The following is a 52840-nucleotide window of genomic DNA, read 5'->3' as shown; positions in this document are numbered from 1 at the left end:
GGGTAGTCGTCTTTAGCTTCAATTAGCATACGGACGGCTCGCTCTTTCATTTCAGGGGTATAGTTTCGTGTTTTCATTGTCGTATTCTCTCAGAAAAATGAGTCTCCGACAATCCCGGGGCGGTTCATGATTTCTTGACGGCAGGCCGGGCAAAATAATGGTTGTAAGCCATACGGCGGTTATTATTGGTATCCATATCCCACGTTAGCGCCCGTTCAGCAAAGGCACGTTGGGATGCTTCAATTTCCTTGAATAAAGGATTGCTTTCCGCTTTTTTGGCAACAATATCGTCCCAAGTGGTTAATTGTTGCTGGAGAATGGCATCGGGCGTTTTATAGAATTTGACATTGTCATCGGTTTTCAGTTTGACATAGTCTTTTGAATAACGATCAATGGCTTTCCATGACATATCGGCAGAGGCGGCTTCAACGGCATTTTCAATAATAGCCTTCATTTTGTCTGGCAGTGCGTTGTATTTATCTTTATTGAAGGTGATTTCAAATGTTTCCGAAGACTGGTGAAAGCTTTGCAGCATGCATACTTTTGACACATCAGGAAAACCCAGCAGGCGATCGGAAGAGGCATTGTTGAATTCGGCACCGTCAAGCAGGCCACGATCAAGTGCGGGTACAATTTCACCACCAGGCAGGGCGTTAACGGCTGCGCCCATGGCAGTAAACAGGTCAATCGCCAGGCCATTGGTACGGAACTTTAACCCTTTCAGGTCATCTGCCTTGGCAATGGGTTTCTTGAACCAGCCTAAAGGTTGGGTAGGCATTGGCCCGCTCAGGAATGAAACCACATTACCGCCGATAGAATCATAAAGCTTAACCAGTAATTCATTACCGCCACCATATTTAAACCAGGCCAGCAGCATATTGGCATCCATGCCATAGGCCGGTCCGGAAGAAAACAGGGCGAGTGCATTCTGTTTGCCATAACTGTAACCCAGAACACCATGGCCGCCATCAAGCGTGCCTTTGGAAACGGCATCCAGTAATGCGAAAGCCGGTACGACAGCACCGGCTGGAAGCACCTCGATTTTAAATTCACCACCGGTCATGTCGTTGACCTTCTTGGCAAAATCAAGTGCGTATTCGTGGAAAATATCCACGGTTGGCCAGGTACTTTGGAAACGGAAACTGATGGGGGTTTGGGCGCTGACGATAGCCGGGAAACCCAGCCCGACGGCTGCTGCCGTACCGGCGGCAGCGCCTCCGAGAAATTTACGTCGTGAATCTACTGGTGATTGGCGGCCAGACGGTTTTTTTACAGACCTTTAATTTGCCATGGGTTGTCTCCTGTGTGGCGTATACAACTTGTGATAATTAATATGGCTTGTTGTGTGCTACAGACTTCGACTTCAATTAAATTTATACGCACTCTATTATTCATTGTCAAGATTAATCGGATTAGGATAAATGCCTATTTTTATTGGGTTTTAATGGCTGCTGAATAACCGGATTCGCTTTTAACGGGTGTAAATAGGTGTATTACAGCCACGCATTCAAAAAAGCTCTGTATATGCTTTGTGCGGTAGTGGATTTTCCGGATGGAAATATTGCGATTGCCACCAGAAGGATTTTCAGATTGGTGTCAGAAATAGTTTCAGATAAAAATAAACTTTAAAAAAAGCATGGAAATAGCTCTTTTTTATCATGTTTAACTTTAAATAATTTATGTATCATATTTTGAGTATAAAATGATTCATAGAGGAATCAGAGTATTATAAAGTTTTTAAATTTTAAAAATTATTTACATTTTATTTGTTTTTTTTGCAACATTAAGATGAAAATAAAAAATGCTTGATATAGATCAAAACCAAAATAATACTGATTTTTGCGGTTTTTTTAAAATTGAAAATTAGTTTTGATTTATTTGTTTATACTAAATTCCCTTTTAAAATCAGTGTTATCCCTAAAATTAACAATAATTAATATTTTAATTAATTAAAAACAATTTTATATTAAATCAAAATTTCTACCATTACATATAGGGGGAGGCTTATTCTTTGCTTCTTATTGTTACCTTGTTTTCGCCTTATCCCTTAGATATAATTAACAAATGCTAACAGTTCGATTGGTTTTTGCAATAAAAATCCTTGGTAAAGATGATCTATACTTTGTTATATCCCCTAAAATGTTAATTTTGGTAAATTATCGGGAAGGGTAATAGTTGTTATTTTTGCAGATTCAATTTTCTGTTTTTGTAATCAAATTTATTAATATCGGCTATTTGTTACAAATTGGCTAGGGCCATTTAGTTGTTTGCTGGCCTGCTTAATGCATTGAAGTAAAAAGTCATGTGCCCTAGTACTGCTTTTTACAAATAAACACGGGTAGTTTTTATTTAAAGTGTTTTACAAAAATTATTCTCCATTCAACCAAAGAAAGTGATTTGGCATTATGAATAGCAGTGTTTCTCCTTTTGTTTCGGAAAATAATCTAATCAATGAAATAAGGGAAGTGAATTTATCCTACCTTTTGCTTGCCCAGCGCATGTTGCGGGATGATTTTTCCAAAGGCATGTACCGTCTGGGTCTTGATAAAGACGTCGCTTCATTGCTGGTTAATTTAACAACCGCGCAAGTATTGTCCTTGAGTTCTTCAAACTCCTTAATTTGCGGATTCCGCCTGAATGATATTGCCTTGCTCACAGCGCTTACCAAAGACGGAATGAATGGCACATTGAAACAGGTCCAGGCTTCAGTCATGCTGGCCCAGCAAAAACCCAATCAGGTGATTAGCGACGTTTATGTGTGAAACAAAAACAGCCTCCAAGGCAAAGCCTAAAGCAAAACCCAAAAGTGTCCTGAAAGACGGCATGGATATTGCCTTGGCAAATCAGCTGATTCAGCTGGGCGCCCGTTTACAGATACTTGAGGCCGAAACGGAATTAAGCAGTGACAGGCTTTCACGGCTGTATCATGAAATACATCATTGTTCGCCACCCAAAGGCATGCTGCCATATTCTACCGATTGGTTTATGTCTTTTCACCAGAATATTCATGCGACCCTTTTTTACAGCATTTACCTGAATCTGGTTACCCATACTGAAACACAGGATATTCAGGCAATTATTGATGCCTATACCCTCTATCTTGAGCACGATGAAGTCAGGCGGGCATGGGATAGCGACAGCAAAGAACCGGTGCTGAGTTTTACCCGGGCCTGGATGCTGGTGCGTTTTTTTAACAGTGGCCAAATGCAAATGTCGGCCTGCAATGTTTGCAGTGCCTCATTTGTAACGCATAAGCATGAGCTGGAAAGCGACTTTGTTTGCGTCATGTGCAAACCGCCAGCCCGTATTGTTGGAATGCTTAGAAAACAGGAAGACTATTTTGGCAAATTTTAGTGCAACAGAACCCATTATGCTTATCTGCGGCTAATGCAAGCCGGTCGGAAACGAACGTAGAAACTAAATAGTTCGGAAAACGTGTCGTTAACTCTTGCATAAGCATAGAAAAATATTATTGAAAATAATTCATCTGAATGGATAGCCTTGAATTATGCGTAAAAACTTGCCAGTTAACGACATAGAAACGCTGGTGAAAGATGATCAGTACCTGATCTCGAAAACCGACTTGAAAGGTCGCATTACCTATTGCAATCCCGCCTTTGTTGAAATCAGCGGATTTGAGCGTGATGAGCTGATTGGCAAACCACATAATGTCATTCGTCACCCTGATATGCCCGAACTGGCTTTTAAAGATTTATGGGATACGGTACAGGCGAAAAAACCGTGGAGCGGTTTGGTAAAAAACAGGCGCAAAGACGGTGGTTTTTACTGGGTGCTGGCCAATGTAACGCCTATTTTTCAAAATAATGAAGTAACCGGCTATGCTTCGGTTCGCATCAAGGCCGAGCCCGAAGCAATTGCCAGGGCTGATGCTTTTTACCGTCAGATCAATAATGGCGAGCGTATTCCCTACACCATCAGCCAGGGTAAAAAACGGCCTGTTGGTATCAGGAAATGGATCGCCACCAGTACGCGCATTTTCCGCAAGGGATTTGTACCCGGCCTGATGCGTCTGGGTGTGCTGGCAGTGGCTGGTCTGGCGTTGCCAACCTGGATGGCGGTAAACGGTACGCAAATGCCGGGCGGTTCGCAGGCTTTGGTTGGCTTGATGGTGGTCTGGGCGCTGCTGATTGCATTATATGTACGCAAAATTGCCAAGGACCTTATCACCCCCATTCAGGGTGCGGCCGATATTATCCGCCAGATTTCCGCAGGCAATCTAAGTATCAATGTTGATACCGAACTTGATAATGAAATGGGAGAGCTGTATTTCTATCTGGATATGATGCGTAAGGCCCTGATTGGAATCAGTGCGGAAGTCATGTCCGGTGCAGATGCCAACTCTGAAATTGTCAGTAGCCTGCAAAAAAACAGTCGTACCCTGTCCATGCAAACCGAAGACCAGGCGGCTTCCTTACAGGAAACGGCCGCCAGTCTTGAAGAGCTCACGGTGACGGTTAAACAGAACGCGGACAATGCCCGCTCTGCCAATACGATTGCGGGTAATGGCTTACAGGTGGCTGAAAATGGTAGCCAGAAAGTAGACCAGGTGGTTCGTTCAATGTCTGAAATGAATGACAGTTCGCGCAAAATTGAAAGCATTGTCAAAATTATTGAAGACATTGCTTTCCAGACCAATCTGCTGGCCATTAACGCCAGTGTGGAATCGGCCCGTGCCGGTGATGCGGGACGTGGTTTTGGTGTGGTGGCAGCCGAGGTGCGCAATCTGTCCCAGAAAAGTTCGGAAGCGGCCAAGGAAATCAAAATGCTGGTGCAGGCTTCGGTGGAAGATGTTACGCAAAGTTCACGACTGGCCGAAGAAGCAGGCAGTGTCATGAAAGATGTCATGGATTCCGTCCAGAATATGGTCAATATCATGGCTGAAATCTCAACAGCTTCGGGCGAACAGTCAAGCGGGTTGCAGTAAATCAACCTGGCCGTCAACCAGATGGATCATGCCGTGCACCAGAATTCCGCCATGGTGCAGAATCTGTCACAGACTGCATCAGAGCTGGCCCGCGAGGCCCTGGAGCTGAAACAGTCAATCGGTGTATTGAATAATATGCAGGGGTAGTTCAGTTAAAAACTGAATTAAGGTGGTTTTTCTCTGTTGTTCTTCCTTATGTTTTGCAAGGTCTCCCGGTAAACTGAAGTTTTTATCTTGTCTGCCTTAAGGGGGCTCTGCTAAGGGGTTATCGTGTTAGTTGTTATTGGTTATGTTGTCGTTCTGCTTAGTGTGTTTGGCGCCTATGTGGGTATGGGGGGGCATCTGTCCGCGCTCTACCAGCCACTTGAGCTGGTCTTGATTGGCGGTGCCGCCCTGGGGGCCTATATTGCGGCAAACAGTCTGAACGCAATTAAACTGTTGTTGCAGGATATTCTGCAATTAATGAAAAAAAGCAAATATGACAAAGCCTTGTATCTGGAAATTCTCTCCTGTCTGTTTGTTTTAATGAGAAAGTCCAAAAGTGAAGGCAAGAATGCAATCGAGTCGCATATTGAAGAGCCTGAATCCAGCGATATTTTTACGCAATATCCATTAGTGCTTGAAGATAAAATCATACTGAATTTTATCTGTGATTATTTTCGCATGATTATTACCAGTAACATGAGCTCCTTTGAGCTGGAGCAACTCATGGATGAAGAAATTGAAACCTGCCGCAGTGAATTGAACGTGCCGCATAAAGGTTTAAGGGCGGTTGGCGATGGCTTGCCCGCTTTTGGTATTGTGGCTGCGGTTCTGGGGGTGGTGAAGGCATTGGCTGCCATTGACCAGCCTCCCGCTATTTTGGGTGATCTCATTTCAAAAGCGATGGTCGGTACGTTTTTAGGTATTTTGCTGGCCTATGGTTTTGTTTATCCTTTGGCCGATGCCCTGGAAAGCCGCAAGAGCGAAAGCTATAAAACCCTTGAGTGTATCAAAGTTACCCTGCTTGCATATATGCAGGGTTATCTGCCACCGGTTGCACTTGAGTTTGGCAGAAAAGTCCTGCTGTCCACGGTTCGTCCTTCCTTTGCTGAGCTGGAAGAGCAAATGCAGGCATCCAAGTCAATTAAATAAACGCATCGGATATGTCATCACCCAATGAACCCCGTATTGTTATCCGTAAAAAACGGGTGTCCCACGAGGGCGGTCATTCAGGCGGCGCCTGGAAAATTGCGTATGCCGATTTCATGACCGCCATGATGGCTTTCTTTTTGGTTATGTGGATCCTATCCCTGGTGCCAAAAAGTGAGCTGGAAGAGCTGGCTGACTACTTTCGACGCCCCCTGATTTCAGCCATTACGGGCGACCCCTATCTTCCTGCCAGCAAAAGCGTTATTCCGGGTGGGGCGCCTACCCCCATTCCAAACAAGGCGGCATTGCCCGATACTGCCCAGCTGATTCCGCAACACAGCAGGGGAGACAGCCAGGGCAGGGACCGTGCGCGCCTGGAAAACCTGAAAGCCAAAGTGGAGCAGCTGATAGAGCAAAAGCCCGATTTAAGGCAGTACCAGCCGCAGATGTTAATGGATATGACCAGTGAGGGCTTGCGTATACAGATTCTTGATGACCAGAAAAGGCCCATGTTTGCAACTGGCAGTGCCCGCCTGCATCCGGAAATGATTTATATTTTGAAAGAACTAAGCCCGCTGATTAATGAAATACCCAACGGTATTTCCATTAGCGGACATACTGACGCCACGCAATACGTGACGGGTGAGTTCGCTTACAGTAACTGGGAACTGTCGGCAGACCGTGCCAACTCGGCCAGGCAGGCGCTGGTTAATGGCGGGCTGGAAGAAAGCAAGGTCAGGCGGATTCAGGGCCTGGCCTCAACCATTAATCTGGTTAAAGATGACCCGTATGCGCCTATTAACCGGCGTATCAGTATCGTTGTGCTTAATGAAGAGGCAGAGGCCGAGCTTAATCGCTTGAATGCGGTGCCGGGCCTGAGCCAGGAAGAAATAGATGAAACGCTGAAGCAGACCAGGGAAAGAAATGATCATAAAAACCAGTCCAAGCTGGGTTATGTCCCACTTCAATCCTCGCCTGTGGTTTCTTCCATGTATTTACCCGCGCTTGCCCAGGCCGGGACGAATAAGCCTGCCATTCCTCAAGTGGCAGATGAGCCCATCCCTGCATCTTCAGGCATTGTGCAAACCAGCCACAACAATATGCCCGAAACTGAAGTGGTTCCGGTAAGCGCTGAAATGCAGAATCCAGCTTCAAAAGTGCCGGTGTTAATGGTGAACGGGCTTGAAAAAGACCTTTCATTGTTTGAACAGGTGCTTGAGGAACCCTCTTTTGCATCATCGGCATCAGCCAGTACGGCTTTCAGTTTGCCCCATACGGCAGATACCATTATTGGTTCTATTATAGGCACGGCTGCAGCGGCAATCATGCCTGAACCGGTGATTGAGCAGGAAACCAAAGCAGAAAAAACACCTGAAGAACCATTGCAACCAAAAGCCCCTGCTGTTGAAAAAGCAGCGGAAACAGCCGCGACAGCAGAAAAAACAAAACAGCCAACAGGGAAAAATACCGACGCGAAAGTGGCTGAAAAAACAAATCAGCCAGAAAAATCAAAGAAAATGGAAAAACCTGCCGTTAATACTGATAAGAAAGTGGAGAAACCCGAAAGTGGAGAAACCCGTTAAAGGCACAAAACCTGAAGTGGTTGTTCCGAAAAAAGCGCAGGCTTTGCCAGGAGCGGCTCCTAAAGAACCGATCAAGGCTCCCGCAAAACCGGCGGTACCTTTGGGAAAAACTGCCATGCCAGATCAGTTGAAGCCTCTTGAGCAGCAGATGTTCCTGGCCGAGCCAGTGATCGTGCGGTCCGTAAAAACGGGCAGCCAATCCAAGGCCGGCAAGCGGCAGGCAAAAGACGGAACGGCAAACCCGGACTCATCCACAAAGCCGATTAATGCGGACCCTGATTCTGGCAAGATCAACCGCAATAACTTCTATCAGTGAAAATAAGGTATGAGTAGCCCAGATTTAAGTGAGTTTCACGATACGTTTTTTGATGAGGCAGAAGAGTTGCTTCAAAGCATGGAGGAAATGCTCCTTGTTTTGAATCCGGCCGTGCCCGATCATGAATCATTAAACGCCATATTCCGTTGCGCCCATTCCATCAAGGGCGGGGCAGCGGCATTTGGCGTATTTGATGACCTGGTCAATACCACGCATAAACTTGAAAACATCCTTGATCTTATCCGCAATCATAAATTACCTTTGACGCATGAATCAATCAGTGTGTTTTTAAAGGCCAAAGATGTCCTGTGGGATCTGGTCCAGGCCTACCGGGAACAGCGGGAACCCGACACGGAGAATGCAAACAAATTGCTGGCAATGCTGGCCCAGGTTGCTGAAAATAAAACGGCCCAAGCTGTCACAGCCGGGGTGGACACCAAGCCCCTGGCTGGCAAAGAAAAAGTGACAGAGCCTGCAAACAAGGCGGTGGCCAGTACGGCAGATGCACCCATCCAGGTGCCTGACGGCGAAAAACTGTACAAGGTAACGCTTTTCAATTTACCTGAAAAAGACCGGCTTTCGCTGAAGGACGAATTGGGTATCATGGGTACCCATGTTAAAGAAGCCCATGAAAACAATGATTATCACTACTGGATAACGTCAGCGCTTTCGCCCGACGATATTATTGCGGTTTGCTGCTTTGTGATTGATGAATCACAAATAGCCGTCAGCGAAGAAGCCTTGCCCGCCCCGGAACCGGTAAAAAAGGAGGAAGCGGTGGCAGTGGCTGTACCAGATAAAAAAACCTCACCCCGCCCGGCTGCGTCTTCGGCCAAGGAAAGCAATAGCATCCGGGTGCACGTACAGAAAGTGGATCAATTGGTAAACCAGGTGGGTGAAATGGTGATTAACCAGGCCATCTTGATGCAAAGCAGCCAATCCCTTGACCCGATTGCGCATGCCGATTTATTGCAGAATATCGAACATATGGAAGCGGCGTTACGCACCTTGCAGGAAGCGATTATGGCTTTGCGCATGATGCCAATGGATTATGCTTTTGGTCGTTTCCCGCGTTTGGTTCGGGAAACTGCAGGCAAATTGGGTAAACAAATTGAATTGGTTACCCTGGGTGGCGGCACCGAGCTGGACAAGGGCCTGATTGAACGCATGATTGACCCGCTGACCCATCTCATCCGTAACAGTATCGACCACGGCATCGAGCTGCCTGAAGAACGCATTGCCAATGATAAAGATGCTTTGGGAACCATCACGGTCAGTGCCCAGCATCAGGGTGGCCGCATTGTCATTGAGGTTAGTGATGACGGTGCCGGCATGAACCGTGCCAAATTAATTGACAAGGCCATTGAAAAAGGCTTGCCCGCTTCCCATAGCATGAGTGATGACCAGGCTTTCCAGCTTATTTTTGAAGCCGGTTTTTCAACTGCGGAAAAAGTTACCGATGTTTCCGGGCGTGGTGTTGGCATGGATGTAGTCAAGCGTAACATCCAGGAACTGGGTGGCTTGACCCAGATCGAATCAGAGCGGGGTAAAGGAACAACCATTCGCATCTCCCTGCCGCTCACGCTGGCCATTATGGATGGTATGTCGGTTCAGGTGGGGAGCGAGCGTTTTGTTTTGCCGCTGAACCATATTGTTGAATGCCTGCAACCCGAAGAAGATCAAATCCGTTTGCTTGAAGAAAACAAAGCCTTGCTGCTGCTGCGGGGTGAGCATTTGCCCATTATTAAATTATGGGAAATTTTTTCCATTCCCGGCGCCCAGCATAGTCTGGAAGACTCGATCCTGGCGGTATTGCAGGTTGGTAAAAGCCGTTATGCCTTGGCGGTAGACCAGTTATTGGGGCAACATCAAATTGTTGTCAAAAATCTTGAAACCCATTTTAAACGGGTGGCAGGGGTATCTGGCGCAACCATCCTGGGCGATGGGAGTGTCGCCCTGATCCTTGACGCAGCCACCATTCTTGAGCAGAACCAGACGGGATTCATGTCTTATGAGCAGGGGCAGGGACAATCAATACAGTTAAGAGAGAATTAAATATGAGCCAGGAAAAAAAACAGGAACTGAATTATCACTGTCTGGTGTTTTGCGTAGGCGGACAGGAATTTGCCATTGATATTCTTAAAGTACAGGAAATCAGGGAATATCACCAGGAGCATGTGACACGGGTTGCCCATATGCCCAAATACATACAGGGTTTGATTAATTTGCGTGGGCAAATTATTCCTGTCATTGATTTGCGCATCAAGCTCGAGGTAGAAGAAGTCGCTTATTCAAGCCAGACGGTCGTTATTATTCTGGGGCTGACTGACCGCATTGTGGGGATTGTCGTGGATAGCGTTTCCAATGTCGAGTTGATTGCGCGCGATACGATAGAACCACCGCCCAATGTTAATGATCCGGCTTCTTACCTGACTGGCTTAACAACCTATAAAGACCAATTATTACAAATAGTTGATGTAGAAAAACTGGTTGATCACGAGCACTGGGTGCTTGATGACATCGTACTGGAGTAGGCAATGGATATGCTGACAGCCCAGGCTGGCGTAACGGGCGGGCAGGTTGAACGTGCCATGCAATTATTGCAGCAATGCACCGGTATTATTGTGGGCGAACATAAAATGAAGTCCAGCCAGCGTTTGCTGTTTGGTTTATGCAAGCAGTATGGGTTTTCTTCCATTGACGCTTTTTTGAATGAAATCGCAAATAATGACAAGCACCCGGTTTGGGAGTCTTTCATTAATGCTTTTACAATCAACCATACGGCTTTTTTCCGTGAGCCCCATCATTTTGAAATGCTGGCGCAATACCTGGAAAAGCACCGTACCAATTGTGAAATGTGGTGTGCCGCCGCTTCTACCGGACAAGAGCCTTATTCCATGGCGATGGTGCTCAATGAGGTGCTTGGTGAACATACGGTATGTCCGGTCATTACCGCCACAGACATCGATTCCAATGCCCTGAAAAGAGCGCGGGCAGGGGTTTATAATCTTGGCGAGCTCAACGGTGTTTCCCCGGAACGCCTGAAAAGGCATTTTTTAAGGGGTGTTAACAGCTTTGAAGGAAAAGCCAGGGTCAAGCCGGCACTGGCCAGCCGGGTCGAGTTTTCAGAATTGAACCTGATTTCGCCTTCCTGGCCCCACAAGAATCTGTTTGATGTGATTTTTTGTCGCAATACCATGATTTATTTTGATCGTGATACGCAAATAAGGCTGATTGCCGGTTTTGCCCGTGTCATGAAACCCGGGGGGCTTTTGTTTATCGGGCACTCGGAAACGCTGGCATCAGTAACCGATAAATTTACTTTACTGGGCCAGACTGTTTACCAGAGAAATAGCAGTTAGTTGTCATTAAGAATATGATTGAATCCAAAATAAATCCGATTAAAGTGTTGTGTGTTGATGATTCTGCCCTGATGCGCAAAATCATGACGGATATGATAAACGCGGAACCGGATATGGTCGTGGTGGGCACGGCCCCCGATCCACTGGTTGCCCGTGACATGATCAAGCAGCTGAATCCGGATGTTCTCACGCTTGATGTTGAAATGCCCAAAATGGACGGGCTTGATTTTCTTGAGCGCTTGATGCGTTTGCGGCCCATGCCGGTGGTAATGGTGTCAGCGTTAACCCAGGAAAATTCTGCGGTTTCCATGCGTGCACTGGAGCTGGGGGCGGTTGAAATCGTGCCCAAACCCACCGAGCAGTCGGGTACAAGCCTGGCTGCCTATCAAAATGAAGTGGCTGACAAAATACGTGCGGCCAGCAAGGCACGACTGCAAACTTACGGGCATGCGCCGGCAGAAAAGCCCTTGCCACGTATTCAAAGTGCGATCAAAGGCATGTCCAGGGACTGGGTGATTGCCATTGGCTCTTCTACCGGAGGAACCGAGGCCCTGACACGGGTTTTGACCCGCTTGCCGGCCGAGTGTCCGCCTATTGTGATTACCCAGCATATGCCAGCCGGTTTTACCGCCTCATTTGTGCAAAGGCTGGACCGCAGTTGTGCGCTTACCGTCCATGAGGCACAGGGCGATGAAGTCCTGGAGTGGGGGCATGTGTATCTGGCACCCGGCAGTGTCGCCCATATGGCCATACGCAAGGTGGGTGCCCATTACCGGACGGTCTTGATTGATTCGGAACCGGTCAACCGTCATAAACCCGCAGTTGATGTATTATTCCATAGCGTAGCCAAAGAAGCCGGACGCCGGGCGACAGGTATCGTTTTAACCGGTATGGGCAGGGATGGCGCCGATGGCCTTCTGGCCATGCGCCAGGCCGGGGCTGATACCTTTGTTCAGGATGAGGCCTCATCGGTCGTATTTGGCATGCCCAAAGAAGCGTTGCATAATGGGGCTGCCGATGAAGCCGTGCCACTGGATAAAATAGGTGAGCGCTTATTCAAGGGACTGGCCCAAAACCGTTCAGGCAAAAGAAAATAAACCGGCATCCGTTTGACGGTAAGTTAAATGAAAAAAATTTAAATTTGGAATATTAAGTTTTATGGATAAAAATATTAAAATTCTCATTGTTGATGATTTCCCAACGATGCGTCGTATTATCAAAAATCTGCTGAAAGATCTTGGTTTTGAAAATGTCGATGAAGCCGAAGATGGTGCGCAGGCCCTGGGTAAACTGCGTAGTGCCATTCCTGCCTATAACCTGGTGGTGTCCGACTGGAATATGCCGGTGATGGACGGGCTAAGCATGCTCAAGGAAATCCGCGCCGATGACAAGCTTAAACAGTTGCCCGTTCTTATGGTAACGGCAGAGGCCAAAAGTGAAAATATCGTTAGTGCGGCCAAAGCCGGTGCAGATGGCTATGTGGTGAAACCTTTTACGGCGGCGACCCTGGAAGAAAACCTGGGCAAGGTTTTTGAAAAAGCCAAACGCCGCATGGGAAGTGGCGGCTGATAACCGCCCCGGGAGAACAAGCATGACAAAATTTGACCAGCCGGAAGAAAAACCAAACAGTACTGAACCGGTTTACGACAGGATTGCCTATGTCACGCGCATGTTGCGCGACAGTTTACGTGAACTCGGGCTTGAACCAGCCGTTCAGGCAGCGACCCAGGCCATGCCTGATGTCCGTTCGCGTATTCGTTATATCACTTCATTAACAGAGCAGGCGGCCAACACGGTCTTGAATAGCACGGAAAAAGTGCAGGATGACTTGTCTGCGTTAAAACGTGATAACCAGAGTCTGGCCGAGAAAATCAATGCGCTGTCAGAAGACGGGCAAGGGCGGGTGTTGTTGCCCGCCGGCCTGCTAGATGAAATCAAGGCGTTTCATAATGGTTTCAGGGAAAAAATCAAACCGCTTGACCAGGCCATGATTGAAATCATTACCGCCCAGAGTTTCCAGGATTTGACCGGCCAGGTTTCCGGTAAACTAACCGTCCTGATAGAGCGGGTAGAGCAGGAATTGTTGCAGGTGTTAAGTGATAATATCCCGGAAGGCAAGGGGCACTGGCAAGAGCCGGAACCTGAAGGGGATGCCGCCTTGCTGAATGGCCCGGCAGTTGAACCGGCAGACGATACCACTGTACAGAACCAGCAACAGGTTGATGATTTACTGGCAAAGCTGGGTTTTTAAAGCCGGGCAGGGAAATAATAAAAAACATAACAGCCGTGGAAATCGGTTTTTTACGCTTAGCTCGCCTGATTAGCCCCCTTGAAAAATGGTTAAACTAAGTGCCATCCTATTCATCCGGATAGAAAAAGCAATATTGATTTTACGCAGCGGGTATGGCAGAAGATAGCGATCTGGAAAAAACCGAAGCCGCCTCCCCCCAACGACTTGAAAAAGCACGGGAAGAGGGGCAGGTTGCGCGTTCGCGCGAATTGAATACCTGTCTTATTCTGTTGTGTGGTGTCAGTGGTTTATGGGCAATGGGCGGGTGGCTCTATGAGCGCCTTTCCTATGTTATGCGTACCACCATGCATTTTGACTGGGGGCCGAAAAGCAGTGTTGAAACGCTTGCGCCTGGCATGCTTGACGCTTTTCTGCATGTATTGACGGGCTTGCTGCCACTGTTCCTGCTTCTGGCTATTGTCGCGATTGCCGCATCGGTGGCGCTGGGCGGGCTGGTGTTTTCAGGCAAGGCCTTGCAGCCCAAATTCAGCCGCATGAATTTGCTGAAAGGGGTTGCGCGCATGGTCAGTGCCGCGACCTGGGTCGAACTGCTCAAAACCCTGGCCAAAGCGGGCGTCATTGGTGGGGTAGGGGTACTTACCATCAGGCATTATCTGCCTGAAATGCTGGCCCTGTCCCACCTGTCCCTGCCACGCTCTTTGGCAGCGGGCATGGAAATCGTTATTATCTGCTGCGCAACGATTATTGCCTCTTTGTTGATTGTGGCCCTGATAGACGTGCCCTGGCAATTGTTTTCCCACGCTAAAAAACTGCGTATGAGCAAAGAAGAGGTCAAGCGCGAATTCAAGGAAAATGAAGGGGACCCGCATATTAAGGGAAGAATTCGCCAGCAGCAAAGGGAAATGGCGCGCCGTCGCATGATGAGCCAGGTGCCAACGGCAGATGTGGTGGTAACCAACCCGACGCATTATGCGGTAGCCCTTAAATATGAGGAAGCAGGCAATACCGCTCCGGTTGTGGTTGCCAAGGGTACCGGTGAAATTGCCCGCCGAATCCGTGAAATAGCCAGCGAACACCATGTAACTTTATTTGAACAGCCTGCGCTGGCACGTGCCTTATATACCCATGTCGAGCTTGAACACCCCATTCCTGACACCCTGTTTACCGCTGTGGCACAGGTGCTGGCCTGGGTTTACCAATTGCGCCAGTTCCGGCAGGGGGAGGTGGCAGAACCACCGGTTAAACCCGTTAACCTGCCAGTGCCGCCAGAGCTGGACCCTTATACCCATAAAATGGCGCCAGACCGGGCCGGTGCCTGAAGTGCCGGTATATATTTTTACACCTGATATGCATTCATGAACAGTTTTTTTGCCATATTGAAACCGAACTCAGCCAATAGCCGCATGCTGGTTGGCCCTTTGCTTATTATCATGGTTATGGCCATGATGGTATTGCCTTTGCCACCGTTCCTGCTGGATCTGTTCTTTACTTTTAATATTGCCATGTCCATCATGATTTTGCTGGTGGCCATGTTTACCAAAAAACCACTGGACTTTGCCTCTTTCCCGTCCGTGCTGCTATTTGCCACCTTATTGCGGCTTTCCCTGAACGTGGCATCCACCCGGGTGGTGTTAATGCATGGGCATACGGGGCCTGATGCCGCCGGCCAGGTGATTGAGGCTTTCGGGCACTTTCTGGTGGGAGGTAATTTTGCGGTTGGTATTGTTGTTTTTGCCATTCTGGTCCTGATTAACTTTGTGGTTATTACCAAAGGTGCCGGGCGGATTGCCGAAGTGGGGGCCCGTTTTACCCTGGATGCGATGCCGGGCAAGCAAATGGCGATTGATGCCGACCTGAATGCGGGCCTGATTGCCGAAGACGATGCGCGTAAAAGAAGGGCGGAAGTGGCACAGGAGGCTGAGTTCTACGGGGCCATGGATGGTGCCAGCAAATTTGTGCGCGGTGATGCGGTGGCCGGCCTGATTATTATGTTTGTCAGTATTATCGGTGGCTTGCTGGTGGGTATTTTGCAGCATGACCTGAGTTTTGCCGAGGCAGGTGAAGCGTATACCCTGCTGACGATTGGTGATGGCCTGGTGGGGCAAATTCCCGCCCTGATTATTTCAACTGCCGCAGGTGTGGTGGTATCACGGGTGGCCAATAACCAGGATGTGGGCCAGCAAATGGTGGGCCAGCTGTTTTCCAATCCGCTGGTGCTGTATATTACCGCCACCATTATTGGCATTATGGGGCTGATTCCCAATATGCCGCACCTGGCTTTTCTGCTGTTGGCAGCGGTTTTCTTTTATATTGGTTACCGGATCCAGCAAAAAAATGAAAAGATATCGCAGCAGCCAGATACGGCAGCAGAGCAAGCGCCTGCGCCTGATGACGCACAGCAAGAGGCGCGCTGGGATGATGTTTCCCTGGTGGAACCGTTTGCAATGGAAGTGGGCTATCGCCTGATCAGTCTGGTTGACCAGGCACAGGGCGCGGAGCTGATTTCCCGAATCCGCAGCCTGCGCAAACAGTTTGCCCAGAATGTCGGCTTTCTGCCGCCTGCCGTGCATATTCGCGATAACCTGGAATTGCACCCCAGCCAGTACCGTATTCTGCTGTCAGGGGTGGAAATAGCCAAAGGACAGATCCAGCCGGGGAAATGGCTGGCGATTGATCCGGGCGGGGTTGAGTTTGAATTGACCGAAGGTGAGAAAACCGTTGATCCAACCTTTGGTTTAACGGCTTACTGGATTAATGAAGACTGGCGCGAACGGGCCCAGGTAATGGGCTATACCGTTGTAGATGCCAGTACGGTGATTGCCACGCATATCAATCATTTGCTGGGACAGCATGCCGCCCATTTGCTGGGACGCCAGGAAGTGCAGCAATTGCTGGATCATATCGCCAAAGAAGAACCCCGCCTGGTGGAAGACTTTGTGCCCAAGGCGGTATCCCTTACGACATTGCATAATGTATTGCGTGGCCTGCTGAATGACGGTGTTTATATCCGGGATATGCGAACCATTGTCGAAGTATTGACAGAATGGGGGCCAATCCTGTCTGCCCAGACCCAGCCAGGCATGATGATCAATATAGAAGAGCTGATAGCAAGAGTCAGAACGGCATTGGGCCGTTCCATTACGCAGCAGTGTTTTGGGGATACCAGTCAATGCAATGTCATTGGCCTGTCACCACAGCTTACCCAGGTCTTGACCCAGGCCTTAACTACCAGCGGAACACTGGAACCCGGTCTGGCCGACAACCTGCATACGGAAACCGAACTGGCATTGCAAAAACAGATGGTGCATGAAAACCCGTCGGTGCTGGTGGTTTCCCCCTTGCTGCGTGCTTCTTTGGCCCGTATGTTCAAGCATGCTTTTCCGCAATTGACCGTTCTGGCAAATACTGAAATACCCGAAGACCGCATCATGAAAATGACGGCGGTGATTGGCGGTTAGCCGCTTGCCAGGGGTTTGCCGGAAGCAACCGCTTTGCGTTGCCCTTTATGGTTGTATGTATGCTGGACACCGGCGGCGCGATTGAGGGCATCAATGGCTTCCTGATTGTGTTTCAGGTAGCTGTGAATCATCAGGCCGTTGTTTTCATTCAGGGTTCTGGCCTGGCTTAAATGCCGGTTGTAATAATGCCATTGCTGCGCCAGCTTGCCTGTTTGCAACGGGTCCAGTTGCAATAGCAGTGCATCCAGTGTTTGGGCCTGCGGCTGGCCTGTTGGCAAAGCGGCCTGTACCAGTTGCATTCTGTGCCGGTAGGCGCTGTCAAGCGCGCTGGCCGCTTGCGCTTTCTGCGTGGACAGTTGCTGCAGTATTTCGGGTTGGGTAAATTGCATGAGATGCCCCGATTCCTGTTCCAGGATTTCCAGAAACCGCTGAACCAGGCTGATTTCCCCTGCCAATTGGGACTGGATGGCTGCAAGCTGGCTGTTCTGGTGTTCGGCGGGCGTTTTCATGGCGATGGTTGATTATTTTTTAAGTACGTCAATGACATCGTTCAGGATGCCATCGGCAATACGGGAAGGGTTAATGTTAAGGGAGCCATCGGCCAATGCCTGGCGAATTGCCTGAACACGGGCCTGGTCAATATCATTGCCGGGGTTTTGCAGGTCGCGCGCCACCGGGCTGAGGTCAACCTTGGCACTGCTGCCAGTCGGACTCTGGTTTACGTGGTCCTGACCGGCGGGGGCTGCAGCGCCTTTGCCAGACGGTTTGCTTGCCGTGGCTGTATTCAGGTAAACCGATGCGGGAGAAATTTTAAGCGTCATAATGTGTAATGCCTGATCTTGAGAAATACAAGATATCCATAAATAATGGGTTTAATCTGATTAACGGATGTTTTTTCAAAATCTTTAATAAAAAAATCACGGTTTAATTAAAAACATGCCGTATTAAAACAGAACATTAACCGTATTGGCATTGACAACGGTACCCATAATGATTTTGCCCGAAGGGGTTTTGACCTGGATGCTGGCCCCCACATCTGCCGTACCCAAGGCTTCACCTTGCTGGGTGACGGTAAGCGGGCCGTGTTTTACCTGCAAATGCACCGGTTGCCCCTTGCTGATGGAATGTGCGCTGCGAATCATATTCAGCCTGATTGGACTGCCGGCATTGATCCGGGTATTGGCAATTTGCCCCAAAAGCTGGTCGGGTGTCGTGCGGGCCGCAGCTGGCAGACTCAGCAAGTCACCTTCTTTTTCTGTCAGATGCATTTCCATTATAAGCTGGCCCATGTCCAGCGTTTGTGAGGCTACGTAGTAGTGGCCGTTCACGGCAAGGGAAGCCCGCAAATATTCTGTTTTGCCACTGTCCAGGCAGCGTATGCCTACCGACATGGCAGCGCGCAGGGTGCCTTTGCCGGGAAGAAAATAGCTGCGTTCGTGGCAGTTGGCAAAAGTACGTTCATTGGGCAGGCCTGCGCTTGCTTCGGCCGTGCCGTTCAGAACGGCAGCCTGTTCTATCAGGAACTCTTCTGTTTCCTGCATGATAAGCAGCTGCAGCGCCGAGGGTTCAGGGCTGTTTTCCCGGGCCTGGGCGGGTGTGCCCGACAGGGCCAGCCACAGGCAGGCCGCCAGTATGGGCAGGAAAGAAAAGTGTCTGTGCATGGCAGGAAAAGACAATAAGCGATTCATGACAGCCAGTGTAGCGCTTTGTTTTTATACTGATTTAGACAAAGTAAGGGGAAAAAACGCCATAGACCCTGCCTTTGTCTTGGGGGCCGTGCGCTTATCATATTCAGTGTAATAGCTTAATTTTGCATTTTATGCGTATGTTGCGATAAATATTATGGACAGAATCAGTCACGAATTCAATTTTTTGCAGACAGCGGTGGGCTTGCGCCAGAAACGCATGGAACTGTTGTCAAGCAATATTGCCAATGCCGATACACCGCATTATAAAGCCCGTGATTTTAATTTCAGCGATGCCCTGGCCCAGGCCGTTGGCGGGCAGAAAAGATTGCCCGATACACAGTTAAACCTGACATCGGCCCGTCATATCGCAGGGACTGCCAGCAGTCCGCTGAATTTTGCGCCGGATTACCGTTTGCCAACACAAAACAGTCTTGATGGCAACACGGTTGAAATGGATGTGGAGCGCATCGCTTTTGCGGACAACACCATGCAGTATCAGGCCAGCCTGACATTTCTCAGCCATAAACTGAATGGATTGCAGGCAGCCCTGCAATCCAATTGACCGCTAAAAGGAAAACAGCATGTCTTCCATGATGAGTATTTTTGAAATATCGGGCTCGGCGCTGAATGCCGGCTCACAGCGCCTGAACGTTATTGCCAGCAATCTGGCCAATGCGCAAAGCGTGGCCGGGCCAGACGGGCAGGCTTACAAGGCAAAACAGGTGGTGTTCCAGATGGCGCCATTGGGCAATGCGCAAACGGTTCATCCCATTGGCGGAGTGCAAGTCAGTGCGGTGGTGGAAAGCCAGGCGCCCATGCGTTTGCAGTATGACCCGAAAAGCCCCCATGCCAACAGTGATGGCTACGTGACCTTGCCGAATGTGGATGTGGTGGCGGAAACCGTGAATATGATTGCGGCCTCGCGCTCTTATCAGGCCAATGTAGAGGTTGTTAACACGGCCAAGGCGCTCATGATGAAAACGCTGGCATTGGGCCAATAAGCACTAAAGGAATCTCATGACAAGCATATCTTCAAGCGGCAGTGTGTCAACGTCTGCCGGCACGGCATCAAGCCTGGGTGCCAGCAGTATTGTAGAAACACAGGACCAGTTCCTGACCCTGCTGGTGACCCAGTTGCGCAACCAGGACCCGCTCAACCCGATGGATAACGAAGGTATTACTTCCCAGCTGGCGCAGCTGTCTACGGTAAGCGGTATTGAAAAGCTTAACCAGACCGTACTGGCCCTGACCGGGCAACTGGATGTTTCCCAGTCCATGCAGGCTTCAAACCTGATTGGGCGTAATGTGCTGGTGCCGGGCGAAGCCATCAAGCTGGGTGAAACCGGGGTGGCAACACCGTTTGGTATAGACTTGATGAGTGATGCCGCCAGCGTCAAAGTGGAAATTCTTGATGCGGCAGGCAACCCGGCCAGAACTTATGAAATGGGGCCACAGAATGTTGATGTCATTTCCATGCAATGGGATGGACTGACCGACGGCGGCAGCCAGGCGGCAGCCGGTAAATACACGCTTAAAGTAACGGCGCTGGATGCGGCTGGCAGTGCCGTGGCAGCCGAAGCCCTGCAATATGGCCAGGTGCAAAGCGTGGCCTATAGCGCGGAAGGCATGAAAATGGATCTGGGGCTGACAGGCCGTTATGCGCTGACTGATTTGCGCAAAGTCATGAACTGAGTAATCAATTTTTTATAAGTGAACATTTATTATGGCATTTGGACAGGGTTTATCGGGACTGAACGCTTCGGCACAGGATCTGGACGTCATTGGCAACAATATTGCCAACTCGGCAACGGTTGGGTTTAAGGCATCCAGCGTGGCATTTTCTGATGTGTATGGGAATTCACGTGTTGGCATGGGTGTTCAGGTGGCCGCAGTTAACCAGCGTTTCACCAACGGTAATGTATCGGCAACGGGTAATGAGCTGGATCTGGCCATTGATGGTGAAAAGGGCTTGTTCAGGTTGGTGGATACCAGCGGTAACGTCATGTATTCGCGCAACGGTCAGTTTCAGGCCGACCAGAACAATTACATTGTCAATAACCAGGGGCAGCGCTTGACCGGTTATCTGGGTGAAAATGGTACCGACCTGGTGGCCTTGAAAATTCCGGTTGGCAATATTGCGCCCAATCCTACCCAGGGCGTTGAGTTTGTTACCAATCTGAATTCCAATGCAAAAATCATTTCTGAAACCGGTGCTGCCGAGGTATTGGGGGAGGTTCAGCTTGCCAGTGGCAGCGATCCGGCAGATACCTATTACTATCGTGAGAACAGTATGGGCCGTCTGGTCTGGACCGATGCCAGTGGCGCAATAATAGCTGCTCCGAAAGATGGCACTTATGGTAATGGCAGCTCTACCATTACACTGGCTGGCGGTCAGGTGGTTACCGGTATCATGCAGCCAGAAGTGGCCTATTCGGCCGCCCTTGAGGCAAGGCCGTTTTCTCCTGCCGATTCGGCCAGTTTCACCCATTCGCAGAATATGTCCGTGTATGACTCACTGGGTAATCCGCACCACTTAACCCAATATTTTGTCAAGCGTGAAGGCAGTAGCGGCACGCAAAGCCAATGGGACGTTTACTATTATCTGGATAGCGTGCCGGTAGATTCTCCGGCCTCTGGCGGCCCTGTCAGCATGACCTTTGACAGCATTGGACGTTTAACCAGCGACAGCAGGATCCCGGTCACGGTTAACCAGCCAGGCATTAATGGCGCACCGGCCGAAGCCCTGGTGATTACCATGGATTACACCGGCAGTACTCAATTTGCCGGTGCGTTTTCGCCCAATTCCGTGCAGGACGGTTATGCAAGCGGTGAATACAATGGCCTGGCCTTTGCTTCGGATGGGGCCATTATTGCCAGCTACTCCAATGGCGAGTCGCAGGTAGTGGGTTATGTGGCACTGGCCAATTTCAATAATATGAATGGCCTGAACCCCATAGGCGGCAATGCCTGGGAAGAAACCCGTGCATCAGGCCAGCCCATTGTGGGCCGGCCAGGCATGAGCAATATGCCCCTGCTCAAGGGGCAGGCGGTTGAAGAGTCCAACGTGGACATGAGTACAGAACTGGTCAACATGATTATTGCCCAGCGCAATTATCAGGCCAATGCACAAACCATCAAAACCCAGGACCAGCTTTTGCAAACCCTGATTTCCCTGCGTTAAATTAGGTTTATCAGTTTATGGATCGTGCAATTTATACGGCGGGTAATGGCGCTTCCCGGATTCTGGAACAGCAGTCGGCCCTGTCGAACAACCTTGCCAATATCAGTACGCCTGGCTTCAGGGCGCAAATGGCAAATTATCGTTCAACACCGGTAATCAGCCAGGAAATGGGCAATGAGCGTACCACCAGGGTAATGACCGTTGCCACAACGGCTGACAGTCTGATGGCGCAAGGAGCTTTCATGACCACCGGCAGAGCGCTGGATGTGGCCATTCAGGGTGAAGGCTGGTTTGCCGTCAGGGCCATTGATGGCAGTGAAGCTTATACCCGTGGCGGCAGCCTGCAAATTAACAGCGATGGCCTGCTGGTCACTTCAGGGGGTCTGATGGTCCTGTCCGAAGATGGCCAGCCCATTGAAATACCCAATGCAAATTCAATCGGGATTGAGCGTTCGGGCGGCATTAATGTTCTGGGTGACGGTGATGCCGCCACCGAAGTGCAGCGTGTGGCTTCTCTGAAAATTGCCGATGCCGCCAATGCAGACCTGGTACGGGGCGAAGATGGCCTGTTCCGCGCGCTTAATGGGCAGGGCGAACCTTATGCCCTGCCAGCCATGGAACAGCCAACCGTTCTTTCCGGTGGTCTTGAAGGCAGTAACGTCAGTGCCGCCGAAAGCATGATTGGCCTTATCCAGAATGCCCGGCGCTTTGAGTTGCAAATGAAGATGATAAAAGAATTGAGCACGATTGAACAAAGCGGCAACAGCCTGCTTTCTTCATCCAGTTAATACTGTCCGGCCAGCCGGATACAGGCAAAATTGATTTAAACAGGTAAAACAACATGATTCGTTCGCTTTGGATAGCAAAAACCGGGCTGGAAGCCCAGCAAACCAATATGGATGTGATTTCCAATAACCTTGCCAACGTGAATACCGATGGTTTCAAGCGCAGCCGTGCGATTTTTGAAGACCTCATGTATGAAAACATCAGGCAGCCCGGCGCACAGGTGGGCGATGCCAACCAGCTGCCAACCGGTTTGCAGCTGGGCGCGGGTGTACGCACGGTTGCCACCGAGCGGATTCATACCCAGGGTAATTTGCGCAATACTGGCAATACGCTTGATATTGCCATACAGGGCAAGGGCTTCCTGCAAGTGGAAATGCCCGATGGCACCTTTGCCTATACCCGCAGCGGCTCCCTGCAACTGGACCAGAACGGGCAACTGGTAACGGCTGGGGGCTATCCCATTCAGCCTGCCATCATGATTCCCGATAATGCCCTTACCATTGAAATTGGTCGTGATGGTGCCGTATCGGTAACGCAGCCGGGTAATGCGGGTACCAGTATTCAGGTGGGGCAGCTGGAACTGACCACTTTTGTGAATCCCCCGGGTTTGCTTAGCGTGGGTGAAAACCTGTATGCGGCCACCGATGCTTCCGGTGCGGAAACGGTTTCTACCCCCGGGCTGGATGGCACTGGCCTGATTCTGCATCAATATGCGGAAACTTCAAACGTAAACGTTGCCGAAGAGCTGGTTAATATGATTGCGACCCAGCGGGCTTATGAAATGAACAGCAAAGCCATTACCACGTCCGATCAGATGCTGGCGCGCTTGACACAGGTTTAGGCGGTATGACACTGCCTGATTGATATGGTAAGGAAAATGAGTTTGTTTCTGCGTTCACTGCGTTCTTTTGCAACAGGTGCTGTTTTGCTGCTTCTGGTGGCTGGCTGTGCCATGGTGCCTCATCCGAAAATCGTGGAAGGGCCGCTTACCGCCACGCCGCAATCCTCGCAGGCGGATGCCTATGCAGAGCCTGACGGTTCCATTTACCGTGCTGGCCGGGCGGGCAGTTTTCCCCTGTTTGAAGATCGCCGTCCGCGCAATATCGGCGATATCGTTACGGTCATGATAGAAGAAAAAACCAATGCTTCCAAGCAGGTGGCAACTGCCACCAACCGTGATGGCGGTATTGATATCGGCGTTACCGCAGCCCCCGACTGGATGCCCAGTAAACTGTCTGCCGGTGAACAGTTTACGGCAGCTGGGCAGAACGACATGAAAGGGCAGGGCAGCAGCTCAGCCAATAATATGTTTACCGGGCAAATTACCACCACGGTTATTGATGTACTTGCCAATGGCAATCTGCGGATTGCCGGTGAAAAGGCGATTGCCATCAATCAGGGCAGTGAACATATCCGCTTTTCAGGGGTGGTTGACCCGCGTTCCATTACCGGTACCAATACGGTTTCTTCTACCCGGGTTGCCGATGCGCGTATCGAGTTTCGCAGCAAGGGCGTGATGGATGAAGTGCAAACCATGGGCTGGCTGCAGCGTATTTTCCTTAATCTGGCGCCGTTCTGATCGTTCATGACAATACGCGTTACTAACAGGCTTCAAAAGATTAAAAAGGTGCTAGGCATGAAGCTGGGCAAATTGAAAAAAAAGGGATTGAAAATGCTGGTGGTGCTGGCCTTGCTGCCAGTATTGCCGCAAGTACATGTGATGGCGGAACCTTTGCGTGACCTGGCGTCCATCCAGGGGGTGCGTGACAACCAGTTGATTGGTTACGGCCTGGTGGTGGGGCTTGATGGCACTGGCGACCAGGTCAGGCAGTCTCCCTTTACCCAGCAAAGCTTAACCAACATGCTGGCCCAGCTGGGGGTCACCGTGCCTGCGGGCGTGAACATGCAGGTCAAGAATGTGGCGACCGTTATGGTTACCGCCACACTGCCTTCCTTTGCCCAGCCGGGCCAATCCATTGATGTTAACGTTTCTTCCATGGGTAATGCCAAAAGCCTGCGTGGCGGCACCCTGTTAATGACACCCCTGAAAGGGGCCGACAATCAGGTCTATGCGCTGGCGCAAGGCAATATCGTGGTGGGTGGGGCCGGTGCCGAAGCGGGGGGCAGCAAAGTGCAGCTTAACCAGCTTAATGGCGGCATGATTAGCGGTGGTGCCTTGGTGGAACGCACTGTTCCCACCCGCCTAGGCAAAGATGGCATGATCCTGCTTGAAATGCATGATACCGATTTTGGTACAACGGAAAATGCCGTGGCTGCGATTAACCGGGTAATGGGGGCGGGTGCCGCCATTGCCCTGAACGGACGGGTCATTCAGGTAAGAGGGCCAAACTCCGAATTGGCACAAACTTCATTTCTGGCGCGTTTGCAGGGTATTGACGTCAAACGGGCAGCGGCCCGGGCCAAGGTTATTATCAATGCCCGTACCGGTACCGTCGTCATGAACCAGACCGTTACCATTGATCAGGCAGCCGTGGCGTTTGGCAGCCTGTCAGTCATGATTGAGCAGGGTTTTGACGTGAACCAGCCCGATACGCCTTTTGGTGGCGGTCAAACCGTTGTCACGCCCAATACCCAAATTCAGCTTGAACAGCAAAAAGGCAAGCTGCAAGTGGTTAACCGCAGCATCAGGCTGACCGATGTGGTGCGTGCCCTGAATGCCTTGGGTGCCAGCCCCCAGGATCTGATCTCTATATTGCAGGCCCTGAAAAGTGCCGGGGCCTTAAGGGCCGAACTGGAAATAATCTGAAGTAACAGGAAAATTGTCATGTCAATCACGACCTATACACCGCGTCCGGGCCAAAATAATGCTGCCCCCAGCTTTGTGATGGATATCAACTCGCTGCAACAGCTCAGGCAACAGGTGGCCGGTAAACTGAATACCAGCCTTGAAGCCATAGAAAAGGGTGAAAAAGAAGTTGCGCAGCAATTTGAAGCCCTGTTCATCCAAACCCTAATGAAACAGGCACGAAGCAGTCATTTTGGCAATGGTGTTTTTGATAATGACCAGACCCGTCTGGTGCAATCCATGGCCGATGAACAGGTATCACTGGAGTTGGCGCAGGGTAAGGGAATCGGGCTGGCCCAGGCTTTGCTTGAACAGATTCAGGCAAGTCGCCCCGATGCGGCCACTGCCGGAACCGGGCTGGTGACAGCCACTGCCACTACCGGAACACAGGCAGGTACCCATGTAGATATCAGTAATAAAAGTGTTGATTCCATTGGCAAGTTAATCAAATCGCTGGCAGATCAGGGCAGTACCGTACGGAAAAGCCTGTCCAATACAGTCGCTGCGGCCGGTAAAATGTCGCAAAAAGTGCGTGATTTTATTGACACCATGGCGCCAGCCGCCAATGCGGCAGCGGCAGAATCGGGCATACCTGCTTCCCTGATTTTAAGCCAGGCCGCACTTGAGTCTGGTTGGGGCAAGCGGGAAATCATGGATGAAAACGGCCAAACCAGCCATAACCTGTTTGGCATCAAGGCCACGGGCAACTGGAGTGGCAAGGTGGTTCATGTCATGACCACCGAATACATTAACGGTGTCGCCCGTAAGGTTCAGCAGCCGTTCCGGGCTTACGATTCTTATGAAGAATCGTTTGCCGATTATGCAGCCTTAATCAGTAACAATAAACGTTACCGGCATGTGCTAAGCGCCAGCAATGGCCAGGAAGCCGCCCGTGAGATTCAAAAAGCGGGTTACGCCACAGATCCGCAATATGCCAGCAAGCTGATAAGCATCATGGCTTATTTCAATGATACGCAACAGGTGGCAACAAATCCGGGCTTGAACCCACCGGGTACAAAAACCGCCATTTAAATAAACGGTTTGTGGCTTTCAGCTAAAGATTTTCCAACATTGGCCGTTAATTAATACATAAGACATATCATTCATTGAAATACGGATATTTATGAATTTAGCCAAACTCGGTCTTAGCGCCTTAAATGCCGCGCAGGCACGCTTAACCACCACCAGCCACAATATCAATAATTACGATACGGCTGGTTATACCCGGCAGGAAACCATGATTTCCACGGCAGGCAGCGCAAGTTCGAGTAACGGTTTTTTTGGCCGGGGCGTTGCGGTTGATACCGTGCGCCGGTCATACAGTGCCTTTCTGAACGGGCAACTGGTTGGCAATGAAGGCAAAAGCGCTTTTCTGGCGGCTTATGGCGGCCAGATTAACCAGCTTAATAATGTGCTGGCTGACCGGACAGTGGGTATCGCGCCGGCAATCCAGAATTTTTTTGAAGGCCTGAATGCGGTTGCCAGCAACCCGGCCGATCCGGCGGCTCGCCAGGAATTGCTGGGGCGTGCCCAGACAACGGTAACCCAGTTCAATGAGCTTAGCGGTTTTCTTGAACAGCAGCGGGCTGATATTAATAACGAACTTGAAAATGCGGTAACCCAGGTCAACTCACACCTGGCCCGTATCTCGGCACTGAACCAACAGATTGTGCAGGCCAGTTCGGCCAATCCCAATCACAGCCCTAACGATTTGCTGGACCAGCGTGATTATGAAATTTCACAATTGAATCAAATCGTCAGGGTCAATGTTACGGAACAGGACGGGCAGGTCAGCCTCTCGGTTGGCAATGGCCAGCAATTGCTGAGCCAGAATCAAATTTACCCCTTAAGCACCGAGCCGTCAGCAGAAAATCCGGCTCAGACCGTGGTGTATGCCAATATTCCGTCCGGTAAAAACGGCGCAACAACCCAGCTGCTCCTTGATGAGCAAATGCTGACTTCCGGTTCCATGGCGGGCCTGTTGCAGTACCGCAGGGAAAGCCTGGATGTTGCCTTAAGGGAAGTGGGGCAGTTGGCAGCCAGCTTTGCACTGTCCATGAACGAAGCCAATACACAGGGCCTTGACCTGAACGGCCAGCCTGGGCAGGCTTTCTTCAGCATACCGGCTCCTGTTGCCCGGGCGAATGCCCAGAATGTGGGAAACATGCAGGTAACGGCTGGGTTTGAAGCTGATGCCGCCAGCAAAATTACCGCATCAGAATATGAAATTTATTACGACGGTGCCAATTATCGGGTTACCCGCAACGATGATAAACAGCTTCTGTTTTCAGGCAGTTCGCTGGAAAACGTATCCATTGATGGCATGCAATTAAATATGTCGGGCACCGCTTCTGCCGGTGATAAATGGATACTGTCTGGCGTGTTGCAAACCGCCGGGCAAATAGCCTTGACCATGAACAGTGCCGAGCAAGTTGCCGCCGCCGACCTTGATGGTGGCTCGGCCAATGGGAACAATGCCCTGGCCATGGCACAGCTGCAAACGGCCAAAGTGCTGGGAGGCGTTAAAACATTTAACGAGGCTTTTTCGCAAATCGTGAACCGGGTAGGTATCCAGGCGCAGCAAAATGAAGTCAGGCTGACCGCCCAGAACGTGCTGACCGATCAGAGCTATGCAGCCCAGCAGGCCATTTCAGGGGTAAACCTGAATGAAGAGTACATCAATCTTGAAGCGGCCCAGGAAATGTTTATTGCGGCTTCCCGTATTATTGACGTCAGTACCACACTGATGGATACGATTTTAGCCTTGAAGTAAGGAAAAACAGACATGCGTATCAGTACCAGCCAGTTCTATAAAATCGGATTGAATACCATTAACACCCAGCAGGCCCGTCAGCTTGATACTTTTAACCAGATCGGCACCGGTAAGAAAATCACCTCTCCCAAAGATAATCCGCTGGGTGCGGCACGCGCATTGAATCTGGCCAATAGCATGGCGGTCAATGACCGTTTTGCCGAAAACCGTTCGGTTGCCATGCAAAACCTCAAGTTTGAAGAAAGTATTTTAAGTGAAGTGACATTAGCCATTCAGGCGGTGCAAACCCGGCTGGTTGAAGCGGGTAATGGCACCTTTTCCGATGCCGACAGAGCCACCCTGGGTGAAGTGGTGGACAGCCTGCGCGAACAATTGCTGGGTCTGGCCAACAGTACCGATGGCAACGGGCAATACCTTTTTTCTGGCAACCAGGGAAATATATCCGCCTTTGGCAAGGATGCGTTTGGCAATATCAGCTGGCAGGGCGATAGCGGCAATCGCGCCATTCAGGTAAGTTCCCTGCGCCAGTTAAGTTCTGCCGACACGGGGTACGATATTTTCATGAAAGCGGTGTCGGGTGCCAACAGTTACGTTACCAGTGCTGCGGCAGGCAATACTGGCACGGGTGTTATTAACAGTCCCGAAGTGTTTGATCCTAAAGCCAATTCAGGACAGAATTATTCAGTTGCCTTCAGCGGTTCACCCTTAAGCTATACCGTCAGTATTTCTGATGCCTCTGGCGTGGTTGGCAGTACCGAAGGGCCTTTTGTTTTTGATGAGGCCAATCCGGGTATTACGCTTTCCTGGGGGGTCAAGGTGGCATTTTCAGGCGTGCCACAAGAGGGTGACAGTTTCAGTGTTAATAATATTCATAATGAAAATATCAATATTTTCGATACCCTTGCACAGCTTTCCGAGGCACTGAATACACCCATCAGTAATGATGAAGTGGCAAAAAGCCGTTTATACAATACGCTGGCTTTTGCCTCTGAACGTATCAGTGCCAATTATGACACGGTGCTTAATGTGAGGGCATCGGTGGGTGTACGCATGAATGAAATAGAAGCCCTTGATGCAAGCGGTGAACAGCGCACGCTGGATTTCAAAAATGAAATTTCCAATCTTGAAGACGTGGATTTTTATGAGGCAAGCACAGAGCTTATGCAGCGTAATCTGGCCTTGCAGGCCGCATCCATGGCATTCAGCAAAATACAGGGTTTAAGCCTGTTTGAAATTTTGGGATAAACAGTTGGAGCTTAAACAATGAACTTATCAGCCATTCAAATCAAGAACAGCCTGCGTATTCTGGTTGCCGTTATTATTCTGGGTACCTTTTCAGTATTGGCAATGACAATCATCAGCAATATGCAAAGCACGCAGGCTATTAAGGCCCTGAGCCAGGCCGTGGCCCAATATGCACCAGCCGATGTTGCCCTGCAAAACAGTGCGATTCTGGCCCAGTCAGAAAAAAGTACGCAATACATGATTGTTATTTCAATTGTTATTGCCTTGTGTACCCTGGGTTTTGCTTTTTTCGTGTATCGCCTGCTAACGGCTGTGATTGTCAAGCCTTTTGCCCGGGTGGAAGAGTACTTTGGCCGTATGGCAAAAGGTGAGCTTAACCAGAACATCCAGATCAATGGCAATAATGAAGTGGCGCGCCTTATGCGCGGGCTGGTCAACGTGCAGGAAAAACTGGGCAGTATTGTAGACCGTGTTCGCAACAACCTGTCGGTCATTAAGGAATATGGCGAGAAGCTGGGTGCCGACGAACAGGATTTAAGTGCCCGCACCGAACAGCAGTCTGCCGCACTCCAGCAAACCGCAGCCAGTATGGAAGAGATGTCCAGCACGGTCAAGCAGAATGCCGATAATGCCCGCCAAGCCAATCAGCTGGCGCGTGATGCATCGCTTGTGGCCGAAAAAGGCGGTGAAGTCATGCAAAACGTGGTAACCACCATGCATGATATTTCCGACGGTTCAAAGAAAATATCCGATATTGTCAACATGATTGACAGCATTGCGTTTCAAACCAATATCCTGGCCATCAATGCGGCGGTTGAGGCTGCCCGTGCGGGCGAGCAGGGTAATGGTTTTGCGGTGGTGGCTTCCGAAGTGCGGGCCCTGTCCCAGCGCAGTGCCGAAGCGGCCAAGGAAATCAAGCTGCTGATTGACGCCTCTGTCAGTCAGGTGGGTTCAGGGGTCAATCTGGTGGAACAGGCCGGTGAAACCATGAAAAACATCGTGACCTCAATTTCACAGGTAACAACCATCATGGGTGAAATTTCATCGGCTACCGAAGAACAGGCAACCGGTATAGACCAGATCAATCATGCCGTGACCCAGATGGATAACGTGACGCATCAAAATGCCGAACTGGTGGAAATGCTGGCAAGCTCCACCGAATTGCTGAACCATCATATTGATGATGCCATGAATTCAATGGCGGTTCTCATGACCAATGGGCATCGTTCTTTTGTAGATCAGGCGATTTACCAGTCAAAAATAAACAGTACGCAAAAGCCCAAAGCCGTCGCATTGCCCAAACCGCAAACGGCCTTGCCCGCCAGCCTGCAACAGGCCTGGAATCAGCGCATGGAAGAAGGTGAAAAAGACGTGGCCTTGATAACCGATGCGGCTGAAGACCTGCGCTCACCCTTCAAGCCGGGCAAGGTGAAAGAAGAGGAATGGACCTCATTCTGATTCATTGGTAAAGCCATCCATAACCTGCCCCATCTGTTCAAAACCGTTATAAATGAAAGATTCCATAAACTGGTTCAGATAGGGCAGGATAATTAACAGCAGCAGCAAGCCAAAGGTTAAGGTAATGGGGAAACCAACCGAAAACACGGAAAGCTGCTGTGCCGTCCGGTTTAAAATACCCATGGACAGGTTAATGGTTAACAGCGCCACAATCATGGGCATGGCAATTAACATGCCCGCAATAAAAATTTGCGAGCTCCATTCAATCAGCTGCCCGATACCGTTCAGGTGAAGGGTGCCGGCGGCAAGCGGAATAATTTCAAATGAACGGGCCAGCCCTGCAACCAGAATCAAGTGCCCGTTGCCGGCAATAAAAATAAGCATTGCCAGGGTATTAAGCAAACGTGCCAAAACGCTGGTATTGCCGGCGGACGGGTCAAAAAATGAGGCGAATGAAAGCCCCATTTGCAAGCCGGTAAGCTCGCCTGCCATAATAACCGCGGCAAATACAATACGCATGGTAAAGCCCATTGCCATGCCAATAACCACCTGCTTGGCAATCATGGCCATGGCGGCCCATGAATCGGGCGGAATGGTGTCAAAGGGCTGGATAAAGGCTGAAATGGCAACCGTTAAAATAACGGAAACCCCTATTTTTACATAAATGGGCACGCTGGACTCCCCCAAAACCGGCGCACTGCCCACAAAAGCGGCAATCCGGAAAAAGGGCCACAGAAACATGCCGATCCAGCCATAAAGCTGTTCTAGGGTAAAGCTAATCATAACAAACCGGGCAGCATGCCGTTATGCCAAGGTAACGCATTGATGGTGGCTTATTGGGCCAGGGTCGGGATGGAGGTGAACAACTCACGAATATAATCCGTGAGTGAACCCATCATCCAGGGGCCAAGCAAAACCAGCATGGCACCCACCGCCAGGATTTTGGGAATGAAAGACAAGGTCATCTCGTTAATTTGGGTGGCGGCCTGGAAAATGGCAATCAATAACCCCACCAGCAGGGTGGTAAGCAGCAAAGGCGCAGCCATGCTGAAAGCCAGGCGCAATGCAATATAAGTCATGGACATAATGGTTTCAGAGGTCATGCGCTTTTCCTTGTAAACAGTTGCATGGCGCTATTGGTAAAAACTGCGGGCCAGCGAGCCCAGCAGCAAATGCCAGCCATCGGCCAGAACAAACAGCATCAGTTTGAATGGCAGGGAAATGGTGACCGGCGGCACCATCATCATGCCCAGTGACATCAGGACACTGGCAATTACCAGGTCAATAATCAGAAAGGGAATGAAAATGGTAAAGCCGATCTGAAAGGCGGTTTTCAATTCACTGGTAATGAAAGCGGGAATCAGGATCCGCATGGGAACCGCCTGCGGGTTTTCAAACTCGCTGATATTGGCCATATCGGCAAACAAGGCCAGGTCGGTTTCCCGGGTTTGCCCTATCATGAAGGTATGGATCGGGACGCTGGCCCGTTCCACCGCCTGTTCAAACGTAATATCCCCGTTATTAAGCGGCACATAGGCCTGTTCGGTAATTTGATCCAGTACCGGTGACATCACAAAAAACGTCAGGAACAAAGACAGCCCGATAAGCACGCTGTTGGGAGGCGAGGTACCCGTACCCAGCGCATTGCGCAATAAACCCAGCACAATCACAATGCGGGTAAAACCGGTCATCATTAAAATAACGGCCGGTAAAAAACTGAGCCCCGTTAGCAGGATCAGGGTTTGCATGCTAAGGGAATAGGTTTCAGAGCCGTCGGGGTTGCTGGTGCTGCTCAGGGCGGGCAGGGCCTGCGCAAAAACCGTGTCGGAAGCCAGAAACAGCATGCCAAACAGGAAAGGCAGCACCAGAAAACGCCGGTTTAAGTGATGCAGCAGGGTTTTATGGAAAGCGCGCTTTTCGGCAGGCAAACCAGGGGCCCCAGGGGTATCAGGCAAGTTTTCTTCGGGATTGCCAGCCGGCTTGCTGGTGGCGTGTTTCGTGCCGGTAGCGGCGGTTTCCGGGGCCGGCATTTTATGCAGTAAATTTATTTGCTGGGCCGTCACGCCCAATACCAAATGTTCCTGCCCGGCCTGTACCACCACAATTTCAGTACGTTGCCCAAGCGGTGTGCGGGAAATAACGGGCAGGCTGCCGGCCCTGCCCAATTTGCCGGGAAAACCCGTTTTACGAACTACCAGGCCAAACAGGATAATGCATAAAAGCACCAGCCCCAATGCGGCAAATACCCTGATAATGGCAACTTCGTTCATGTCTTGAGCTTGCAGTGCCTAGCGGCGCCCGCTGCGGTTCAGCCGGTTCAGGCGTTCGGCGGGGGTGATAATGTCGGTAAGACGGACCCCGTAATTGCCATTGACACTCACAACTTCACCCTGTGCAATCAGAATGCCATTAATCAGCACATCCATTGGCTCGCCAGCGGCCGCATTCAATTCAACTACAGAACCCTGGCCCAGTTTCAGAATGTCTTTAATCGGCAGGCGGGTGCGTCCCAGCTCTACGCTGATTTGCACGGGAATGTCTTTAATCAGTGAAATATCATGGACATTTTGCTGCGGTTCGGGGTCAAAAGACTGGAAAATGGAATCAGTGTCTTGGGTCTCTGGCTGGCTGGCTTGCTGGGCCTGTTCGGCCTGTTCGGCCATGGCCTTTTCCCATTCGCTGGCCAGGTCATCCTGGTTGATATCGTCTGAAGGTGGGGTTGTATTACTCATGCTTTGGTCAGATCAAAAAATTTAAAGGTCAGCGGCTTGTTTGAGAGACATTGCTGTCTTCGTCATCAAGGTCGATTTCCTCGTCGATGGAAACATGGGTGACAGGCGCTGGCTGGCTTTCGGGTACATCAAATACAGGTACCTCCAGGTGTTCGGTCACGTTTAAGGCGTAATGATTGTTATAAGTTCCGTACTTGGCTTTTAAAACCGGCACGTTTTCAATGGTGGCGGTTACTTCAGCGGGAAGCTCGATAGGCAGCACCATTCCCTCTTGCAAATCAAGCAATTCGGCAACACTGGTTTCAATGGTTGTGAAATTTGCCACCAGCTCCACTTCGGCTTCAGGCAGTTGCCCGGCCAGCTGGCGCAGCCATTTGTTTTCGATGCCTTTTTCGGTTTCATCCTGAAAAGGCTGGGTTAACAGGTCGCGTAAGGGTTCTATCATGGAATAGGGCAGGCACACATTCAGCAAACCGCCCATCGTGCCAAATTCAATGCGAATGGGGGTAACCACGACAATTTCGTTGGCACCGGTAATGTTGGCAAACTTGGTGTGCATTTCAGAGCGCAGGTAACGGTATTCAATAGGGTATACCGGCTTCCAGGAGTGCGCATAACTTTCAAGGGTATGGGTAAGCAGACGCTGGATAATGCGTTGTTCGGTCGCGGTGAAATCACGCCCTTCAACACGGGTGTTTTGCTGGATTTGGCCGCCAAACAGGGTTTCAATAACCAGAAACACCAGGGTAGGGTCGAAACAGAACAGCGACATGCCGCGCAAGGGGCTTAGCTTGACCATATTCAGGTTGCTGGGCACGGGCAGGTTGCGCTCAAACTCGGAAAAAGTCTGGATTTTAATGGGCAATACCGACACATCGGCATTGCGCCGCATGAAACTAAGCAGTACGGCACGCAGGTTGCGGGCAAAACGTTCGTTAATGAGCTCGAAGGTTTGCATCCGTTTGCGTACAATGCGCTCGGGCGATGACAGGTCATACGGGCGCACGCCATCCGGGTAAACCGGTTCTTCCTGGATTGTTTTAGGCGTGGGGGTACCTTCGATTTCTGCGAACAGGGAATCTACCTCGTTCTGAGATAAAAACGTATCGTAGGCCATTGTTTATTGCACAACAAAATTGGTAAACAGAACATCGTTGATATGCTGCGTGTAAACCTCTGGCACAAAGGCGGGTTGCAGTACACGTTTTACCGACTCTTTAATAAGCTGGGGCATTTCCTTGTCATGAATGGTTTCCGGGTTCAGGCTGGACAGTTCAATCAGGATGCGGCTGCGCGCTTCAGGCAAGTACTTTTCTACCCGTTTACGGCTGTTTTCATCTTCAAAGCGCAGGGTAAAGCCAATATACAGCACCCGCGAGAAACCGTTCTGGTTCAGGGAGACGGTAAAGGGCTCAAGCTCAAGAAAAATGGGATTGGCACTGACAAGCGGTTGTGCGGCAGGCTCTTGAGGCTGCTGCATGGCGGCCTCGGGTACGGGACTGGCTGCAATTTGGGTGGTGTAATACCATATGCCACCGCCACCGATGCCTAAACTAAGAATAATAATCATCAGGACTTTCATGAAAGAGCCTGATTTTTTCTCTTTATTTTCATTTGTGCTCATGAACAAATTGCCAACATACTAAAAAGTTAATGATATTTTCGCATAAAAAAAGGCAAAGCATACCATGGAATAAAGGGGGTTTTTCCTTTATTCCGGCTCATTGCTTTCAGGCCCCGATTTAACCGGCCGGGTGTAATCAGGCAAAAGTGTTAATTAAGCCTTCACGGGACTGGGTAGCCGCTACGGTTTCGGCAGGCAGGGTTTCGGTGTTATCGCTATGGGCGCTGTTATGCGTAGGCGCCTGTGCCATCTGGAATGTTTCCTGGCGGTCATCTTGCCCAACCTGTGCCTGGCCCAGGCTTATGCCTTTTTCCTGCAGGGCCTGGTGCAAATCGGCCAGGGCGCTTTCCATGGCCTGGCGCACAGCCGGCGTGGCCGCCGTAAAAGCGGCTTGTGCCACACCATCCTGGATGCTGATGGACACCTTGATCGGGCCCAGTTCGGGCGGGTCCAGGCGCATTTGCGCTACATAAGTACCGTTGGCCTGTTGCCTGAAGAACAGGCTGGCCTGGGTAGCCAGCTGCTGTGCCATGGCCTGTGACCAGCCGGGATGGTAAAACGAAGTGCCAACGGCAAGTGCTGCGGCCTGTGGTGCCGCACTTGACCCGGCTGCCGCTACGGAATTCTGGCTATTGATACCGGTAGCGACCTCTGTGATATTGGCCGCACTGCCTGGCAGCTTGCCTTGCTGTTCCTGCCATTGTTGCAGTTGTTGCTGTTGCAACAGGCTGTCAAATGCCAGTGCCTTGGCATCTGTTTGTGTGGCAAACAGGGGGGTTCCATTATCCCGGGCTTCAGGAGTAATATTTAAAACCGCTGCCTTTTTAAGGGCGTTGCCGCTTTGTTGCAGGGCGGTTTGCAGTACCTCGGGCAGGCTTTCCAGCTCATTGGCAGGGTTTGACAGAGCCGCTTCCAGGCTGGCATTCAATACTGGCCGGGCGCTGTGCAAGCCGTTTTCCGCCAAGCGCTGTTTTTGGGCAAGTTGCTGTGACAGAAAACGTTGTGGCTGGATCAGCTGCTCAAAAACCGTATTCACCAGCGGGTTATCAAAGGGCAAAGTGGCAAGCCCGGGGTTTTCTTCAGCCTCTGCGTCAATTGGCAGGGCTACACCGGCTTCAGCCGTGCCGATTCGTGACGGGGGTAAATCTTTTTTATTGCCGGTACCGGTTTTGACGGCCTGTGTATCGCTGGCAGGGATGGTTTCTGCCGTCGCTTCTTCATTTGCCACGGTTTCATTGCCGGCTTGAGTGGCTTGAGCGGTTTCCGCTGGCTGGCTGGTGCTGCCTTGCTGTGGTGCCTGGTTTGCCTGCGTATTGCCGGTTTGCGTACCTGCGGCAGCGGTATTGGGTGTTGGTGCAGCCGTTGCCTTTTCAGTGCCGGGTACGGGAGCGGGCGCCGTGGCTGGCGCCTGCATGGCAAGCAGCGCCGAAAAAGTGTTTTGTCCGGCAGGGCTGGCCGTGTTTTCTGCGGCCATATTGGCGGTGCCTGCGTTGATTTTGATCTGGGTGCTGATAATTGTCATGGTCAATACCAATAAAGTTAGCGGCTTCTGTTGCGTGCGAGCTGTTGTGCGCGGTAGGCACGAGCAGCGAATTCATCATTCATTTTTTGCTCTTGCCGGTTGCTGTGGATAAGCTGCTGCCGGTAGTTGCGTTCTATCAGGCTGTTGATGGATTTGGTTTCACGACGCATTTCAAGCCATTGCGCCCGTTCCTGTTCCGCCTGCTTTTCAAGTTGCGTAATCATGCCATGCTGTTGAATCAGGGCTTCATCAAGGTTGGTAATGAAATTCTGGAAATTGATATATTGCGTGGAATTCATCCCTTCCTGCAAACGGGCCTGCAGCGTTTGAAGGTAATCGGCTTTATAGCCGCTTAACATTTCAAGCTGTTTACGGGCCTGGGTAATGCTGGCCTCGGTTGCGCCAACGGCCTTGCCCGCGTCATCAAGCTTGCGTTGCGCCAGTTCATGCAACATCTCAAACGTTTTGTTGTTAGATGACATGCCCGTTGCTCCAGTTTAAGCATACACAAAAGACTATCATAGTTTCAGGTCCGCAAAAAGACTGCCAAGCGCCTGTCCCGACGCTTCCATGCTGGCCGATTCTTCAATTTCCTGCATTAAAAAATTGCGCAGGAAAGGGTAGCGTTCAATCGCCATATCAATTTCAGGGTCATTGCCTTTTTTATAGGCGCCAACCGCCAGCAAATCACGGTTGCGCTGGTACAGGGAATACATTTGCTTGAATTTGCGTGCGCGCACAAAATGGGCCTTGTCAACCACCGCATTCATGACCCGGGAAATAGAGGCTTCTATATCAATGGCCGGGTAGTGGCCGGTTTCAGCCAGCTGGCGCGACAATACGATATGGCCGTCCAGTACGGCCCGGGCGGCATCGGCCACCGGGTCTTGCTGGTCATCGCCTTCGGTTAAAACCGTGTAAAAAGCGGTGATTGAGCCACTGGTCACGCCATTGTGCTCTTTACCGTTACCGGCCCGTTCCACCAGGGCGGGCAGGCGGGCAAACACCGAGGGCGGATAGCCCTTAGTGGCGGGCGGCTCGCCAATAGCCAGCGCAATTTCCCGCTGGGCCATGGCATAACGGGTTAAGGAATCCATAATCAGCAGCACATGTTTGCCCTGGTCCCGAAAAAACTCGGCCAGCCGGGTGGCATACAGGCAGCCCTGGATTCGCAGCAAAGGCGAAACATCCGCCGGGGCGGCCACCACAATAGAGCGTGCCATACCATCGGCACCCAGGTTCTGTTCAATAAACTCCTTGACCTCCCGGCCCCGTTCACCAATCAGGCCCACCACAATAATATCGGCCTTGGTGTAGCGGGCCATCATGCCCAGCAGCACCGACTTGCCCACGCCCGAACCGGCAAACAGCCCCATGCGCTGGCCACGGCCCACGGTTAACAGGCTGTTAATGGCCCTGACCCCCACATCAAGGGGGGTATCAATAGGGGCACGGTCAAGCGGGTTGATGGGAGTGGCTGCCAGGGGGGCCGTCCAGCTATTGCTTAACTGGCCCAAATGATCAAGGGGCTTGCCACGGGCATCCAGCACCCGGCCCAGCAACCCATTGCCAACCGGCAGGGTTTGCCCGCTTTTGCGGCCCAGCGTATCGGGGCTGTCATCATCTGCCTCACTGGCTTTTACCCGTGGGGGTAACACACCTTCCAGGGCCTCTACCCGGGCATTGGGTGGCAGGCCGGAAATATCTTCATAAGGCATCAAATACAGGGTCTTGTCATGAAACCCCACCACCTCGGCATTAACCCAGACATTGGGCTGCTTCTGGATGCGGCAGGCAGCCCCTACCGGCAAGGTCAGGCCGGAGGCCTCCAGCACCAGCCCGGTGGCCCGGGTGATGAGCCCGATACTGGTTTGCTGCGGACTGTTTACAATGCGGGCGGCGCTGTTGGCCAGCTGCTTTTGCCAGGCAGCAACGCCACTTGGCTTGCTGGCAGGTGGATGGCCGGTTTCAGCAGAAGGGGCATGGGCAGGGCTAGTCATGCGGGGGCTTGCCGGGTGGCGGTACAGAAGCGGGTGTTATGCCCAGGCTGGCAACCGCCTGGGCCCAGCGGTTTTGCAGGGTCGCATTGATTTCACCGTAAGCGGTGCGCACAATCCAGCCACCCTGAGCCATGTCGTTATCGGCAATCAGGCGGATGTGGTCGGATGGCGGTATTTGCCCGCTTTGTTCAATTAAAGCCAGGTCACCGGGGTGCAGGCGAACTTCCATCGCTTCGCGCATGCCGGGTGGCTGGCTTATCGCCTGTTTTACCAAGGGAATAATATGTTCGGGGTGTTGCTTCAGTTCCTGCCCGATAATATGCCGTGCGATAGACAACCCCAGCTCAATCAGGCCTTGCCCCATGGTTTGTTCAAGCCCGGCATACTGTTTGGCCGCTTCTTCACCCAAGGCCAGCAAACGAGCCTGGTAAGAGGCTGTCAGGGCGCTTGCGTCATCCAGCCCCTGTTGGTGGCCTTCCTTGTAACCTTCCTGTTGTCCCTGTTGCAAGCCTTCGGCCAGCCCTTTTGCATGGCCGTCTTTATAGCCTTGTTCGCGCACCTGGTCTAATGTTTTTTGCCGTTCGGCCGCCAGTTCTTGCAGGCGCAGCTGTTCGGGGTCGGGCTGTGCTTCTTGTTGTTTTTGCAGCTCCTGCAAATCAAAAATACGGTTCATGCCCCAGGCCTGCCAGGCCGGATCGTCTATGGCCCGGTCTTCGGCATGTTGCCGGAAAACCGGGTCAATTAACAGGCCTTCGGTAAAACCGTTATCATTAGATGTAGTCATCGTCTTCTGCCTTGCTTAAGGTAATCTGGCCGCTATCGGCCAAACGACGGGCCACCTGGATAATGATTTTCTGTTCGGCGGCCACAACCGAAGCACGGACCTTCTGCATGTCTTCCAGTTCGTCGCGCAGCATTTGTGCGGCACGGTTGGACATATTCTTGAAGAAGTGTTCGCGAACGCTTTCACTGGCGCCTTTCAGTGCCAGTGTCAGTGTATTGTTATCGGTAACCTCGTTAAGGATGGCCTGGATGGCGAGATCGTCAAGGTCGGCCATGTTTTCAAAGGTAAACATTTCTTCCTGGATGCGCTGTGCCAGCTCGGGGTCACGTTCACGCAGGTGTTCAACCATGGCGCTTTCCAGGTTGGATGTCATGGTGTTAAGAATTTCGGCGGCAGCACGGATACCACCCATTTTGCTGCGCTTGGAAGTCTGGCCGGAAAGCATGTTATTAAGCACTTCGGTAAGCTCACGCAGGGCCGTGGGCTGTACCCCGCCAAAGGTCGCAATACGTACAATCACGTCATTGCGCACCCGTTCGGTAAGCAGGGCCAGCGTGTCTGCGGCCAGGTCGCGGTCCAGGTGGACCATAATCGTGGCAATAATTTGCGGGTGCTCGCCACCAATCAGCTCGGCAATATTGGCCGGTTCCAGCTGGTTAAGCGCTTCTATGCCACTTTCCTGCTTGGTCAGGTCAAAAATATCTTCCAGGATACCGGCGGCGCGGTCGGCACCCAGCGCCTTGCTAAGGATATTGCGGATATATTCTTCAGAAGCCAGGTTAACCGACATGAACTGGTCGGCATCTTTACGAAACTGTTCCATCACGTCATTGACATGATTGCGTGTCAGGTTTTTGACGTTAATCATGGCCGCGCCAATTTCCTGTACCTCGGTCGAATTCAGGTATTTCAACACTTCGGCCGCTGTTTCTTCACCAATTGACATTAGCAGAACAGCGCACTGTTCCATTTTATTTTCCGTCATTTTCATTCATCCATGTGCGCAGTACCATGGCAACGGCGCGTGGGTCTTGCGCGGCCAGTTCTTTCACGATTTTCAGGTTGTCTTCATAATGATCATGCTTGACCGGTTCCTGGTTCTTGGCTTCCCGGGCCTCTTCTTCTTTACGGATAAGCGCCTGCTGATTGGCAAGCTCGGTTTTTTTCTGTTGCTGCAGGGCCTTCAGGAAAGGCTTGATGCCTTTAAACCAGATCAGCATAAGGGCAATGAAAAGCAGGAAATATTGCCCCAGTGTTTTTGCCAGTGCGATTATGTCGGGGTCTTTCCATACCGGCAGGGCGGGTTCCGCATCAGAAAACAGGCTGTTAACCACATTCAGGCTGTCACCGCGTTCGGCAGAAAAACCAATGGCTTCCCGCACCAGGGTGTTGATTTGCTGCATGATTTCGGCAGACAGCGGGGCAGGGGTGCCGTTTTCATCTTCGGTGTAATTAACCACCACCGCAACCGACAGGCGGTTAATGGCACCCACCGCATTCTTGATATGGCTGATGGTGCGGTCCAGCTCATAGTTAATGGTGGCATTCTCGGTTTGGCTGGTTGGGTTAAGCACTACGGCACCCGGCTGGTTGCCGGTGGCATTGGCGGCCTGGTTGGGGGCCGTTATGGGGGCGACCGGCTGGCTGGGCGGCTCATTGGAAAGCGCACCCGGAATGCCGCTGGCTGTCTGGCTGCCGGCCTGGGCGGTTTTATTGGTTTGTTCGCTGCGAATGGCCGCTTCATCGGGCTTCTGGTTGGGCCGGTACACTTCAGAGGTTTGTTCGCGCTGGGCAAAATCCACTTCGGCACTGACCTGGGCATGCACATTATTGCGGCCAACCACGGGGGTTAAAATGGAAATAATCCGGGCGCCCAGGCGTTGCTCAAGTTCTTCGGTAAATTTTAAATGGGTTTGTTGCTGCCCAAGGCCATCAAGATTGCCGCCCGAAGACAGCAAACGGCCGCTTTGGTCAACAATGGAAACCTGGTCGGCATTCAGGCCCGGCACGCTGGAAGCGATTAACCAGGCAATGGCGGCAATTTGCCCGTCGGTCATGCTGCGGCCGGGGCTTAAATTAAGCAATACGGAAGCGGTAGGCTGTTTACGGTCACGCACAAACAGGGTTTGCTTTGGAATGGCCAGGTGAACCCGGGCGGTTTCCACGGAATGCATGGCCTCTATTGAGCGGGCCAGCTCGCCTTCAACGGCACGCTGATAGGTTACCTGTTCGGCAAACTGGCTGGCCCCGAACTGGGGGTTATCCATCAATTCAAAACCAACCCCGCCACCCTGGGGCAGGCCCTGTTCGGCCAGCATCATGCGGGTTGCATGCACTTGATCGCCGGGTACCAGAATGGCAGAGCCGTTATTGTTAAAACGGTAGGGTACATTAAGCTTGCCCAGTGCGCTCACAATGGCGCCGCCGTCTTTGTCTTGCAAATTGGAAAACAGGACTTTGTATTCGGGGTCACGCAGCCATAACAGGCTAACAATAACCAGCGCCACCAGCCCAGCCGCTGCACCCAGTAAAACAGGGCGTGGCAAGGCAGCCAGACGTTCTAGGAAGGGAAAGCGTGCTGTCAGTTTTTCAAGGTTAGTCATGTGACCCCCTTGCCCTTAATAACCGACCCGTATGCCAATAGGCATATGCAGAAGTGACCATGTAAAACAACAAAAATTTCAGTAAATGAAGCCAGGCAGACATTATCACCTGCGGGGGCTTAAAACAATCAGAGGTATAAGCGGGGGTTTTTTGGCTTGTTCCGGCCATTAAAAAAAAACCAATACCGTATCATTGATGTTAAATTGCTTATAAGAGAGTTTTATGCAACCCCTTTCACCACTCACGCATTCGGGTATAGCCGGCCTGCAGCAACAAATGCAGGCCCTGACAGAAGGCGCCCGTGCCGGCCGCATGCTTACACCGCTATCAATGGGGCAGGTTGCCAGCGCCAGCCAGGCTCAGGCCGCTTCTGGCGATGCGCCTTCTTTTGCCTCGGCCTTAAGTGCCGCCATGAAAGATATTGCCGCCACCCAAAAAGCGGCCACTTATAAATCAGAACAATTCATGGCCGGGCAGCCGGGCATTTCCCTTAACGATGTCATGATAGACATGCAAAAAGCCAGTATCGGGTTCCAGACCGCCATTCAGGTACGCAACAAGCTGGTGCAGGCCTATCAAACCATAGCCAGCATGCCTATTTAATTTTCTTGCGCGGCTTCCAGCGAATAGATCCAGGCCAGCAGTTCGGCCACGGCGGTGTAAAGCTGTGGCGGGATTTTCTGGTCAAGGTCTACCTGCATTAATAACGATACCAGCTCGGCAGACTCATGCACGGGTACGTTATTTTTTTTTGCCAGCTCTATAATACTTTGCGCCACATTGCCATAACCCTTGGCCACTACCCTGGGGGCCGTATCTGTTGCCAGATAGGCCAGCGTTACCGCTGATTTGCGACGGTCGGGAGGAAGGTTAGAAGGCATTTTCGTTTACCTTTTCAAGGGGTGGTTGCTGCGGGTCTGGCTGGCTGGGTTCGGTAAAAATCTCAAAACCCTGCGGTTGCAGGCCCAGCGCCTCAAGCCGCTGTTTGAACTCGGGCATGCGCTCCATAAGCAAAGAAGCGGCGCTTCGCCTGTCTTTAAGGATGGGGTTGTCAAGCAACAAATACTGTGCCTGGATATGCTCGTTCACAATTTGCAATTGAATGCGCATTTTTCCCAAATGGGGTAAATCAAGCGTTAGGGTGGTTGTCCAGGGGGTGGTGCCGCCAGTATGGGCCGTCTCTTCGCTGGGGGTGTCGTTTGCTTCTGTGTTTGACTCTTGCCCGGCTTCTTCCGGGCTGGCAAAAAAGGGCAGGGCAGATGCGTTTTCTTTCTGGATTTCCCATGTCATGGGCGCGCCTTGCCAGGCCTCGCCCTGCCATACAATATACTGCTGCTGGTAGGCATCAAGCTGCTGGCGCACCAGGTTGGCCAAAGCCCCGTTCAGGGTTGGCATGGCCCCCTCGGCCCCCGTGGATGGTGCAAATAAAGTAGGGCCTGAGGCCGCTTGCTGTTTCAGCAAAATGGCTTTGGGGTGCTGTGCCAGTGAAGCCAGGTTGCCATTGCTTTTTAAGGTTTGCCATAGGGTGGCTTCATACGACAGCCCTGCCTGGCCAATTTCCCGTACCAGCACTTGCCGTATGACCGATGAAAACAGGCTGGAGGCCAGGGCGTTCATCATTTCGGCACGTGGAATAATGGGGGCGGCCTGCTGTGCATTGGCACTGGCGGGCGGGTTTGCCGTTGCGGTGCCACTGCCGGATAACGCCGTATTATGCTGGCCTTGCCCCAAATACGTTAACAAAACCCGGGGAGATTGCGGAATAAGCGGCAAATTGCCGGGGTTACGCAAGGGTGTTGCCTGCGTTGGCAAGTGTTCAAGCCATTGGGTTAACTGGCGGGCGGCAGTGCTCCAGCGGGTAGAGGTGGATTCGGGCGGAGAAGAAGCGGGTTGCGTGACACCGCGTTGCAATAAAAAACCGGCGGCATCGGCAGCGCTGCTGGCGCGGGCTTGCAAAGCCGGGTTTGCCTGCAGGGCCTTGGCAACAGACTGGAAACTGCCACCCTGGGCCTGCGCCTTGGTGGTGTCTTCGGTGGCCTCGATGCGCGGAGGCTGGCCGGTAGGTAAAATACCCTGCTGGCTGCGTGCCGCCTGTAAATGCCCTTGTGCAGACAGCGTTACCCCCAGCGCTGTTTCCAGTCGCTGTACCAGAAGGGTGCTTAGGCTGCCTGACGTAGACATATTGGGATTTTACCTTGCCTGTCTTTGGATGCCCTGATAGGTTTGCATCATTTTTTTCTGCTTGCTGCGGGTAGCCAGCAGCAGTGACAGGCGTTTCATTTCAGGAGATACCGCATCACGAACCGCCGCGTCATTGCGCAGAATGTCGCGCAGCAAACGTGAGCACGTTTCACGATGCTCCTGCTTCATGACAAGTTTGACCTTTTTGCTGCGCAAAAGTTCTACTTCCTGAATATATTGCTGGCCATACATTAAGGTGTCTTCCCAGTTGGCCTGCTCGGCTGCGGTTTGCATTTGCGCAGTGATACGGGCCAGATGGTTGTAAAATGTAATGGCATCAGGCTCATGGGGTGCCTGACTTTGCTGCAGACTGTTATCCATATTCATCTCTTTGGGCAATATGACATCTATTGATTAATGATTGCCTTATTTTCCGTTTGCTGTGGCGGTAGCTGTGGCGGTTTTCCAGGCGTCAGTAATATCTTTCAGCATCGTTTCAACCGTATCCAGCAACGCTTCCTGCTGCTTCATATTGGCATTTAATAAATGCTGTGCCATTAATTCAAAACTTAAAATCATGTTTTTGGCAACTTCACCGGCATCTTCATTAATGCTGGGAATAAGCCCCGCCTTGATAATACTGATGGCCTTGGAAATGTTTTCACCCCGTTTGGCAATATCGCCATTCTGGAAATACAGCCTTGCTTTTATAACGCAGGACTGGACGGCTTCCAGCATAATGGTAAGCAGCTCTTCGGGAGAGGCAGACAGCACTTTGGTTTCCAGGCCGACTTTGGCATACGCCTTAACCGGGTTTTTACCATAAACAGAATAGGCGGTATTCATGAGTGTACCTTTATTACATTTACTTGTTATTGCTGCTGCTGTTCATGGCGGCAAACTGTTGTGTTAAATATTCAGAAGTCGAGTTCATTTGGGCAATCAGCGAATCCAGCTTGGTAAACTGGATACGGTAAATTTCCATTTTGGCGTCAATCTGTTCCTGCTTGCGAATAAGCTGCTCGCCTAAGTCGTCAATAATTTTCTGGGCACCGGTTCTGGCCGTGGTAACAATGCCATCGGTACTGTTAATAAGTGCTTTGGTAATGCTTTCCGTGCGGCTGGCAATACCGTTGGTGCCCTGAAACAGTTTGGCAACGTCATCGCGGTTGCTGCTTAAGGCTTTGTCCAGCTTTTCGTCGTCTATTTTTAACGAGCCGTCAATTTGGGTGGTAATGCCAATCTCGCTTAAGCGGCTGAACACGCCACCGCTGTCGGCTTCAATATTTAAAATATCGCGCAAACGGGTTTGCGCCGTACGGGTGGTGCTGTCACCAATGAGAACGCTGCCACCGCTGGCTTCGTTATAAGCCGTATTGGTTTTAATAAAAGCCTGGGCCGAATTGTAGGCATCTACAAAAGACTTGATGGCAGACTTGGCTTTGCTGTCGTCTTTGCTAACGGTTAAGGTTTGGACCTCGCCATCGGCTTTGCTCAAGTTAAGGGTAACACCTTCAATCACATCTTCAAGCGTATTGCTGCCGTTGCTGATAACGATACCGTTAATTTCAACCTGCGCATCTGTTGCCGCCTGCTCGCTCATGTTGTTGTTGTTGTTGATATCAAGCAGCTTGCCCAGGTCGCCATCATTATTGATGACGCTGATGTTGCTGATGGCGGCCTGGGTGCCGGTTTCTGCCGTGGTAAACATAAGGCGGAACGGTGTGTTTGCATCACCATCGTTAATAATGGTGGCATTAATGCCCAGTTCAGGGTCGGCATTAATGGCGGCGGCAATATCATTAAGAGAGGTGCCGTTGCCCAGGCTGACGGTTTTGCTTTCACCATTGGCTAGGGTGAAGGTGATGTCACCGCCTGTGCCGTTTTGTGCGGCCTTGTCTGCCTGCCCGGCGGCAATCAGGGTTTGGCTACTGGCCAGGGATTGCACATTGATTTTATAGGTACCGGCTACCGCCTTGCTGGTGGCGCTGGAAGTAAAGCTTTCACCGGTTTGTGTTGTGGTAAATTGCCCAAACGTGGTGGTGCCCTCAAAGGCTTTGGCAGCGGTTTGCAGTTTTTCAATAACGTTGGACAGCTGGCCGTAAGCCGACAGGCGGGAAGATTCGCGGGATTGACGGGTGGTTATGGTGGTAAGCGCTGCCTCTTCGCTGGTGCGAAGATCTTTAAGCAGGGCAGAAAGATCAAGACCTGAACCAACACCGATACTGGAAATGCTTGCCATGATATATTTTCACTTTATCCAATGGATATTAATTATTACCTGGAATATGTAAAAGTAATAAGCGGATTAAAGCTGGAAACCAGCCCGAACTTAGGGGTTTAATGTTTGAAAACGCTTTTGCTCTAACTATTAATGGGTAATAACGGCAGGTTTCCGGAAAACTTTAGTTTTTTGTGGGCCGAAGTCGCTCGTTCTCGTTCTTATGCTCCAGCGAGGGAATGCATAAGCTTCACCGTTACAATATCTTAAAAAGCGACTTACCGTATTCGCTAATGTATGCAATATATGGCTACACTGATGGCGTCGTTGTCGTGCTTGGTGGCAATTATTGGTTTTTATAAAACAGGAGTTGATTTGAAGAAGCCATCTTCCCCGAGCTGTGGCTGGATACCGAAGGCCAGCCCTGGCTGGTGAATGCGCTGGGCTACGAAGTCACATGGGAAAACAGAACCGCCCGTGACCGCAGCCATTTAATCACGTTAACTGATTACCAACAAGCCCGGGAACGCCTTATTTACTCGCGTGCCACGCATTTGAACCAGCTGTCTGATAAATTGCGTGAACCCCGGGTGCGCAGCGTATTAAGTGCCGTGCTGGCCAGTAAAGACGAAATCAGCGCAGGCGAAGTGAACCCTAACGATGTGCAATACCTGGAAGATTTGGGCTTGATTCAAACCCGGCCTTCCATTCGCATCAGTAACCGGATTTACCGGGAAGTGCTGCCCCGGGAGCTGACCTGGACAACCCAAATCATGATTGCCAACCAGGAACAGAGTTGGTACGTGACACCCGAGCACCGGCTGGACATGGCTAAACTACTGGCGGCTTTCCAACAGTTTTTTCGTGAACATTCCGATATCTGGAGCCAGGGTTTTGACTATAAAGAAGCGGCACCGCAGTTGCTGATGCAGGTTTTTTTGCAGCGCATTATCAATGGTGGCGGGCGTATTAACCGTGAGTATGGCCTGGGCAGAAAACGTACCGACTTACTTATAGAGTGGCCATTGGATGCAGGACAGGGCATGTATGGCCCCTTGCAGCGGGTCGTGATAGAACTGAAAATCCAGCGTGGCAGCCTGGATGCAGTGCTGGCAACAGGTTTAGAGCAAACCGCCGATTATGTACGCCGGGTAGGGGCTGCCGAAGCGCATTTGGTAATATTCAACCGTAACCCGGAAGTGAATTGGGACGATAGGATCTGGCATCGCTAGGCGCAGCATGAGGGGCTGCCTATTGAGGTATGGGGGACATAGTTTTTTTAGCTGAATACAGGCACCGCCAAGCTGTCTCCTCGTTCCTCGTTCCCATGCTCCAGCGTGGGAATGCATAAAGTCACTGCACCAGAACAACAACCCCACTTCTTTGAATTGAACAATTCCACCTTAAACCCCCCCTTATTCAGCGGATTAAAGCCGACAGCCATCTTCTACAATAAAAAAATGTACATCTTGAATAAACAGCCGCATGAGTAATGCACGGTTTTCCGGCACACCGCTTGAACAGATTCTGCAGGAAAATGCGCCACTGGTGCGCAGCATTGCCCTGAAAATGATGGCGCGCCTGCCCGCCAACATAGAACTGGACGACCTGATACAGGCCGGCATGATCGGCCTGATGGACGCTGCCCGCCGTTTTGAAAACACCGGCGCCGCCCAATTCACCAGCTACGCCACCACCCGCATCAAGGGTGCGATAATGGACGAGCTGCGCCGCCAAGACTGGCTGCCCCGCACCCTGCGCAGCAAAAAAAGCAAAATCCAGAAAGCCATCGCCCAGGCTGAAAAAAAACTGGGCCATGAACCAGACGACGAAGCCATTGCCGAAGAGCTGGGTGTTGATGTAGAAGAATACCGGGAGCAGTTAAGCGAGGCCGGTGCGGTGCACGTGGTGCATTATGAAGACTTCCGTTTCGGGAAAGATGAAGATGATGGCGACAGCCACAGCCTGGACCGCTTGACCGGTGGCAGCGACAGCTTTGACCCGCAGGCGGCATTATTGAATGTCGAATTTCGCCAGACCCTGGTGGAATGCATTACTCGCCTGCCCGAAAAAGAAAAGCTGATTCTATCCCTTATATTTGAGCAGGCCTTGAATTTAAAAGAAATTGGCGCCGTGCTGGATTTGACCGAGGGCAGGGTGTCGCAGCTGCGTTCACAGGCCGTACTGCGCCTGCGTGGCATGTTGAAAGAAGCCTACTGGGACAAATTGCCAGAAAATTTTTAATAAAAATTAAAAAAATATTAAAGATTACGGAAAAGGGGCCGTTAATAAGAACATAAACCAGTAGTAAGCCTTCAAGATTTAAGGTTTTATGACTTGGTTTTTTCTTGAAGTGTTCTTATTGTTTTTTTTTGGAGTATTCCATGTCTGTTATTAATACAAACTATTTGTCGCTTGTTTCCCAGAACAATCTGGCAAAATCCCAAAGCGCCCTGGGTTCCGCTATTGAGCGTTTGTCTTCTGGTATGCGCATTAACAGCGCCAAAGATGATTCTGCTGGCCAGGCGATTGCCAACCGTTTTACTTCTAGCATCAAGGGCTTGACACAAGCGGCTCGTAACGCCAATGATGGTGTTTCTCTTGCGCAAACGGCTGAAGGTGCGTTGAACGAAATCAACAGTAACTTGCAACGTGTTCGTGAGTTGACAGTTCAGGCCCAAAACGAAACACTCTCTGCTTCTGATATTGACTCAATCCAGCAAGAAGTGAATGAGCGTTTTGACGAGATCAAACGCGTTACTGAGCAAACCGAATTCAACGGTTTTAAAGTACTTGCAGGTGACGGTAATAATTTTAGTATCCAAGTGGGTTCACGGGATGACCAGACCATTGATATCAAAATGGCAGATTCTAAGGGTTGGGATTTGGCTTCTGCCAATGCAGAGATCGCAACTACGGATCTTGCTCAAATCAATGGTGAAGCTCGACAAGTCGCTGCAAAAGGCATTGATGTACGTGCTGCCGTAACTGTAACCCCAGCTGTGTACGAAGCTAATACAACCGATCTGGGTAAAGCTGCTTTGCAAACAGCATTGAGAACAGACACTAATAATTTTGAAGATGATGTGACGGTAGGTAATATCTCTTTCAAAGATGGTCAGTACGAAGTAGCATTGACAAGTGCTAAGAAGAATTCTTTGGATGGTAGCTACACTGTGACTGTCGCTGCGGATGGTGCGTTAACCATCGGATCTAAGTTGGGCGCCGCAACAGCAGACGCAAATGTTGTTGAAAAAGTTCAAGTAGAAACTACTCCTGCTAAAGTAAGTGCTGTTTCATTAAAAACATTAGACGATGCGCTCAACAAGGTGGATACTCAGCGTAGTGACTTGGGTGCGATTCAGAACCGCTTCGAATCTTCCATTGCTAACCTGAACAATACAGTCACCAACCTGTCTGCCGCCCGTTCTCGGATTGAAGATGCCGATTATGCGGTTGAGGTATCCAACATGACTCGTGCGCAGATTCTGCAACAGGCCGGTACTAACGTGTTGTCACGTGCTAACCAAGTGCCACAAGGCGTTATGTCTCTGTTGCAGTAAGCTTGAGTGGTTTAACAGGCGGGTGGTTTTATACCTGCCTGTTGGTTTTCACTGCTTTGTATGGAAAACGCCAGTTCTGTTTTTGGGATTGGCGTTTTTTATACTTAATAGTTACTTTCTAGCATCCGGCGTTTTTGGCATATCACTTTTTCTGGGTGATGCAAAATACTACCTAGATATTGTTTCCACGGCCACCTAAGCATAGGCACTAGTCCGGTTGAGTTAGTGGGAGTATGGATTCCGCATGTTTTTCGAGTTGTTAGGGTTGTTAACCTATCAGTCATCGCTGTGCTGAATGTCTTGAAAAGGGTTGATTGAATATGACGCAGGAATAAGTCCATCTGTTTTCTATAAGTAAAAATAAATATGAATTTTCATCGAATTGTTGCCGTATATATAGAGGATAGAGTAATGCTCCGGCCAGTGCCGTCTAGGATTCTGTTTTAAATTCTAGCAATATAGATGTCCATTTATCAAAATTTGCCGTAAGACCCCTTCCTTTAGGTGGGGGATGTGGCGAGTAAGCAATTCAACAGTAAGAAATCAAGACTAGCCAAGTCCGTCTATGACGCAGCTTGGTTTGAAATCAAACGGCAATTGACTTATAAATGCGAGTACGCAGGTTGCCGTTTTGACGTGGTTTCTGAACGATACACGACCCAAACGTGTTCGTGCTGTGGCAGTCGTTGCAGCAGTCCGAAAGGTAGAGCAGGTTTGCGAATAAGAGAATGGACGTGTGCAGCGTGTGGCACAAGGCATGATCGAGATATCAATGCCAGTCGGAACATTCTTGCGGTCGGGCTTGGCCGTCTGGAAGCAGGAATCCCATCCCTTTAGGGAGGGGAGGAAGTCAATCAACTAGGTTTTGATGCGTTATGGATGTTTCTCTTTATTCGGAGCCTGTGGCCGAGCGACCCCGGCGTCGCTATTCAAATGAATACAAACGCCAGGTCGTAGAGGCTTCTTTTCAGGCCAATACGTCAATTGCCGCCGTTGCCCAGGCACACCAGATGAATGCCAATTTACTGCATACCTGGCGCTGGCAATATCGGAAGGGTCAATTCGGCACGGTTGATTAGGCTGTCTCTTTGGTGGCCGTGTGCTTAACCAGCCCGGAACCTACTGTTACTACAACGACAAACAGTAGCTACTTTGAACTGCAGATCCATGCCGTTCGCCTGCAAATTCATGGCACACCCGATATGCAATTATTACCTGAACTGCTGAAGCTGATAAAAGCATGTTAGGCTTGCCGATGGGTGATTCTGTATATTGAACGCTGGCTCAAAGCTGATGTGTTGATGCCAGACGGTACATTGGAATCCCGGAATAGAGGAACCCCACAAGGGGGAGTCATCAGCCCACTGCTGGCGAATCTGTTCTTGCATTATGCGTTCGATCAATGGATGGTACGGAACTATCCTGCGATACCCTTCGAGCGCTACGCTGACGATGTGATCTGCCACTGTAGCAGCCTGGTACAGGCGCAGTCCTTACAGGCAGAGCTTCAGGAAAGGCTGGCTGCATGTCAGTTGCAAATGCACCCGGAGAAAACCTGCGTTGTTTACTGCGCCGATGCGAATCGGCGAGGCACCTATAACCTGCGGAAATTTGACTTTCTGGGATATACCTTCAAACCCAGGCAAGCGATGAATCGGCGAGGGAATTTGTTTACGAGTTTCTCGCCCGCCATCGGAGATAGAGCCGGCAAGACCATGCGACACGAAATTCGCAGTTGGGGGTTGCAGCGACTGAGTCGGTACGGATTGGGTGATCTACTCGCCCGGTACGGTAAAGTCCTGACTGGATGGGTCCGATATTACAGCCTGTTCCACCCTTCAGCTTTGCAGCGGGCCCTGAAGTCGATGGATCTCCATCTGGTGAAATGGGCACAACGCAAATACAAGCGATTCCGTGGACATGTGAGTCGAGCATGGAAGTGGCTATCGCAGTTGCAAACACGCGCTCCAACATTGTTTCCGCATTGGGGCTTGGCAATCAAGACGACTAAACGATAGGAGCCGGATGAGCCGAGAGGTTCACGTCCAGTTCTGGGAGAGCGTGAGGGTGAGATCCCCTCGCGCCACTCAACTACCACTCTATCGTCAACAAGGCATCTTTGAGCGTGCGGGTGTTAAGTTGCCCATTTCTACGCTGGCTGACTGGGTTGGGGTGTGCGGTGTCCGTCTTGGACCCTTGGTTGAAGCGCTGCGTGAAACTGTTCTCTCATGTGGGGTATTGCATGCCGATGAAACACCGATTCAGGTGTTGCGACCTGATACTGGACGTAAAACCCACCGCGCCTACCTCTGGGCCTATGCACCCTGTCAACACCAATCTACATTTGACCCACTTTTGGGTTTATCCAACAATCTAGAATTGACCCAGCTAGACGTATTAACGTGGTGAATCTATGGGTAACATACCGACTTTTCTTTTATCTTTTAAGCGATAGCTTTCGCCACTAGCTTGAATGACATGACAATGATGCAACAGCCTATCGAGCATGGCAGCAGTCAGCGTTGCATCATCTGCAAAGGTGCCCGCCCATTGACTAAATGGCAGGTTGCTAGTCAATATGGTGCTCCCTTTCTCATAGCGTTTAGCCACCACATTAAAAAACAGA

General features: G+C 50.8%; 56 protein-coding genes and 2 pseudogenes. 35 read left to right on the top strand and 23 right to left on the bottom strand.

The window, feature by feature from the left end; genetic code table 11:
• Positions 1-124: 124 nt before the first annotated feature.
• The gene (locus tag B092_RS13665; RefSeq protein WP_232244314.1) at positions 125-1183 is read right to left on the bottom strand and encodes a TRAP transporter substrate-binding protein; all 1059 of its coding nucleotides are present in this window, start codon (positions 1181-1183) and stop codon (positions 125-127) included.
• Here B092_RS13665 and B092_RS15590 point away from each other — a divergent pair.
• The 15 genes from B092_RS15590 (at position 1146) to flhA (ending at position 17046) form a co-directional block, all read left to right on the top strand.
• A complete protein-coding gene (locus tag B092_RS15590) occupies positions 1146-1283 on the top strand; it encodes a hypothetical protein (RefSeq protein ID WP_169333958.1) in 138 nt (45 codons plus the stop codon). The genes B092_RS13665 and B092_RS15590 overlap by 38 nt on opposite strands.
• Before the next feature lie 1122 nt (positions 1284-2405).
• Positions 2406-2762, top strand: a complete 357-nt coding sequence (gene flhD / locus B092_RS0104270) for a flagellar transcriptional regulator FlhD (RefSeq protein ID WP_018574010.1) — start codon at positions 2406-2408, stop codon at positions 2760-2762.
• Positions 2755-3354 carry a flagellar transcriptional regulator FlhC gene (gene flhC, locus B092_RS13660; RefSeq protein WP_018574009.1) on the top strand — a complete coding sequence of 200 codons (600 nt, stop codon included), beginning with the start codon at positions 2755-2757 and terminating at the stop codon, positions 3352-3354. The genes flhD and flhC overlap by 8 nt, the downstream gene beginning before the upstream one ends.
• A 154-nt stretch (positions 3355-3508) precedes the next feature.
• On the top strand, positions 3509-4945 hold the full coding sequence (locus B092_RS13655) for a methyl-accepting chemotaxis protein (RefSeq protein WP_018574008.1): 1437 nt from the start codon (positions 3509-3511) through the stop codon (positions 4943-4945).
• Positions 4946-5215: 270 nt separating this feature from the next.
• Positions 5216-6079, top strand: a complete 864-nt coding sequence (gene motA, locus B092_RS0104255; protein ID WP_018574007.1) for a flagellar motor stator protein MotA — start codon at positions 5216-5218, stop codon at positions 6077-6079.
• A gap of 11 nt (positions 6080-6090) precedes the next feature.
• A complete protein-coding gene (gene motB, locus B092_RS14945; RefSeq protein ID WP_018574006.1) occupies positions 6091-7659 on the top strand; it encodes a flagellar motor protein MotB in 1569 nt (522 codons plus the stop codon).
• Positions 7643-7975, top strand: a complete 333-nt coding sequence (locus B092_RS0104245) for a hypothetical protein (protein WP_018574005.1) — start codon at positions 7643-7645, stop codon at positions 7973-7975. The genes motB and B092_RS0104245 overlap by 17 nt, the downstream gene beginning before the upstream one ends.
• 9 nt (positions 7976-7984) lie before the next feature.
• On the top strand, positions 7985-10030 hold the full coding sequence (locus tag B092_RS0104240) for a chemotaxis protein CheW (protein WP_018574004.1): 2046 nt from the start codon (positions 7985-7987) through the stop codon (positions 10028-10030).
• A gap of 2 nt (positions 10031-10032) precedes the next feature.
• The gene (locus B092_RS0104235; RefSeq protein ID WP_018574003.1) at positions 10033-10509 is read left to right on the top strand and encodes a chemotaxis protein CheW; all 477 of its coding nucleotides are present in this window, start codon (positions 10033-10035) and stop codon (positions 10507-10509) included.
• A gap of 3 nt (positions 10510-10512) precedes the next feature.
• On the top strand, positions 10513-11337 hold the full coding sequence (locus B092_RS0104230) for a CheR family methyltransferase (RefSeq protein ID WP_018574002.1): 825 nt from the start codon (positions 10513-10515) through the stop codon (positions 11335-11337).
• 29 nt (positions 11338-11366) lie between these two features.
• Positions 11367-12434 (top strand): protein-glutamate methylesterase/protein-glutamine glutaminase, encoded by a 1068-nt coding sequence (locus B092_RS0104225; protein WP_115148624.1) that lies wholly within the window; start codon positions 11367-11369, stop codon positions 12432-12434.
• Between the two features lie 61 nt (positions 12435-12495).
• Entirely contained in the window at positions 12496-12906 is a 411-nt protein-coding gene (gene cheY / locus B092_RS0104220; protein ID WP_018574000.1) for a chemotaxis response regulator CheY, read from the top strand.
• Between the two features lie 22 nt (positions 12907-12928).
• Positions 12929-13588 (top strand): protein phosphatase CheZ, encoded by a 660-nt coding sequence (locus B092_RS0104215; protein ID WP_018573999.1) that lies wholly within the window; start codon positions 12929-12931, stop codon positions 13586-13588.
• A gap of 152 nt (positions 13589-13740) precedes the next feature.
• A complete protein-coding gene (gene flhB / locus B092_RS0104210; RefSeq protein ID WP_018573998.1) occupies positions 13741-14907 on the top strand; it encodes a flagellar biosynthesis protein FlhB in 1167 nt (388 codons plus the stop codon).
• A 36-nt stretch (positions 14908-14943) separates the two neighbouring features.
• Positions 14944-17046, top strand: a complete 2103-nt coding sequence (gene flhA, locus B092_RS0104205) for a flagellar biosynthesis protein FlhA (protein WP_018573997.1) — start codon at positions 14944-14946, stop codon at positions 17044-17046.
• Here flhA and flgN read toward each other — a convergent pair.
• The 3 genes from flgN to flgA all read right to left on the bottom strand — a co-directional run bounded on the left by flgN (position 17043) and on the right by flgA (position 18734).
• Positions 17043-17555, bottom strand: a complete 513-nt coding sequence (flgN, locus tag B092_RS0104200; RefSeq protein ID WP_018573996.1) for a flagellar protein FlgN — start codon at positions 17553-17555, stop codon at positions 17043-17045. The two genes, flhA and flgN, sit on opposite strands and share 4 nt — an antisense overlap.
• A 12-nt stretch (positions 17556-17567) precedes the next feature.
• Positions 17568-17867 (bottom strand): flagellar biosynthesis anti-sigma factor FlgM, encoded by a 300-nt coding sequence (gene flgM, locus B092_RS13645; protein WP_018573995.1) that lies wholly within the window; start codon positions 17865-17867, stop codon positions 17568-17570.
• A gap of 123 nt (positions 17868-17990) precedes the next feature.
• Entirely contained in the window at positions 17991-18734 is a 744-nt protein-coding gene (gene flgA, locus B092_RS13640) for a flagellar basal body P-ring formation chaperone FlgA (protein WP_083907458.1), read from the bottom strand.
• A gap of 151 nt (positions 18735-18885) precedes the next feature.
• On the opposite strand from flgA, the gene flgB reads away from it, so the two are divergent.
• The 12 genes from flgB (at position 18886) to B092_RS13630 (ending at position 30983) form a co-directional block, all read left to right on the top strand.
• The gene (gene flgB, locus B092_RS0104180; protein ID WP_026253592.1) at positions 18886-19296 is read left to right on the top strand and encodes a flagellar basal body rod protein FlgB; all 411 of its coding nucleotides are present in this window, start codon (positions 18886-18888) and stop codon (positions 19294-19296) included.
• Between the two features lie 19 nt (positions 19297-19315).
• Positions 19316-19735, top strand: a complete 420-nt coding sequence (gene flgC, locus B092_RS0104175) for a flagellar basal body rod protein FlgC (protein WP_018573991.1) — start codon at positions 19316-19318, stop codon at positions 19733-19735.
• Positions 19736-19751: 16 nt separating this feature from the next.
• Positions 19752-20426, top strand: coding sequence for a flagellar hook capping FlgD N-terminal domain-containing protein (locus tag B092_RS0104170; RefSeq protein WP_018573990.1), 675 nt, complete (start codon positions 19752-19754; stop codon positions 20424-20426).
• A gap of 31 nt (positions 20427-20457) precedes the next feature.
• The gene (locus tag B092_RS0104165) at positions 20458-21915 is read left to right on the top strand and encodes a flagellar hook protein FlgE (RefSeq protein WP_018573989.1); all 1458 of its coding nucleotides are present in this window, start codon (positions 20458-20460) and stop codon (positions 21913-21915) included.
• Between the two features lie 17 nt (positions 21916-21932).
• Positions 21933-22703, top strand: a complete 771-nt coding sequence (locus tag B092_RS0104160; RefSeq protein ID WP_018573988.1) for a flagellar basal body rod protein FlgF — start codon at positions 21933-21935, stop codon at positions 22701-22703.
• A 53-nt stretch (positions 22704-22756) separates the two neighbouring features.
• A complete protein-coding gene (flgG, locus tag B092_RS0104155; protein ID WP_018573987.1) occupies positions 22757-23542 on the top strand; it encodes a flagellar basal-body rod protein FlgG in 786 nt (261 codons plus the stop codon).
• 36 nt (positions 23543-23578) lie between these two features.
• Complete coding sequence (locus B092_RS0104150; RefSeq protein ID WP_018573986.1) at positions 23579-24280, top strand: flagellar basal body L-ring protein FlgH; 702 nt, start codon at positions 23579-23581, stop codon at positions 24278-24280.
• A 93-nt stretch (positions 24281-24373) separates the two neighbouring features.
• Positions 24374-25468: a flagellar basal body P-ring protein FlgI gene (locus tag B092_RS0104145; RefSeq protein ID WP_051077705.1), complete on the top strand. Its 1095-nt coding sequence runs from the start codon at positions 24374-24376 to the stop codon at positions 25466-25468.
• 18 nt (positions 25469-25486) lie between these two features.
• A complete protein-coding gene (gene flgJ, locus B092_RS13635; protein ID WP_018573984.1) occupies positions 25487-26539 on the top strand; it encodes a flagellar assembly peptidoglycan hydrolase FlgJ in 1053 nt (350 codons plus the stop codon).
• A gap of 91 nt (positions 26540-26630) precedes the next feature.
• Complete coding sequence (gene flgK / locus B092_RS0104135; RefSeq protein ID WP_018573983.1) at positions 26631-28280, top strand: flagellar hook-associated protein FlgK; 1650 nt, start codon at positions 26631-26633, stop codon at positions 28278-28280.
• A gap of 12 nt (positions 28281-28292) precedes the next feature.
• On the top strand, positions 28293-29525 hold the full coding sequence (flgL, locus tag B092_RS0104130) for a flagellar hook-associated protein FlgL (protein WP_018573982.1): 1233 nt from the start codon (positions 28293-28295) through the stop codon (positions 29523-29525).
• Between the two features lie 18 nt (positions 29526-29543).
• On the top strand, positions 29544-30983 hold the full coding sequence (locus B092_RS13630; protein WP_018573981.1) for a methyl-accepting chemotaxis protein: 1440 nt from the start codon (positions 29544-29546) through the stop codon (positions 30981-30983).
• Here the strand turns inward: B092_RS13630 and fliR are convergent.
• The 13 genes and pseudogenes from fliR to fliF form a co-directional block, all read right to left on the bottom strand.
• Positions 30975-31766, bottom strand: a complete 792-nt coding sequence (gene fliR / locus B092_RS0104120; protein ID WP_018573980.1) for a flagellar biosynthetic protein FliR — start codon at positions 31764-31766, stop codon at positions 30975-30977. The two genes, B092_RS13630 and fliR, sit on opposite strands and share 9 nt — an antisense overlap.
• A gap of 50 nt (positions 31767-31816) precedes the next feature.
• On the bottom strand, positions 31817-32086 hold the full coding sequence (fliQ, locus tag B092_RS0104115; RefSeq protein ID WP_018573979.1) for a flagellar biosynthesis protein FliQ: 270 nt from the start codon (positions 32084-32086) through the stop codon (positions 31817-31819).
• A gap of 30 nt (positions 32087-32116) precedes the next feature.
• Positions 32117-32827, bottom strand: coding sequence for a flagellar type III secretion system pore protein FliP (fliP, locus tag B092_RS15815; RefSeq protein WP_026253589.1), 711 nt, complete (start codon positions 32825-32827; stop codon positions 32117-32119).
• 138 nt (positions 32828-32965) lie between these two features.
• Positions 32966-33253 (bottom strand): annotated as a pseudogene (gene fliO, locus B092_RS15810) (flagellar biosynthetic protein FliO); the annotation flags it as partial.
• A gap of 18 nt (positions 33254-33271) precedes the next feature.
• Complete coding sequence (gene fliN / locus B092_RS0104105) at positions 33272-33715, bottom strand: flagellar motor switch protein FliN (protein WP_018573977.1); 444 nt, start codon at positions 33713-33715, stop codon at positions 33272-33274.
• A gap of 28 nt (positions 33716-33743) precedes the next feature.
• The gene (gene fliM, locus B092_RS0104100; protein ID WP_018573976.1) at positions 33744-34832 is read right to left on the bottom strand and encodes a flagellar motor switch protein FliM; all 1089 of its coding nucleotides are present in this window, start codon (positions 34830-34832) and stop codon (positions 33744-33746) included.
• Between the two features lie 3 nt (positions 34833-34835).
• Complete coding sequence (locus B092_RS0104095; RefSeq protein WP_018573975.1) at positions 34836-35339, bottom strand: flagellar basal body-associated FliL family protein; 504 nt, start codon at positions 35337-35339, stop codon at positions 34836-34838.
• A gap of 136 nt (positions 35340-35475) precedes the next feature.
• Positions 35476-36861, bottom strand: a complete 1386-nt coding sequence (locus tag B092_RS14645; RefSeq protein WP_018573974.1) for a flagellar hook-length control protein FliK — start codon at positions 36859-36861, stop codon at positions 35476-35478.
• Between the two features lie 17 nt (positions 36862-36878).
• Complete coding sequence (gene fliJ / locus B092_RS0104085; protein ID WP_018573973.1) at positions 36879-37343, bottom strand: flagellar export protein FliJ; 465 nt, start codon at positions 37341-37343, stop codon at positions 36879-36881.
• 36 nt (positions 37344-37379) lie between these two features.
• On the bottom strand, positions 37380-38861 hold the full coding sequence (fliI, locus tag B092_RS0104080; RefSeq protein WP_018573972.1) for a flagellar protein export ATPase FliI: 1482 nt from the start codon (positions 38859-38861) through the stop codon (positions 37380-37382).
• Positions 38854-39645 (bottom strand): flagellar assembly protein FliH, encoded by a 792-nt coding sequence (locus tag B092_RS0104075; protein WP_018573971.1) that lies wholly within the window; start codon positions 39643-39645, stop codon positions 38854-38856. Before B092_RS0104075 ends, fliI begins: the two co-directional genes overlap by 8 nt.
• The gene (fliG, locus tag B092_RS0104070; protein WP_018573970.1) at positions 39632-40630 is read right to left on the bottom strand and encodes a flagellar motor switch protein FliG; all 999 of its coding nucleotides are present in this window, start codon (positions 40628-40630) and stop codon (positions 39632-39634) included. Before fliG ends, B092_RS0104075 begins: the two co-directional genes overlap by 14 nt.
• Entirely contained in the window at positions 40617-42248 is a 1632-nt protein-coding gene (gene fliF / locus B092_RS0104065; protein ID WP_018573969.1) for a flagellar basal-body MS-ring/collar protein FliF, read from the bottom strand. Before fliF ends, fliG begins: the two co-directional genes overlap by 14 nt.
• 223 nt (positions 42249-42471) lie before the next feature.
• Between fliF and fliE the strand changes: the two genes are divergently transcribed.
• Positions 42472-42852 (top strand): flagellar hook-basal body complex protein FliE, encoded by a 381-nt coding sequence (gene fliE, locus B092_RS0104060; protein ID WP_018573968.1) that lies wholly within the window; start codon positions 42472-42474, stop codon positions 42850-42852.
• Here fliE and B092_RS0104055 read toward each other — a convergent pair.
• Genes B092_RS0104055 through fliD form a run of 5 tightly spaced genes read right to left on the bottom strand, consistent with a single transcriptional unit; the run spans position 42849 to position 46672 of the window.
• The gene (locus tag B092_RS0104055) at positions 42849-43130 is read right to left on the bottom strand and encodes an EscU/YscU/HrcU family type III secretion system export apparatus switch protein (protein ID WP_018573967.1); all 282 of its coding nucleotides are present in this window, start codon (positions 43128-43130) and stop codon (positions 42849-42851) included. The two genes, fliE and B092_RS0104055, sit on opposite strands and share 4 nt — an antisense overlap.
• Positions 43120-44430, bottom strand: coding sequence for a flagellar hook-length control protein FliK (locus B092_RS0104050; protein ID WP_018573966.1), 1311 nt, complete (start codon positions 44428-44430; stop codon positions 43120-43122). The genes B092_RS0104055 and B092_RS0104050 overlap by 11 nt, the downstream gene beginning before the upstream one ends.
• A 9-nt stretch (positions 44431-44439) precedes the next feature.
• Entirely contained in the window at positions 44440-44811 is a 372-nt protein-coding gene (locus B092_RS13620; protein ID WP_018573965.1) for a flagellar protein FliT, read from the bottom strand.
• 45 nt (positions 44812-44856) lie between these two features.
• Complete coding sequence (gene fliS, locus B092_RS0104040; protein WP_018573964.1) at positions 44857-45276, bottom strand: flagellar export chaperone FliS; 420 nt, start codon at positions 45274-45276, stop codon at positions 44857-44859.
• A 19-nt stretch (positions 45277-45295) separates the two neighbouring features.
• Positions 45296-46672 (bottom strand): flagellar filament capping protein FliD, encoded by a 1377-nt coding sequence (gene fliD, locus B092_RS0104035; protein ID WP_018573963.1) that lies wholly within the window; start codon positions 46670-46672, stop codon positions 45296-45298.
• Between the two features lie 410 nt (positions 46673-47082).
• Between fliD and B092_RS13615 the strand changes: the two genes are divergently transcribed.
• The 7 genes and pseudogenes from B092_RS13615 to B092_RS0104005 form a co-directional block, all read left to right on the top strand.
• A complete protein-coding gene (locus tag B092_RS13615) occupies positions 47083-47883 on the top strand; it encodes a hypothetical protein (RefSeq protein ID WP_018573962.1) in 801 nt (266 codons plus the stop codon).
• Between the two features lie 253 nt (positions 47884-48136).
• Positions 48137-48895 carry an RNA polymerase sigma factor FliA gene (locus tag B092_RS0104025; RefSeq protein WP_018573961.1) on the top strand — a complete coding sequence of 253 codons (759 nt, stop codon included), beginning with the start codon at positions 48137-48139 and terminating at the stop codon, positions 48893-48895.
• A 140-nt stretch (positions 48896-49035) separates the two neighbouring features.
• The gene (locus tag B092_RS0104020) at positions 49036-50214 is read left to right on the top strand and encodes a FliC/FljB family flagellin (RefSeq protein WP_018573960.1); all 1179 of its coding nucleotides are present in this window, start codon (positions 49036-49038) and stop codon (positions 50212-50214) included.
• A gap of 504 nt (positions 50215-50718) precedes the next feature.
• On the top strand, positions 50719-51051 hold the full coding sequence (locus B092_RS16110; protein WP_083907456.1) for an RNA-guided endonuclease TnpB family protein: 333 nt from the start codon (positions 50719-50721) through the stop codon (positions 51049-51051).
• A gap of 38 nt (positions 51052-51089) precedes the next feature.
• Complete coding sequence (locus tag B092_RS0104015) at positions 51090-51293, top strand: transposase (RefSeq protein ID WP_018573959.1); 204 nt, start codon at positions 51090-51092, stop codon at positions 51291-51293.
• A 180-nt stretch (positions 51294-51473) separates the two neighbouring features.
• Positions 51474-52232 carry a reverse transcriptase domain-containing protein gene (locus B092_RS13610; protein WP_018573958.1) on the top strand — a complete coding sequence of 253 codons (759 nt, stop codon included), beginning with the start codon at positions 51474-51476 and terminating at the stop codon, positions 52230-52232.
• 73 nt (positions 52233-52305) lie between these two features.
• Positions 52306-52545 (top strand): annotated as a pseudogene (locus B092_RS0104005) (IS66 family transposase); the annotation flags it as partial.
• Between the two features lie 66 nt (positions 52546-52611).
• On the opposite strand, the gene B092_RS0104000 reads toward B092_RS0104005, so the two are convergent.
• The coding region (locus B092_RS0104000; protein ID WP_018573956.1) for an ATP-binding protein at positions 52612-52840 on the bottom strand (229 nt) is incomplete at its 5' end.

This window comes from Oligella ureolytica DSM 18253, from assembly GCF_000373745.1.
GTDB classification, from domain to species: Bacteria; Pseudomonadota; Gammaproteobacteria; order Burkholderiales; family Burkholderiaceae_B; genus Oligella; species Oligella ureolytica.
The sequence above is the reverse complement of the archived record's forward strand: the minus strand, read 5'-3'. Positions and strand labels throughout refer to the sequence as shown.

Excerpts from the sequence above, each read along its gene's own strand:
- B092_RS15590 (WP_169333958.1), top strand. The coding sequence starts at position 1,146 with ATGGGGGTTTGGGCGCTGACGATAGCCGGGAAACCCAGCCCGACGGCT.
- flhD (WP_018574010.1), top strand. The coding sequence starts at position 2,406 with ATGAATAGCAGTGTTTCTCCTTTTGTTTCGGAAAATAATCTAATCAAT.
- flhC (WP_018574009.1), top strand. The coding sequence starts at position 2,755 with ATGTGTGAAACAAAAACAGCCTCCAAGGCAAAGCCTAAAGCAAAACCC.
- B092_RS13655 (WP_018574008.1), top strand. The coding sequence starts at position 3,509 with ATGCGTAAAAACTTGCCAGTTAACGACATAGAAACGCTGGTGAAAGAT.
- motB (WP_018574006.1), top strand. The coding sequence starts at position 6,091 with ATGTCATCACCCAATGAACCCCGTATTGTTATCCGTAAAAAACGGGTG.
- B092_RS0104240 (WP_018574004.1), top strand. The coding sequence starts at position 7,985 with ATGAGTAGCCCAGATTTAAGTGAGTTTCACGATACGTTTTTTGATGAG.
- B092_RS0104235 (WP_018574003.1), top strand. The coding sequence starts at position 10,033 with ATGAGCCAGGAAAAAAAACAGGAACTGAATTATCACTGTCTGGTGTTT.
- B092_RS0104230 (WP_018574002.1), top strand. The coding sequence starts at position 10,513 with ATGGATATGCTGACAGCCCAGGCTGGCGTAACGGGCGGGCAGGTTGAA.
- cheY (WP_018574000.1), top strand. The coding sequence starts at position 12,496 with ATGGATAAAAATATTAAAATTCTCATTGTTGATGATTTCCCAACGATG.
- B092_RS0104215 (WP_018573999.1), top strand. The coding sequence starts at position 12,929 with ATGACAAAATTTGACCAGCCGGAAGAAAAACCAAACAGTACTGAACCG.
- flhB (WP_018573998.1), top strand. The coding sequence starts at position 13,741 with ATGGCAGAAGATAGCGATCTGGAAAAAACCGAAGCCGCCTCCCCCCAA.
- flhA (WP_018573997.1), top strand. The coding sequence starts at position 14,944 with ATGAACAGTTTTTTTGCCATATTGAAACCGAACTCAGCCAATAGCCGC.
- flgN (WP_018573996.1), bottom strand. The coding sequence starts at position 17,555 with ATGAAAACGCCCGCCGAACACCAGAACAGCCAGCTTGCAGCCATCCAG.
- flgM (WP_018573995.1), bottom strand. The coding sequence starts at position 17,867 with ATGACGCTTAAAATTTCTCCCGCATCGGTTTACCTGAATACAGCCACG.
- flgA (WP_083907458.1), bottom strand. The coding sequence starts at position 18,734 with ATGAATCGCTTATTGTCTTTTCCTGCCATGCACAGACACTTTTCTTTC.
- flgC (WP_018573991.1), top strand. The coding sequence starts at position 19,316 with ATGTCTTCCATGATGAGTATTTTTGAAATATCGGGCTCGGCGCTGAAT.
- B092_RS0104170 (WP_018573990.1), top strand. The coding sequence starts at position 19,752 with ATGACAAGCATATCTTCAAGCGGCAGTGTGTCAACGTCTGCCGGCACG.
- B092_RS0104165 (WP_018573989.1), top strand. The coding sequence starts at position 20,458 with ATGGCATTTGGACAGGGTTTATCGGGACTGAACGCTTCGGCACAGGAT.
- B092_RS0104160 (WP_018573988.1), top strand. The coding sequence starts at position 21,933 with ATGGATCGTGCAATTTATACGGCGGGTAATGGCGCTTCCCGGATTCTG.
- flgG (WP_018573987.1), top strand. The coding sequence starts at position 22,757 with ATGATTCGTTCGCTTTGGATAGCAAAAACCGGGCTGGAAGCCCAGCAA.
- B092_RS0104150 (WP_018573986.1), top strand. The coding sequence starts at position 23,579 with ATGAGTTTGTTTCTGCGTTCACTGCGTTCTTTTGCAACAGGTGCTGTT.
- B092_RS0104145 (WP_051077705.1), top strand. The coding sequence starts at position 24,374 with ATGCTGGTGGTGCTGGCCTTGCTGCCAGTATTGCCGCAAGTACATGTG.
- flgJ (WP_018573984.1), top strand. The coding sequence starts at position 25,487 with ATGTCAATCACGACCTATACACCGCGTCCGGGCCAAAATAATGCTGCC.
- flgK (WP_018573983.1), top strand. The coding sequence starts at position 26,631 with ATGAATTTAGCCAAACTCGGTCTTAGCGCCTTAAATGCCGCGCAGGCA.
- flgL (WP_018573982.1), top strand. The coding sequence starts at position 28,293 with ATGCGTATCAGTACCAGCCAGTTCTATAAAATCGGATTGAATACCATT.
- B092_RS13630 (WP_018573981.1), top strand. The coding sequence starts at position 29,544 with ATGAACTTATCAGCCATTCAAATCAAGAACAGCCTGCGTATTCTGGTT.
- fliR (WP_018573980.1), bottom strand. The coding sequence starts at position 31,766 with ATGATTAGCTTTACCCTAGAACAGCTTTATGGCTGGATCGGCATGTTT.
- fliQ (WP_018573979.1), bottom strand. The coding sequence starts at position 32,086 with ATGACCTCTGAAACCATTATGTCCATGACTTATATTGCATTGCGCCTG.
- fliP (WP_026253589.1), bottom strand. The coding sequence starts at position 32,827 with ATGCTGTTTCTGGCTTCCGACACGGTTTTTGCGCAGGCCCTGCCCGCC.
- fliN (WP_018573977.1), bottom strand. The coding sequence starts at position 33,715 with ATGAGTAATACAACCCCACCTTCAGACGATATCAACCAGGATGACCTG.
- fliM (WP_018573976.1), bottom strand. The coding sequence starts at position 34,832 with ATGGCCTACGATACGTTTTTATCTCAGAACGAGGTAGATTCCCTGTTC.
- B092_RS0104095 (WP_018573975.1), bottom strand. The coding sequence starts at position 35,339 with ATGAGCACAAATGAAAATAAAGAGAAAAAATCAGGCTCTTTCATGAAA.
- B092_RS14645 (WP_018573974.1), bottom strand. The coding sequence starts at position 36,861 with ATGACAATTATCAGCACCCAGATCAAAATCAACGCAGGCACCGCCAAT.
- fliJ (WP_018573973.1), bottom strand. The coding sequence starts at position 37,343 with ATGTCATCTAACAACAAAACGTTTGAGATGTTGCATGAACTGGCGCAA.
- fliI (WP_018573972.1), bottom strand. The coding sequence starts at position 38,861 with ATGACTAGCCCTGCCCATGCCCCTTCTGCTGAAACCGGCCATCCACCT.
- B092_RS0104075 (WP_018573971.1), bottom strand. The coding sequence starts at position 39,645 with ATGACTACATCTAATGATAACGGTTTTACCGAAGGCCTGTTAATTGAC.
- fliG (WP_018573970.1), bottom strand. The coding sequence starts at position 40,630 with ATGACGGAAAATAAAATGGAACAGTGCGCTGTTCTGCTAATGTCAATT.
- fliF (WP_018573969.1), bottom strand. The coding sequence starts at position 42,248 with ATGACTAACCTTGAAAAACTGACAGCACGCTTTCCCTTCCTAGAACGT.
- fliE (WP_018573968.1), top strand. The coding sequence starts at position 42,472 with ATGCAACCCCTTTCACCACTCACGCATTCGGGTATAGCCGGCCTGCAG.
- B092_RS0104055 (WP_018573967.1), bottom strand. The coding sequence starts at position 43,130 with ATGCCTTCTAACCTTCCTCCCGACCGTCGCAAATCAGCGGTAACGCTG.
- B092_RS0104050 (WP_018573966.1), bottom strand. The coding sequence starts at position 44,430 with ATGTCTACGTCAGGCAGCCTAAGCACCCTTCTGGTACAGCGACTGGAA.
- B092_RS13620 (WP_018573965.1), bottom strand. The coding sequence starts at position 44,811 with ATGGATAACAGTCTGCAGCAAAGTCAGGCACCCCATGAGCCTGATGCC.
- fliS (WP_018573964.1), bottom strand. The coding sequence starts at position 45,276 with ATGAATACCGCCTATTCTGTTTATGGTAAAAACCCGGTTAAGGCGTAT.
- fliD (WP_018573963.1), bottom strand. The coding sequence starts at position 46,672 with ATGGCAAGCATTTCCAGTATCGGTGTTGGTTCAGGTCTTGATCTTTCT.
- B092_RS0104025 (WP_018573961.1), top strand. The coding sequence starts at position 48,137 with ATGAGTAATGCACGGTTTTCCGGCACACCGCTTGAACAGATTCTGCAG.
- B092_RS0104020 (WP_018573960.1), top strand. The coding sequence starts at position 49,036 with ATGTCTGTTATTAATACAAACTATTTGTCGCTTGTTTCCCAGAACAAT.
- B092_RS0104015 (WP_018573959.1), top strand. The coding sequence starts at position 51,090 with ATGGATGTTTCTCTTTATTCGGAGCCTGTGGCCGAGCGACCCCGGCGT.